The following is a 57,671-nucleotide window of genomic DNA, read 5'->3' as shown; positions in this document are numbered from 1 at the left end:
TCGTGGGCGTGGAAGTCGGGGTGCTCCATGCTACCCGGCCGGGCTTGACGCGCTGCGCCCGGCGGCTATGGAACTCGGTACCTATCGGCGGACCCGAGGTGATGACCTGACCTGAGCCGCGTTCCGACGGGGGACGAGAGGGGCGGAAGAATGCAGTCGTCGTTCGCCGGCCCGCGGACCCCCTTGGCGGAGCGCCGCCATGTCGATCTGCAGCGGGTCGCCAGCGCGCTGTGTCGACCCGTTTCCTGAACACCCATCCTCCAGCTCTCTCATCTTTCGACTCCGGGCCTGCGCCGTGTTCGTGCCGGGCCCTGTTCAGGAGCGCACCGTGTCCATGCCCGATCAGAAGCTGTCCCGCCGTGCCTTCGGTGGAGCTCTCGGAGCCGGGGCGGCGGCCGCCGTCGGCTTGCCCGCCACCGCCGCGCACGCGGAGCCAGCCGACTCCCCGGCCGCCGCGCAGGAGCAGCCGTTCCGCGCCGCGCGAGGCCGCCGGTCCAAGCGGCCGAACGTCCTGTTCATCATGGCCGACGACTTGGGCTGGGGTGCTCTTTCCTCCTACGGCTCACCCGGCATCAGGACCCCCCGACCTCGACCGTCTCGCCGCCCAGGGCGTGCGGTTCACCGACGCCTACGCCGGGTCGTCGATCTGCTCCCTGACCCGGCTCAGCCTCTACACCGGCCGCTACCCCGGGCGGATCAGGGCAGGACTGGACGAGCCGATCCTCGAGGACGCCACCGCAGGTCTGGAGCCGATCCACCCCACCCTCGCCTGGCTGCTGCGCGACAGCGGCTACGCGACCGCGATGATCGGCAAGTGGCACTGCGGTTTCCTGCCCGACCACTCGCCGACGAGGTCGGGCTGGGACGAGCTCTTCGGGAACTTCGCCGGGGCGCTGTAGTACTACTCCAAGCTCACCAGCAACGGGCAGTACGACCTCTACGAGGGTGAAGTCCCCTACAACGACCTGCGGTACTACACGAGGATCCTCACCGAACGCGCGAGCCAGTACATCGAGCGCCGGCACGAGAAGCCGTGGCTGCTCAACCTCAACTTCACCACCCCGCAATGGCCTTGGACCGCCGACGGTGACACGGAGGAGGCCGCCCGGCTGGAGAAGGCCGTCAGGTCGGGCAACACCAGCGCCGCCCGTCTCGCCCTCGTCCACCTGGACGGCGGTTCCCTGGACAAGTACCGGCAGATGGTCGAGGGCCTGGACCGCTCGGTCGGCGAGGTCCTCAAGTCGCTGCGGCGCTCCGGGCAGGAGCGCGACACGATCGTCGTCTTCGCCGGCGACAACGGCGGCGAACGCTACTCCCACAACTGGCCGTTCAACGGCGCCAAGTCCTCCCTCCAGGAGGGCGGCATAGAACGCCTTCGTCAACAGCCGTGACCAGCTCTTCGACCTCAGCCAGGACCCCAGCGAGTGGGCCGACCACGCCGCCTGGCAGCCCGCACTGCTCGCCGAACTCAAGGCCGCCTGGGAGAATACCAACGCCGGCCTGCTTCCCTATCCCACGCCGGCCTAGGTTGTATTGACCCGCAGCGTTGTCGACGCGGCTGATGGGTGGGTGTCCGTCGTGTGCGTAGGGCGGCGTTGGTGGTTGTAGGTGTGGAGGAAGCCTGCCAGGGTTTCGGTCCGCTCGTTGCTCGAGGTGTAGGGCCGCAGGTCGGCCCACTCGTCGAGGAGGGCCCGTACCCCTCGGGAGCGCGGTCGGGAGGTAGCTGAGTTGCCTTCCGTACCGTGAGACGGGGATTGTGCGGCGGGATGCCAGGGCTGGATCATGGGGGCATGACCCGTCACGCACACCTGAGCCGTCGGCTTGATGTCGACCTGGCCCGTGCGTGTTCGGCGATCTGTCGCCGCGCTTGTTGAGCGCGGTGCCTCCTGCCCGGGTGTTTCCGGGCCGTTTCTCGTCCTGCCGGGCGGAGTGCACCTCTGTGTCCACACTCCTCTGACGGGACTCCCATGCGCCTGCCCACTCGCGCTGCCGTGCTCTCTACGGCTGCCCTCCTGCTGACCGCCCTCACCCCGGCGCATGCCGCCGACTCGTACAGCCCCCTGCCGCCCGCCAACCCGTTCGCGGGCCCGGTCGGCACGGCCACCATGCACGGGGACACCGGATCCTCCGACGCCACCCCGCTGCCGGGGCCGGGTGCAGGCAGCATCCGGTCGAACCGGACGGCGTTGCAGTCCGCCTGCCCGACCGTGCTGGTCGGGGCGGACGGCTACCCGGTCGCGCTCTGCACGGAGATCTTCGGGTTGGCCCCTACGGTCCACCTGCTCGATCCGGCGACCAGTGAGTCGGTGGCCGAACTGACGCTGGCCAAGGGGTCGTTGCTCGGGGGTGTCTACGCCTACCTGGACAACCGGGACCGGCTGGTCGCGGTGGACGGCAACCGGGACCTGCTGCGGATCGGGCACCGTCGCACCGCCTCCGGCGGCTGGGAGCTGTACGCCGACTCCCGGCTGTCGCTGGCCGGGGCGGTGCCGGAGGGGGACGCCGTCACCGGGCTGTCGCCGGACTGGCAGGGCCGGGTCTGGTTCGCCACCGGCGCGGGGGTGGTCGGCACCGCCGACGACCGCAACGACGTGGTCCGGACCCTCGCACTGCCGACCGGTGAGCGGGTGTCCAACTCGATCTCCACCGCGCCGGACGGGACGGCCGTGGCCACCACGCACGCCACCTACCTGCTGACCGCGGCGGCGGACGGCACGCCGCAGGTGAGCTGGCGTCAGGCGTACGACCGGGGCCCGGCGCGCAAGCCGGGCCAGCTGAGCTGGGGGACCGGCTCCACTCCGACCTTCTTCGGGCCGACCAACGGCACCGACTACGTGACCGTCGTCGACAACGCCGCGCCGACGGTGAACCTGCTGGTCTACCGCACCGACACGGGTCAGCAGGTCTGCTCGGTGCCGGTGCTCAAGGCGGGTGGCAGCGGCAGCGAGAACTCCCCGGTGGCAGTGGGCAATTCGATCTTCGTCGCGAGCACCTACGGCTACCCGTACCCGAAGCTGCCGGCCGACGCCGGCCCGAGCGTGCCCGCCTCCGACAGCTACCGGGGCGGCCTGAGCCGGGTGGACGTCCGGGCCGACGGTTCGGGCTGCGACCTGAAGTGGGACAACAAGACCAGGTCGGCCGCGGTGCCGAGGCTGTCCACCGCAGACGGGCTGCTCCGTACGGTGCTGCGCAACCCGGTGATTCCCGGCACCAACAGCACCTCGGTGCTTGACCCGTACTCGTACGCCGAGATCGACCCGGCCACCGGGCGGACGGTGCGGACGGCCTACCTCGGGGCGGGCTTCATCTTCGACACGCTCCAGATGGTGGGTAGCATCGCGCCGGGCCGGGTGGTGCTGCAGGGCACCACCACGGGCGTGCTGCGGATCACCGCCGAGTAGGGCGTGTCCCCTTGGTGTGTCGAGGTCCGGCTTCTGGCTGCCTTCTGGGATCGGCAGGAGGGGCTGACGTGTGGGTGGTCGGTGGGGAGTGCACCGCGGTAGAGGTCGCCGGCGTGGCGTGTGCCGGGGACGGCGAGCCAGGGGTCGTGGTCTTCGAGCAGGGCGATGCGCGGGTCGGTCAGGCTGATGTCCAGCCCCGGGGAGATGAGGATGGTGCGGCCAGGTCGGTGACGGCCGGCACGCCGGGCAGCAGACGACTCGGTACGCACCTGAATGCCGAGCGCGCCCTGACGGGGGGACGGTGGGAACACGTCGGGGTCGAGCACCTCGTGCACCTCCGGCGTCAAGCCGGCCTGTTGAGGCCTGCCGCCGTGAGCACAACGGCGTGAAGGCGGTCTTGGCCCTTGATGCGTGCGAGCCGGCCAGGAACGTTCCCGCGGATCGGAACTACCTTCAGGTCCGGTCGGAGCGCCAGTGGCTGAGCTACGCATCGAGGGGCCCCGGTGCCCACGCGGGCACCGCGGGGCAGCTCGTCGAGGGTGGCCCCACACAGCACGTCCCGTACGTCCTCGCGCGGGCCGGGCGTGATAAGCAGCGTCGTGCCCTCGTAGGCGGCGGTGGGAAGGTCCTTGAGCGAGTGCACGATCACGTCGACCCGCCCGGAAACCAGGGCCTCTTCCTGATTGGTCGAGAAGGCGGACCCGCCGGCGGCCCTCGCCACTTCGGCAAGAGTCGGCGTGACGCGGTCCTGGTCGCCGCCTTCGAGGATGATCTCCCGCTTGAACCGCACAGAGGGAAACCGGTCCGCAAGGGGCGTCAGCCACTCCGTGACCTGGGCTCGTGCCAGCTTGCTCGCCCTGGAACCAATCCGGACAGCATCGCTCGTCGGTCAACTCCTGGCTTACGCATGCTCGTTGACGATCAATCGTAAGCACTCAGCGTCTCAGCTCGATCGCCGTCAAGCAGCGCCAGCACCTCACCGCGCTCCTCGACGAACGCCTCGCCACCCTCACCGACCTGATCGAGCACGGCCGGTACGACAAACCGATGAGTCGGCGCCTTCACCACCTGGCGGCCTCCTTCGCGCAGACAGCGGATCGTTGTGGGGGACATGCCGTGCATGCCGTCTCCGGGCCACAGCCCCTGGGCGGATAGGACTGCTTGGTGTGACATCGCGGGGTTGGCCTGGCCGGCGCGGTCAAGCGGGAAGAGGCGTGTCCGCGCCGCAGAAGGCTGGGGCCAGCCCGGTCTCCGTGGCGGAGGGGGCTCTGGGGGATCCCTCGTCATGCACCTCGCGGTGCATGTGATGCGCACGTCGTCGTCGGCGCGTGCCCGACCTTCCCATCCGTCCCTCGGCCTGGCATATGGGCCGGACCGGTGGGCGCGTGGGGGATGAGGGTGTCAGCCGACGGCGGCGTTGCGGCGCGGGATGTGGGTATCGCGCCAGTAGAGCGCCGCCGCGGCGGCCAGGGTCCATGCGGTAAGGACGGCGATGCCGGTGGCCAGGCCGTCGTTGTCGAAGTGGGACAGGCCCTGGAGGGCGCGGACGCCGACGCCCACCGGGAGGATCTCGGAGAGCGGGTGGAGCCAGTCCGGGAGGTAGGCGGCGGGCAGTGTGCCGCCGCTGGTGGCGTTGCCGAAGATGGGCAGCACCACGGAGGCCAGGGGCACGCCGGCGTGGGTCACTCATGGTGATTTGCCGCGACGGCGACGAGCCGTCCAGAGGGCGGCGAACCGTCCGGCGAACGGGCTTGATGGCATGGGTGCGAGGTGCTGCTGACGGCTCCGTTCTCCCCAGATCCTCCCCAGCGCTTCCGGATCCCCGAAAGGCCAGCTCAGAGGGCCTGCGGAACGGAGGGCGAGGAGATCACCCGCATCACTTCTCCCTAGCGCCCCCTATGGGCGGTTTGCGCGGCGATGTATGCACAAACAGTGCGCGGCGCGTGTTTGAGACAGGTGCTCGCTACAGCCGGCCTCCCTGCTTGAGAATCGCTTACAAACTGCCGCATACCACCCCCATTAAGTCGATGGTGAAGGGGTACCCGAGGCCCCAGCGCAGCTCCGGCATGGAGTCGAAGCTCATGCCATAAATAGTTCCCACCAGTGTGGGAACAAAGGGAATCGCCGCCCACGAGAAGATCTTCAAGAAGTCCTCGCCCTCGGGGCGCTGACCTGCGCAGATGGCTGTATTGGCCGTGCTGACCTGCGAGTTTGCTCGTTTCCGGGGCTTTCATGGTGACGCCGGTTTACGCGGTCGATTCTCCCCAGCCGCTCCCCAACGGCCTTCATCCTCCCCAGATTCTCCCCAGCGGGCACCACTTCCTGAGGGGCGTCACCGCTGGCGAGAGGCATCATCCGAACCAGACAAGGGACTGCATACCGTAGCGGAAGGTGGGCGGGATGGATGCCGCCCGCTCGCAGGGTGCTGGGCTGCTTGATCGGAGCCCAGCAGCTTCTTCGTCTGCTGGTGGTACAGGCGAGACACCGTTGTGACCAGCAGGAATAGCGTTCCGGTGCGTCAATGGTGAGGTATTGGGCCGCGTATGGTCCGGATCATGGTCAAGACAGTGGCCATGCGTCGGAGCTCGGGAGTGCCGGCCGACAGCCGCCAGGTATGGCCTTTGGGATCTGCTCGTGGAGTACCTCGTGGGGTGCTCCGTCGACGGCGAAGACCCCAGCAAGATCTGCAGCGCCGAACCAGTGCTCTTGTCGGATGGACAGAGCTTGCAGCGCACCGGTGTCGTGCTTGCGCCTGGTGAAGGTTGGACCCACGGTGGCGCCCCCGTGTTCGTCCGGGACGAAATCCACTGTTCGACGCCGTCGAGTCGGATCGGTTCCAAGTGGCTACTCACCTCGAAATCGAGTCCGCCTCCACGAGGCGCGTGATCGCTTCACATAGCGATGTCGCCTGACCTGGGGCACGTCATGGAATCAGGACCCCGCGCCCCCGGTCGTACGGAGCACCGAGTGGCTGGCCGCTTGGCACGCCACGAGGCGAATCGGGAGCGCGGGAACAGCCCTGGCCTTCGGGGACGTGTGCGACGTGCCTCTCGAGATGTGGTGACGTCTCCGAAGGTCGGCCTCACATAGGCCGGGCGTATTTCGCGGCCGGCTCTCGGATATCGCTTCCGCAGCTCTCGGATCAGCGAGGGAGTGAGGCCCGGAAAGCGAGGCCATGTCCGCTGACGCTCGCCGGACCGCCTGCATAGGGGAGGAACACGGAGTCGCCGCGGCGGAGGCGTTCGGTGGCCGGGCCTCGGGTTACGGTCAGCTCGCCGTCCAGACACAGCAGGGCGGAGGGTCCCGGGGAGAGGATCTCGACGGGAGTGCCCGAGGGTTGGAGCCGGGTGAGGTGGAAGTGGGGGGTCGGCGCGGGGAAGGAGGCTTCGCCGTTGGCGAGGGGGACCGGTGCGACCAATTCGGGGAGTGAGGGGGTGAAGTCGGTGATCGCCTGCAGTTCGGTGACGTCGACGGGCTTGGTGGTGAGGCCGCCGCGTACGACGTTGTCGGAGTTGGCCATGATCTCCACGCCGGTGCCACGGAGGTAGGCGTGGAGGGTGCGGGGGCGGGCGAAGAGGGCCTGGCCGGGGGACAGGAGCACGTGGTTCATGAGGATCGCGAGGACCACGCCCGGGTCGGTGGGGTACTGCTCGGCCAGCCGGCGGGGCCAGACGAGGTCGGCGGTGGTGCTCGCGGCGACCTCGGCGACGAGGGCGGGGCGGTCGTGCTCGGGCCATGTGGTGAGGGCCGCGACTGCGGTGCGCAGACCGCCGGAGGTGAGTATGTCCGCGATGCGTTCCAGGCGTTCGCCTCCCGCGGACGCGAGGACGGCGGCGGAGTGCTCCGGGTCGGCGAATCCGCACAGGGCCTCGAACCGGGTGAGGGCGTAGATCAGTTCCGGCTTGGGCCAGGCGTCCTGGTAGCCGCGCTGCGCCGCGTAGCCCTCGTGGGCCTGGTCGGCATCGGGGTGGACCTGGATGGACAGCGGGCGTTCGACCGCGAGGACCTTGAGGAGGAACGGCAGCCGGTCCTCGCCCGGGCCGAGCATCGGCTCCGGCGCGGCGGTGATGCGGTCGAGGAGGGAGCTGCCGTCGGGCAGCCGGGAGGGGGCGGTCGGGTGGGCGCCGATCCACAGCTCGGCCTGCGGGCCGGTGGCCGGGCGGCCGAGGAGTTCGGCGAGCACGGTGTGTGAGCCCCAGTCGTAGGGGCGGATCGGGTTGTCCAGGTGCAGGAGTTCGCTCATCGGTGGTCCTCGGGGGAAAAGCGGTCGCGCGCCCCGCGGCGGGGCCGGGGGCGCGCGAGAAGGGGTGCTGTTGCGGGGGCGCTGTTACTTGGTGAGCGGGGCGAGCTTGGGGTCGTTGGCGTACGCCTCCGCCGCGTTGGCCTTGGTGACGATGACGGGCGGGAGCAGGTAGGCCGGGACCACCTTGGCGCCGTTGTCGTAGGACTTGGTGTCGTTGACCGCGGGGGCCTTGCCGGCCTGCAGCGCCTTGACCATCTTGATGACCTCCGCGACGAGCTTGCGGGTGTCCTTGTTGATCGTGGAGTACTGCTCACCGGCCATGATGGACTTCACGGACTCGACCTCGGAGTCCTGGCCGGTCACGACCGGAAGCGGCTTGCCGGCGGCCTTGACGGAGGTGAGGATCGCGCGGGCGAGGGTGTCGTTGGGGGACAGCACACCGTCGAGCGTCTTGCCGTGGCTGTAGTTCGAGGTCAGCAGGGAGTCCATGCGCTGCTGGGCGATCTCGGCCTTCCAACCCTGGATCGCGGTCTGCTTGATGTTGGACTGGTACGACCCGACAACGATGTCACCCTTGTCGATCAGCGGCTTGAGCACGCTCATCGCGCCGTTGAAGAAGACGGCCGAGTTGTTGTCGTCGGGCGAGCCGGAGAAGAGCTCGACGGTCCACGGGCCCTTCGGCTTCTTGGCCTTCATGCCGTCGAGCAGCGCCTGGCCCTGGAGCTGTCCGACCTTGAAGTTGTCGAAGGCGACGTAGTAGTCGACGTCCTTCGTGTTGGTGATGAGCCGGTCGTAGGCTATGACGACCGCGCCGGACTCCTTGGCCTGCTTCACCTGGGTGGACAGCTGCGCGGCGTCGGCGGCGCCGATGACGATGACCTTCGCGCCCTTGGTGATCATGGCCGAGATCTGGTTCTGCTGGTCGGCCACAGTGGTGGTCGAGCCCGCGTACTGCACGTCGGACTTGAACCCCGCGCCCTTGAGGCCGTCGGCGAACAGGCCACCGGCGAGCACCCAGTTCTCCGAGGTCTTCGACGGCAGTGCGACGCCGATCATGCTGTCCGCCGCGAAGCCCTTGGCGGTGGTGTCGCCGCCCTGACCCTCGCGCTCGGAGGAGCAGGCGGTGGCGCCGAGTGCCAGTGCGGCCACGGCAGCGACTGTGACGGCCTTGGCGAACATGTTGCGCATCTTCGATTGCCTTTCTTGGCTTGCCGCTTGAGCTGGAGCCGAGCGGCGTATGGGGGGTGACTCAGAACGCGGACGAAGCCCTGTCGCCTTCGCGGACCGGTTCGGCCGGTACCGTGGCGGGAGGTTCCTGACGACGGAAGGGGCGCGTGATCGATTCGAGTACGGAGAATCGGCCCTGGCCCTTGTTGTAGACGTCGAGGGCGACCGCGAGCAGCAGGACCAGGCCCTTGATGATCTGCACCAGGTCCACGCCGACGCCCATGAGCTGCAGACCGTTGTTGAGCAGGGCCATGACGAGGCCGCCGACGATCGAGCCGTTGATGGTGCCCAGGCCGCCGGAGACCGCGGCACCGCCGATGAACACCGCCGCGATGGCGTCGAGTTCCCAGCCGAGCCCGTCCTGCGGGCCGGAGGCGGCCGACCGCGCCACGAAGATCATGCCCGCCAGGGCGGCGAGGACCGACATGTTCGTCATGACGAGGAAGTTGACGCGCCGGAGCTTCACGCCCGACAGCTCGGCGGCGCGGGCGTTGCCGCCCACGGCGTAGACGTGCCGGCCGCCGATGGCGTTGCGGGTGTAGAACGAGTAGGCGATCACCAGCAGGCCGAGGATGATGCCGGACACCGGCAGGCTGGTGCCGACGCGACCGCCGGCGAACCGCAGCATGGCGAAGACGACCACGCCCACGGTCGCCGCGAGCCGCAGGCCCGAGGCCCACAGCGGGACGGGCTGCGCGCCCATCTGCACCCGGGTGCGCCGCGTACGGACTTCCCGCCACACCAGTGCGGCGCAGGCGACGAGACCGAGCAGCAGGGTCAGGTTGTTGTATCCGGTGGCGGGGCCGACCTCCGGCAGGTATCCCGCGCCGATGGTGCGGAAACCCTCCGGTACGGGAACGGTGTCGGCGTTGCCGATCAGCTGGTTGCCGCCGCGGAACAGCAGCATGCCCGCCAGTGTCACGATGAACGCCGGGACCCCGATGTACGCCACCCAGAACCCCTGCCAGGCGCCGATGACCGCGCCGCAGGCCAGGCCGAGCAGGATCGCCAGCGGCCAGGGCAGGTCGTAGAGCTGCATCGCCTTGGCGACGATGATGCCGACGAACGCCGCCACGGAGCCGACCGACAGGTCGATGTGTCCGGCGACGATCACCATCAGCATCCCGATGGCCAGGATCAGGATGTAGGAGTACTGGCTGACGACCGCGATCAGGTTCCCCGACGTGAGCGTGAGCCCGTCGGTCAGCACCTGGAACAGCAGGGTGATCGCCACGAGCGTGAAGATCATGCCGAACTGGCGGCCGGCGGAGGTCGAGCCCCCGAACAGGTTCTTCTTGAAGTTCTGGAATCCGGTCATGACATCGACTTCTTCTTCGTAGTGGTCATCTGCTTCATGAGGCGCTCCGGGTCCGCGTCGGCCCGCGCCACCTCGCCGGTGACAGTCCCCTCGAACACGGTGTAGATCCGGTCGCAAAGACCGATGAGCTCGGGCAGCTCCGAGGAGATGACGACCACGCCCTTCCCCTGGGCGGCGAGCCGGTGGATGACCCCGTAGATCTCGAACTTGGCGCCCACGTCGATGCCGCGGGTCGGCTCGTCGAGGATCAGCAGGTCGGGGTCGGTGAACATCCACTTGGCCAGCACGACCTTCTGCTGGTTGCCACCGGAGAGCTTGGCGACGCCCTCGTCCACGGTCGGCGTCTTGATCCGCAGCTCGCCGCGGTACCCGTCGGCGACCCGGTGCTCGGCGACCCGGTCGACGATCCCGTGCCGGGCGACCTTCCACGGCTTGGCCGCGACGACCGAGGTCTTGATGTCGTCGAGCAGGTTGAGCCCGATCGCCTTGCGGTCCTCGCTGACGTAGGCCAGCCCGTGTCGGATCGCGTCCGAGACGGACTTCAGCCGGATTTCCTGGCCGTCCTTGTACACGTGCCCGCCCTGCCAGACCCCGTACGACCGTCCGAACAGGCTCATGGCGAGTTCCGTACGGCCGGCGCCCATCAGACCCGCGAACCCGACGATCTCGCCGCGGCGCACGGTGAAGCCGGAGTTCTTGCACACCAGGCGTTCGGCGGAGACCGGATGACGCACGGTCCAGTCGCGGACCTCGAAGAACACCTCGCCGATGTCGGGAGTGCGGTCGGGGAAGCGGCTGTTCAGCTCGCGGCCCACCATGCCCCGTACGATGCGGTCCTCGTCGACCCCGCCCGCGGCGACGTCGAGCGTCTCGATGGTGTGGCCGTCGCGCAGGATGGTGACGGAGTCGGCGATCGCCTCGATCTCGTTGAGCTTGTGCGAGATGATGATCGAGGTGATGCCCTGCCGCCTGAACTCGCGCAGCAGGTCGAGGAGATGCTGCGAGTCGTCCTCGTTGAGGGCGGCGGTGGGCTCGTCGAGGATCAGCAGCCGTACGTCCTTGGCGAAGGCCTTCGCGATCTCGACCAGCTGCTGCTTTCCCACCCCGATGTCCTTGACCAGGGTGTCCGGGTCCTCGTCCAGGCCGACCTGGGCCATCAGCTCCATGGCCCGCCGGCGCGCGTGCTTCCAGTCGATGCCGCCACGCCCGCGCGGTTCGTTGCCGAGGAAGACGTTCTCGGTGATCGACATGCCGGGCACCAGGGCCAGCTCCTGGTGGATGATCACGATGCCCGCGCGCTCGCTGGCCCGGATGCCGTCGAACCGCACCTCCCCGCCGTCGTAGACGATGTCGCCGGCGTAGCTGCCGTACGGGTAGACGCCGCTGACCACCTTCATCAGCGTCGACTTGCCCGCACCGTTCTCGCCGCAGATCGCGTGGACCTCGCCGGTACGGACCACCAGGTTGACGTCGTCCAGCGCCTTCACACCGGGGAACGTCTTGGTGATCCCTCGCATCTCGAGCAGGACGGGGGGTGGCATCGGCGGCTCCTCTGTGTTGCAGCTTTGTGGCGGGACCGTAAATCCAATTGATTTACTTTGTCAACGGCCGTGAGGCAGAATGACCTTGCTGCGCCGACAGAGAGGATCTTCCGTGCGACAAGCAGGTACGAATCTGCCCAAGGTGGGCCGGTACAACCGGGCCGTGGTGCTCGAGGAGATCCAGCGCGCCGACGGCATCAGCCGCGTGGCCATCGCCAAGCACACCGGTCTCACCCCGCAGACCGTCTCCGGGATCGTCCGCAAGCTGCTCGACGAGGGCATCGTGCGCGAGGACGGGGCCAGCCGCGTCAAGACCGGCGGCAAACCTCGCACCACCCTGCGCATCAACGCCGACGCGGGCAGCGCGGTCGGCCTGCACCTCGACCCGGCCGAGCTGGCCTGCGTGGTGGTGGACCTGCTGGGTCGCCCCCTCGTGACCAAGCGGATCCCGACACCGCCGGGAGCGGACCCGACCGAGGTCCTCGCGGCGATGGCGGATCTGGTGGAGGACGTGCTGACGGAGGCCGACGTGCCGCGCGAGCGGGTGCAGGGCCTCGGGCTCGCCTGCCCGGGCCCGATCGACCTGGAACACGGCATCGTGGTCGCGCCGCCCCAGCTCGCCCACTGGAACCGGGTCCCGATCCGGCAGCTGCTCGGCGAGGCCACCGGGCTGGAGGTCACGCTCGACAACGACTCCACGGCCGCCGCGGTCGGCGAGCGCTGGGCGGGGGCCGGGCGGGGCGTGGCGAACTTCGCGTACGTCTTCTTCGGCACCGGCATCGGCGGCGGCCTCGTCCTGGGCCACCAGGTCTACCGGGGCGGTTCGTTCAACGCCGGCGAGTTCGGGCACACTACAGTGCTGTCGGGCGGCCTCGAGTGCTACTGCGGCAACCGGGGCTGCCTGGAGACCCTGGTCAGCCCGGCCGCGATCCGGACGGAGACCCGGCGCAGGCTCGGCGCGGGTGGCGCGAGCGCGCTCGCGGAACGCTTCCGCGTCGACCCAGACTCGATCGGCATCGCCGCGATCTGCGACGCGGCGAAGGACGGCGACGCACTGGCGGCGGGCGTTCTCGAAGAGGCCGCGGGCCACATCGCCTCGGTGGTCGTCAACGTCGTCAACGTCGTCGACGTGGACCTCGTCGTCCTCGGCGGCCACGGCATCCGGCACCTCGAAGACCTCTACGTCGACACCGTCCGGTCCGCGGTCGCCACCCGCGTGATGTCCCGGCACATCCGGGCCGTCGACGTGAAGCTCTCCCCGCTGGGCGCGGACGCGGCCGTCGTCGGCGCCGCCGCGCTCGTCCTGCATTCCACCTACTCGCCGCAGTTGGCGGCGCTCCTGTCGGACTGATCCCGAGGATCGGACCGACACCACAGAAAGGACCCCCATGACTCAGAACGTCGTGCTCGCGGTGGACATCGGAGGCACGAAGCTCGGCGCGGGCCTGGTGGACGCGGAAGGGCACGTCCTCCGGCACGCCGAGGTGCCCACTCCGACGACCGAGCCCGAGCTCGGCACGGCGCTGACGGGGCTGATCCGCGCCATCGTCGACGGCGTGGCGCCCCTCGCGGCCGGCGTGGCCTGCGCCGGGCCCGTCGACCCCGCGCGCGGCACGGTCAGCCCGGTGAACATCCCCGGCTGGAGGGACTTCCCGCTGGTGGACCTGGTCGCCGAGACCGTTCCGGGTGTTCCGGTCACCCTCGTCGGCGACGCCATCGCCGCGGCGCTCGGCGAGTACTGGCTGGGCGCCGGGCGCGGCACCCGGTCGATGCTCGGGATCGTGGTGTCCACCGGGGTTGGGGGCGGGCTCGTGCTCGACGGCGCCGCCTACCCCGGCCCCAGCGGCAACGCGGGCCACATCGGACACATCGTCGTGGACCCGGCCGGTCCGCCGTGTGTCTGCGGCGCCACCGGGTGCGTCGAGGCCTACGCCAGCGGTACGTCGATGGTGCGCTGGGCCCGTGAACAGGGTTGGACCGGCGCGGACGGCCGCGCGCTCGCGGAAAGCGCGGCGAGCGGGGACGCCATCGCGGTGACCGCGTTCGATCGGGGGACCGAGGCGCTGGCCCGCGGGATCGTCGCCACCGCCACGCTCTGCGACGTGGACCGCGTGGTGATCGGCGGCGGCGTGGCCGCGGCCGGCCCGGTGCTCCTCGACCCGCTGCGCGCGCACCTCGAACACGCCGCCACCCTCGGCTACGTGAAGCGGGTGACCGTGGCCGCGTCCACTCTCGGGCGGCACGGCGGCCTGCTCGGCGCCGCCCGTACCGCCCTGCTCGCGCCGCGAGCGGCTGCCACCGTGTGTGCGTGACGGGTAGCTGACACCTGCGGGCGGATGTCTCGTAAACCGGGTGTCATCGCAGGGTTGATGTAGTTCATCAAAATGATTTAGCTTGTCCCCGCCACACCGGGTTCCGACCCGGGGAGTGGTCCATCGGGCCGGTCGAATACCGCGGTCCGATCTCGCGGGGCCGGCAGATGAGGCCGTCCCGCTACATCCCCCCGGCCCCGCGGCCCACGGAGGCGGTCGTCTTGCCGCATCCGACCCATGCAGCTGATGCTCCCAACCCTGCCGGAGAATGCAGTGAGCACTGTCCCATCACGCATACGTCCCAGAACGAAGTGGCGGCCGGTGGCCGCTGCCCTCGCCGCCGCCCTCGCCTTGGGAGGGGTGACCGCGGTGCCCGTCCAGGCGGAGACCCTCGCTGCCGCGCCTTCCGATCACGTCGACCCGCTGATCGGGTCCAGCGGAGGCGGCAACACCTTCCCCGGCGCGACGGCGCCGTTCGGGATGATGTCGTGGAGTCCGACGAGCACACGCGGGGACCAGACCAACACCGGTGCCGCCAACGGCTACGACTACAACACCACCCGTCTGCGCGGCTTCGCCCTCACGCACGTCAACGGTGCCGGATGCCACCCGGGCGCCGCGGGTGACCTGCCGATCTTCCCGCACACCGGAGACGTGACCTCGTCGCCGACCGCCGACACCACGGACGCGGTCTACGCGAGCAACTTCAGCCACGCCGACGAGTCCGCGACGCCCGGTCGCTACAAGCTCAACCTGGCGAACGGAGCGACGACCGACTTCGCCGCCACCACCCGTACCGCGATCGGCACGATCGGGTTCCCCTCGGGCAAGCCCGCGAACCTGCTGTTCCGCACCTCCAACTCGCTCAACGGCAGCGAGGACGCCGAGACGCGCATCGACGTGGCCAACCGAAAGGTCACCGGCTCGGTGCTGACCGGTGCGTTCTGCGGCCGCCGCGTCAACGGCGGTACCCCCAACAACAACCGGAAGACCTACTACCGGCTGTACTTCACGGCCCAGTTCGACCAGCCCTTCGCCGGAAACGGCACCTGGAAGGACGCGACCCTCCAGCCGGGCGGCACCTACCAGACCGGCGGCGAGGGCTACCTGACCGGCGCCGACCGGCTCGGCAAGGGCTCCGGCGGCTACGTCACCTTCGCGTCCGGCACCCAGGTGACGATGAGGATCGGCATCTCGTACGTCTCGCAGGAGGGCGCCGAGCGCAACCTCCAGGACGAGCAGCCGTCCGGCACCACCGTGGACGGCGTGGCCGCCGCGACGCGGGCCGCGTGGGACACCAGGCTGGGCCGCGTCAAGATCGGCGGCGGCACGGCCGACCAGCAGAAGATCTTCTACACCTCGCTTTACCACAGCCTGCAGCAGCCCAACATCATCAGCGACACTGACGGCCGGTACCGGGGCATGGACCAGGTCGCGCACGGCCTGGAGCCCGGCCAAGGGGCGCAGTACAGCAACTTCTCCGGCTGGGACCAGTACCGCGCCCAGATCCAGCTGCTCGCCCTGCTCGAACCGAAGGTGGCCGGTGACTTCGCGCAGTCGCTGTACAACTTCGCCCGGCAGAACGGCGGCGTCTGGGACCGCTGGGTGCACATCAGCGGCGCCACCCACGTCATGACCGGCGACCCGTCGGCGGTGACCCTGGCCACCTTCTACGCCATGGGCGTGCGCAACTTCGACTACAACGGCGCCTTCAGCTCCCTCTACAACCAGGCCACCGTCCCGAACCCGGACGGTCTGTCCGACGCGGGCTGCCCGGGTCAGTGCGTGGGTCAGCGCCCCAACCTCGCCCAGTACATGCAGTCGAAGTACGCGGCCAACGACGTCTGCCACTGCTGGGGCGGCGCCGCCGAGACCATGGAAGACTCCATCGCGGACTACTCGCTCGCCCAGTGGGCCGGCGCCCTCGGCCGCACCACCGAGGCGGCCGTCATGGCCGACCGCGCCGGCTGGTGGAAGAACGTGTACAACCCGGCCACCGGCTTCATGCAGGGACGCAACCTGGACGGCTCCTGGGTCGGCGGCTTCACCCCGTCCACCCAGACCGGATTCGCCCAGGGCAGTGCCGCCGCGTACACCTGGATGGTGCCACACGACGTCGCCGGACTCGCGGCCGTCATGGGCGGCAAGTCCACCGCCACCGGCCGCCTCGACGACTTCTTCCACGACATCAACGGCAACTGGCTGGTCCGAGGTGGCGGCGCCCTGAAGTACGACCCGACCAACGAACCCGACATCCACGCCCCGTGGATCTACAACGAGCTCGGCAAGCCCTGGAAGACCCAGGAGACCGTGCGCCAGATCGTCGACACCGTCTACACCACCGGCCCCTCCGGCCTGCCCGGCAACGACGACCTCGGCACCATGTCCGCCTGGTACGTGTGGGCCGCCCTCGGCCTGTTCCCGCACAAGCCCGGCTCCGGCGACATGATCCTGTCCAGCCCGCTCTTCCCCAGTGCGACCATCACCAACGCCGACGGCGTGGTGCTGACGGTCAACGGCGTCGGCAGCGGAAAGTACATCCAGTCCGTCACCAAGGACGGCACGGCGCACACCGACTGGAAGGTGGCGTCGAGCTTCATCCGGTCCGGCGGCACCCTCGACGTCGCGCTGTCCTCGACGCCGACCGACTGGGCCGTGGTCAACCCGCTGACCAACATCGCACTGAAGCGGCCCGTGACCGGATCGGCCCCGTGCTCGACCTCGGAAGGCCCGGAGAAGGCCGTCAACGGCAGCATGACCGGCGGGTCCACCGACAAGTTCTGCACGTCGGCGACGTCGAAGTGGCTGCAGGTCGACCTCGGTTCGAGCAGGCCGCTCTACAAGGTCGTGGTCAAGCACGCGGCGATGGGTGGCGAGTCGGCGGACTGGAACACCAGGGCGTTCACCATCAAGACGTCGACGGACGGGACCACGTGGACCACGGTCGCGACCGTCACCGACAACACCGCGGCGACGACGGTGCACTCGGTGAGCGGCACCGCCCGGTACGTGCGGATCGACGTGACCACGCCGACCCAGACGACCAACCAGGCCGCGCGGATCTACGAGCTCGAGGTCTACTGAGCCCGCTGAAGTAAAGGAGGGGCCGTCGCTCAGGCGACGGCCCCTCCTGTCATTCCCTCGGTCAGCTCGGCACCGAGGTCAGCAGCCCGCGAGCACGCGCAGGAGGCGTGCCACCTCGTCCGCCACGGCGGCGCGTGCGGGCCCCAGGTACTTTCGCGGATCGGCGGTCTCGGGGTGTGCGGTGAGGTACTCGCGCACGGTCCGGGTGAAGGTCTGGTTGAGGTGCGTGGACACGTTCACCTTGGTCATGCCCGCGGCGACGGCCTTGGAGAGGTCCGCGTCGTCGACTCCGGAGGAGCCGTGCAGGACGAGCGGGACGCCGACGGCGTTCCGCAGGCGGGCGATGAGGTCGAAGTCCAGCTCGGCGTCCCGGGTGAGCATGGCGTGCGAACTGCCGACGGCGACGGCCAGGGCGTCCACGGCGGTCGCCGTGACGAACGCGACCGCCTCGTCCGGATCGGTGCGCACGCCCGGGGCGTGCGCACCGTCCTTTCCTCCGACCTCGCCCAGCTCCGCCTCGACCCATACGTCCGCGCGGTGGCAGTAGTCCGTGATCTCGCGCGTCGCCGCCAGGTTCTCCTCGTAGGGGAGTCTGGAGGCGTCGAACATCACGGAGGTGAAGCCGAGGTCGACGGCTTCGCGGACCAGGTCGGTCGATTCCGCGTGGTCGAGGTGCAGCGCCACCGGGACGCTCGCACTGCCGGCCAGGGCGAGCGAGGCCGCGGCGATGGGGGCGAGCGATCCGTGGTAGCGGGCGGTGTTCTCGCTGATCTGGAGGACGACGGGCAGACCGGCCCGCTCCGCTCCGGCGACGATGGCCTCCGCGTGCTCGATCTGTACGACGTTGAAGGCTCCGACGCCGGTGGTCTCCTCGTACGCGGGGTCGACGATCTCGTCAGTGGCTGACAGGGGCATGGGTTCTCTCCACGGGAACGGTGGTACGGAGTTGCTGGTAGAGGGCGGCGTCGAAGTCGCCGGCCAGAGGGCAGGGAACGGCGGCCGCCGAGAGCGCGACGGCTTCGCGCAGGACGGTCGGCCAGGGCTCACCAGCCAGGAGCCCCGCCGCGATCGCCGCGACACAGGCGTCCCCGGCTCCTGTCGGGTTTCCCGTCAGGAGGCGCGGGGGAGTGGCGTGCCAGCTCCCCTCGGACGTGACGGCGTACAGCCCGTCCGGTCCACGTGAGGCCACGACACTTCGCGCGCCGAGGGCACGGAGGCTCCCGGCCGCGGCTTCGACGTCGTCGTGGCCGGTGACCTCGGTGAGCTCCGCGGCATTGGGTTTGATCACCGTCGGATGCGCGTCAAGGGCCGTGAGCAGGGCGGGGCCGCTGCTGTCGAGGACCGTGCGGGCCCCCGCCTCGGCGGACAGGCGGATCAGCCGCCCGTACGCGTCGGACGGCAGCCCGGGAGGCAGACTGCCGGAGAGGACGACCACCTGGGCGTCGCGTACCAGTGCGGCGAACCGGGCGGCGAAGTCCGCCCAGGACGCCATGTCGACATGAGGACCGGACTCGTTGAAGACGGTGGCGTCGCCGTCGTCACGGGACACGATCGTGACCGTACGACGGGAGTCGCCTGCCATGGGGACCAGTTCGTCGGGCAGCTGCGCCGCGCGCAGGTCGTCCCGGATCGCACGGCCGGTCGGACCACCCGTCAGACCGGTCACGACGGTGGGGATTCCCAGGGCGGACAGGACGCGGGCGACGTTGATCCCCTTGCCTCCCGCTCGCGCGAATGCCTCACGCACGCGGTGCGAGCCCTGGGGGACCAGGGCGTCGACCTCGTACGTGACGTCCAGAGCGGCGTTGAGCGTGACGGTGAGGATCACGACACCACCTCCGGCGTCGGCGAGGGCCGGAACCGCGCCGACGACACGCCGCCCGCCGTCTGCCATGCGGCGAGGCCCGCGCCGAGGCATCCCGCCATGTCCCCGAGTTCCGCGAGAACCAGCTCGGGCCGCCGCTGGAACGTCAGCCGGCGGGCGAGTGACGCGCGCAGGGGGTCCAGGAGCAGGCCGCCGGCCTCGGCGAGGCCGCCGCCGAGGACGACGACCTCGGGTGCGAACAAGGTCGTGGCCGTGGCCAGAGCCGCGCTCAGGGCCTCGACGGCCCGGGCCCATACGGCACGGGCGTCTGGATCTCCCTGCGTGAGCCTCTCCGCCACCGACGAGGCGCCCTCGACCCGGCGCCCGGTCAGGGCGCTGTACGCCGCGGCTACGGCCGAGGCCGACGCCACACCCTCCAGGCACCCCCGGGCACCGCAGACGCACGGTTCCCCGCCGGGGTCGACGACCACATGACCGAGCTCGCCCGCGTAGCCGCGAGCACGGACGGGCCGCCCGTCGGAGAAGACGGCCGCGGAGATGCCGGTCCCGATGGGCACGAACCAGACGTCGTCCGCGCCCCGGGCCGCGCCGAGACGGCACTCGGCGACCCCGCCGGCTCGTACGTCGTGTCCCAGGGCCACGGACAGGCCCGACGCTCCTTCCAGGTAGTCCGCGAGCGGCAGATCACGCCAGCCGAGGTTCGCCGAGTAGACGGCCGTCCGCGTCTCCTCGTCGACGATCCCCGGGACCACCACCCCCGCGCCCCGCACGGTCAGTCCGTGTGCGGCGGCGTTCCTGTCGAGTTCGTGCAGCACGGTCGCGATCTCGGCGATCACCGCGTCCGGGCCCCAACGGCGGGGCGTCGCCCTGCGCACGGTGTGCAGGACCTTCATCTCGCGGTCGACGAGCGCGCCCTTCATGCTGGTCCCGCCCACGTCCAGCGCGATGACGCAGTCCCGTTCCTCGGTCTCGTCACGCATGGGCGGCCTCGAGGATGACGGAGCGGGTCAGGTTGCGCGGTCGGTCGGGGTCGTAACCTCGTGCCTCGGCCAGCCGGACGGTCAGCCGCTGGGCCAGGACGAGGTCCGCCAGCGGGTCCAGCTTGCCGGGTCCGTGGACGGATCCGGCGACGAGCGTTCCGCCGACGCGGGCGATGTCGTCGGTCAGGCCCGCCGGGGTCGGACCGAACACCCACGCCACACGGCCCGGTCCGGTGATGCTGATCGGCCCGTGCCGGTACTCCATGGCCGGGTACGCCTCGGTCCACGCCCCGGCGGCCTCGCGCATCTTCAGCCCGGCCTCCAGGGCCAGCCCGTAGGTCCAACCGGTGCCCAGGAAGGTGAACTGCTCGGCCGCGCACACCTCGGCGTCCAGGTCCAGCGCGATCGCCCGCCGCGCGTCGGCGATCGCCTCGTCGAGCGACCGCACACCGGCCGGCAGCGCGTCCTCCGCCTCCAGATGTGCTCGCAGCAGCGCGAGCGTGGTGGTCGCGAACCGGGTCTGCACGACCGACTCCTCGTCCGCGAACCCGAGTACGGCCACGGTGTCGGCCGCCTTCATGACGGGGGTCTCGGGGTCGGCGGTTATCGCGCCCGTCGGCGTGGTGCCCTTGAGCCGGCCCAGGAGGTCGAGGACCTCGCTCGTGGTGCCGGACCGGGTGATCGCGAGCACCCGGTCGTACGCGCGCCCGTGCGGGAACTCCGAAGCCGCGAACGCGTCCGTCTCGCCGTGACCGCCGCGCTCCCGGAGCTCGGCGTAGGCCAGGGCCATGAACCAGGACGTTCCGCAGCCGACGACGGCGACCCGCTCGCCGCGACGGGGCAGGACCTCGGAGTGAAGGCCCAGTGACGCCTTCGCCCGTAGCCAGGTGTCCGGCTGCGAGGCGATCTCGATGGTGGTGCGACAGGTGGTGGACATATGGAGTGACTCCCTGGTGAAGCCGGGCGATGAGTGGCAGCCCGATACCCGTCTATGCGCGAAGCTGATTGATCTGGCCACTCTTCGAGCATTTTCGAGCATAGATTCTGGCGGGAGTATGACGGAATGCGCAGCCTGCGGTCCAGAGGCGCAGGACACAGATGCGGAATGGGACGTACCGGTGCCAGGGACGCGCCCGTCTCGGGCGTCGTACTCCCGTTGTCGGTGGGGGCGAGGCCGCGCAGGACGAGGGGCCCGGCGTGACGGATGCCGTGCCGGTGGGGGCAGCGTCAGCGAGGACGGTCACGCCCGGCGGTCACCGGCTACGCGTCGGCACCGCCGACGAGCCGCACGCCGGCCGGGCGTGCGGGCATCACCGAGTACGGGTCGGCGGTCCTCAGAGCCAGCCGCGGCGGGTTGCCTGGACCCCGAGCTGGAACCGGGTCTGGGCGCCGACGATCTCCTGGAGGCGGGCGATGCGGCGGGCGATGGTGCGTTCGCTGACGCCGAGTTCCCGTGCGATGGACTCGTCGGTCAGCCCGGAGCTGAGGCAGGTCAGCAGGCGGCGGGCGTCCTCGGGCGGGTTCGCCGACGCGTCCGCGTCCGTTCCGACCGAGTCGTCGCCGGCGGGCAGGGGGACGCCCAGCCGCCAGTAGGACTCGAACACGCCGATGAACGCGTCCAGGAGCTCGGAACGCCGCACGATCATCGCGTGCGCCCGGCCGAACCTCGGCAAGGGGATGTTGACGACGCAGAAATCCTCGTCGCAGATCGTCAGGCTGAGCGGCAGGTCGGGGAAGACGCGGGCCTGTTCCCCGGCCCGTACACAGGTCTGGACGATCTCCCGGACATCCGGGTCGTTGAGCGCCTGTGCCCGGTACACCACCTTGTACTCGACGCCGTCGGCCATAGCCTCCAGCGCGCCGTCCAGGATCGTGACGCGCCCGGACCGGTTGACGGGCAGTCCGATGGACAGACCGCGGACGCACCGCGTGGCCTCGTCGTGGACGCGGCGCTTGACCGCCTCGATCGCGGCGGCGGTACGGACGACCTCGACGTATCCGGCGCTGTCCGGATGGTGATGGCGCCAGAACCGGGACAGGGCCTCGGAGCTCTCCCGCAGGGCGGCGGCCTGCCGGACGCGGTCGTCGGCGAGGCTCTCCAGGGACGCCCCGGGCGGGCACGCGCGGACGGTCGTCGGCGCGTCACCGTCCCCCGGCACCGTCTCCACCAGGCCGAGAGCACTCAGCCTCGCGACCGCCTCGGTGGCCTCGCGCGGTGACATGCCCAGGACCTCGGCGAGCTCGGCGAGTGTCAGCGCGCCGCCTTCGACGAGCACGAGATACGCGTCGTCGGCGGAAGCGGGCAGGCCTATGGCCTGAAGGGGATGCACGTCTCCTTGATAACACGCCATGACGTACGGGTCGGTTCCGGCCCGTCCCGGTCCGGGGGGGCTGGGGGGCCTTCACCGCGTCAGGTTCCTGCCATGCCGGATCGTGACAGCCCGGACTCCTGCCGCTCGCCGCGTCCGGCCCGCAGAGTGATCACACACCGGACGCCGGCTTCTCCCGCATCTTTCACCCGGTGTTCACACCAGCCCCGAGGAGTTCCCCATGAAGAAGCATGTCGCCTGGGCCGTGACCGTTGCGACCGTCGCCACCTGCGCGCTGGGCGCCGTCGTGCCCGCCTCGGCCGCCGACGCGGACCCGGCCGCTCCGACCGCCATGACCGCTGCCACTCCCGGGGGAATCGACACCTCCGCGCTCGACCCGAAGGTCAAGGCCGCGGTGGACGACTTCGTCGCCAAGCTTCCGGCCGGTTGGCAGGACCGCCTGCAGGCCCTCTACGAGAAGACGGGTGCCGACCACACCCAGTGGACGCAGGTCCGCGACTCCGTCATCGACCCGAACGCCTACCAGTGCCAGAGCACCCCGTTCCGGGAGGCCATAGCCAAGCACTACGAGGGCATCAACAACCGCTTCGGCTTCGCGATCGTGCAGGCGCTCGGGTTCCTCGACCTGCCGATGTACGAGTCCCTGTTCTTCGGCGCCGAGTCGAAGACCAACACCTTCGGCCTCAACGGCGAGTACACCAACGAGACCACGTCCACGATGAAGGACCTCAAGTCCTTCTGGGACATCAAGTCCTCCGACATCCAGCTCGTGCCGATGAAGAACGACATCTTCCAGTCCCCGGAGCGCGCGGGACGGGTGATCGCGCGGCTGTACGGCGTCACAGACGAGGCGGGCACCGAGTTCGCCAAGGCCTTCTACCCCGCGTACTTCGAGATGGAGCCCTTCCTGAAGAACGGGATGAACCCGATCCTGACCCTCAACGCCTTCGCCTACTCCGAGGAGGGCGAACCCCACCCGATGGGCGTCTCCGACCGCATCGTCATGGGTGACGGCATCCTGGAGGTCATGAAGGAGGTCGGCCTGGACGGCGTCGCCCCGAAGGCGATCATGGCCCACGAGTTCGGCCACCACGTGCAGTTCGAGGACCACCTGTTCACGAACACCACGCTCACCGGCCCCGAGGCCACCCGCCGCACCGAGCTGATGGCCGACGCGTTCGGCACTTACTACCTCACCCACTCCCAGGGCGAGGCGCTCAACGCCAAGCGACTGCTGGCCTCGGAGCAGAACTTCTACATCATCGGCGACTGCGGCTTCACCAGCGACGGTCACCACGGCACGCCGAACCAGCGCCTGGCCTCCTCCACCTGGGGTGCGAGCGTCGCCGACGACGCGGCGAACCAGGGCCACATCCTGCCCTCGCTCCGGTTCAGCGAGCTGTTCGACGCCAAGCTGCCGGACCTGGTGAAGCCCGACGCCGTCTGAGAGGCCCGGGAGGTGGCGCCGTTGCCGTGAACCACCCCGAGGCACGGCGGCATCGCCCGCGGAGGCGGACCGGAGGGATCTCCGGTCCGCCTCCTTCCATATTCGTCCGTGTTCACGCGCGGCACGGTCGGCGTTCCGTACCCCCTTCAGGGAGCCTCGTCGGTGGCGCCGCGTGTTCCGGTTCCGGCAGGAGCACCCGGGCCTCCAGACGGGCGCCGCCGACCGGCCGGCGAGGTACCGCCCGCACCTCCTCGCGCCACAGCCCCCGGCCACCGGGCACGGCGGCGGCACGGGCCGGAGGGCGGGGCCGTCCGGCCTCCCTGACCCGTAGGGTCACACTCGCGTCGTCGGCGGTGAGCATCAGGGAGACGTCCAGCCCGATGCCGAACCCCGGCAGGTCGCGGACGAGTTCGCGGACCATGAGCGCCACGGTGTCGCAGGCGCTGTCGGGCAGCCCCCAGCTCCGGGTCACCGTGTGCGCGAAGCGCTGCAAGGCGGTTACGGACCCGGGGAACCCGGCCATGGCGCAGGCGGCCGCACGACTCCGGCCCAGGAGGGCGCCGTCGGTGGGGCGGCCTGGCGAGGAACCGCCCGCACGGCCGACGACGGTCATGGGCGGCTCCGACGTGCGGGATGCCGCGCCGTGCGGCCCGGCGATACGTCACGCTCCGCGAGGAACCCTCGGGGAGACCATCCGCGACGCGTGATGCGCGGGTACGCGGGGAACGACCGGCGCCGAGGCTCGGGTGCGGGCCGGAGCGGGGCCCGGTCCGCACCCGGCAGGGACCGCGCCGTCCGCGTCCTCCGGCGGGCACGGCAGGGGCGAGTGATACTGAGTGCGCACCCTTGTGCACCGCTCGCCCCGGGGTCACGGAAGGGAGAACGGGGAGCCATGGCCATCACCGCGGAGCAGCGGCGTGCCCGGATCCTCGACGCGGTCCGTGAACTGGGATCGGTCCGCGTGGTGGATCTCGCCGAGCGCATCGGCAGCGCCCCGGTCACCGTGCGCCGGGACGTGGCCGCACTCGCCGACAGCGGTCTGCTGCGCCGCTCGCACGGCACGGTCTCGCTGCCGCTCGACTTCACCCCGCCGTCAGGTGCCATGGCCCGCGGCCGGGTGTTCGGCATTCTCGTCCCCTCCGTCGGCCCCTACTTCGACGAGGTGATCGCAGGGGCCCGCGCCGCGGCCCAGACCGCGGGAGTCAGACTGGTGCTCGGCATCACGCCGTACGAGGCCGCGGACGACCAGGTCCAGGTCGCCCAGCTGCTCGACGCCGGGCTCGACGGACTCCTGTTGACCCCGAACTGGGTTCCCGGCGGCGACGCCGGCGAATCGGCGTGGCTCCGCGAGCTGCCGGTGCCCGCCGTGCTCGTCGAGCGCATCGCCCCGCCCGGCAGTGCGGCGGCGGAGCTGGACTCGGTCGGCTCGGACCACGCTCACGGCGTCCTGCTCGCCCTGCGGCATCTGCTCACGTCGGGCCATGAATCGGTGATGCTCGCCGCACGTGAGGACACCTGGACGGCGCACCAGGTACGGGCCGGTTACGCCGAGGCCGTCCGCCTCCTCGGGATCGGGCGTGGGACGGTGATCGACATCCACCGTCCCGGCCTGGACACGGAGACGGTGGCTTCGCGCATCGCCGACGCGGTGACCCGTGACGGCGTGCGTGCCGTGCTGGTCCACAACGACAGGGAGGCCATCCGGCTGGCACCGTTGCTGCGCGCCCGCGGTCTGCGCGTGCCGGACGACCTGGCGATGATCTCCTACGACGACGTGTTCGCGGCCCTGGCCGAACCGCCGCTGACCGCCGTCGCTCCCCCCAAGCGCGCTGTGGGGTCCGTCGCCGTGGAGATGATGATCCGCCGCCTCGACGCCGGACCCGACCTGCCCGTTCACCACGTGCGGCTGCTGCCGGAACTGAAGGTCCGCACATCCTGCGGCGGCCGTGGGCCCGTGACGGCGGGCTGAGCCGCCTGCCCGGGCGGGAGAACGGGGTGCGGTGAAGGCACCGGCCGGATGCGGATGACGCTGCGATTGGCTGGGGACGTCATTCGGGCAGCAGGATCTCGGCGACGACCCGGGTGCCCCCGGCGGTCCGGACGATCTCGCAATGCGCAGCGAACGCGGCGACCAGGTCCAGGCCGCGGCCGGAGCACGCCTCTTCCTCCACGGGCTCGGAGGGTGAGGGGACCCGCCAGCTTCCGAAGTCCTGGACGTGGAGCACGAGCCGGCCTTCGACGAGGGTGATGCGCAGATCGACATCGGGGCTGCCGCTGTGACGCACCGCGTTCGAGGCCAGTTCGGTCACGATGAGCCCGACGGCCTCCTCGACCGATTCGGGCAGGTGCCAGCCCTGGACCACTCGGCGAGCCAGCCGCCTCAGCACGGGGACCGAGGACATCTCGGCCGCCGTCGCGAAGTCGAACGCTTTGAGGTGCTGCACGCTCGCACTCCGCGTGGTGGGACGGACGGGGGAGGGCGCCTGCTGGATGGTGCTCATCGGGAGCTCCTTCACGCCCGGGGCTTCGACCCGCAAGGCTGCGAAAGGTGATTGCTGGACGTACGGCGGCGAGGGCCGCGGAGGACCGCGACCTCGCGGCCTGGGCGCCAGAGGCGCACGGACGCGACAGACCCCCTGTTGATCACGACAGGATGATCCGGCCTTCGTCGGCGGGGATGACAGCCGACTGCGGCGTGGCCCCCACTCTAGATAGATCAAATGATCGTTGCAAGACCAAATGGCCTACTTCTTTCGAATTCGGTCATTTGATCAATCGGGTGCCCGTTTCATTGACTCCTGCGCGAGAAAGCGCTTACTCTCCGGGCTGCTCCGCTCGGAGGGACGACAAGGAGGGCGCCCAGTGAATGCCAGTCAGCCTGCCCCCGGCCACGGGAACACCCCCACCACACTGAGCAGGCGCCGCCTGCTCCAGACCGGCGTGGCCGGCGCCGCTGCTGCCGCCGCCTCCCAGCTCCTCCCTCCGCAGCTCGCCCGGGCCGCCGACACGTACGATTCGATGCGTGACGTGTGGGTGCGGATGCTCACCGGAACGGGATTCGACCCCACGGCCGCACCGTTCGCCGGAGCGCTCTCGTCGCTCGGCTCCCAGGCGGGATCGTTCCAGAGCACGATGGCCCCGAGCGGCGGATCGCTGTGGCCCGACCTCCCGATCGGCACCGTCTCGGCCAACGTGACGGGTACGTACACACGGCTGCGGACCATGGCGCTGGCCCACGTCCAGGCGAACACGGGGCTGACCGGCAGCTCCGCGCTCGCCTCGGCCATATCCACGGGCCTGGACTGGATGCACGCCCACGCGTACACGCCCACCACGACCACGTACAACAACTGGTGGGACTGGCAGATCGGGGCCCCTCAGCGCCTGCTCGACGTCTGCGCGCTGATGTACCCCAGCCTCACCCAGGCACAGACCGCCGCCTTCTGCGCGGCCGTCGACCACTTCGTCCCCGCGTCCACCGTCGCCACGTACAGCGGCACCAGCACGGGCGCCAACAGGGTCGACCTGTGCCGGGTACTGGCTCTGCGCGGGGTCCTCGGCAAGAGCTCCGCTCCCCTGAGCACCGCCAAGCAGGCGCTCTCGCCGGTCTTCCCGTACGTACGGGAAGACGACGGCATCTACGCCGACGGCAGCTACCTCCAGCACACGTACATCCCCTACGCCGGAACCTACGGCCAGGTCCTGCTGGGCGGCCTGAGCAAGATGTTCACCCTGCTCGCCGGGACCACCTGGGCCGTCACCGACCCCGCCGTGCAGAACGTCTTCGGTGCGGTGACCACGGCCTGGGCGCCCTTCCTGTACAACGGCCTCGTCATGGACGGCGTCTCCGGCCGGGGGATCAGCCGCGGTGTCTCGAGCAGCGACCCGTCGATGATCCAGCAGGACGACCACACCCGCGGACAGGGCATCGTCTCCGACATCCTGCGGCTCGCCACCTCCGGGCTCGCCTCCCCCGCGCAGTCCGCGGCCTGGAAGGCGATGGTCAAGGGCTGGCTGAAGCGGGACTACTACGCGCCCGTGCTGAGCAGCAAGGTCCTGGAGATTCCCGAACTCGCGCGGGCCAAGGCGCTGCTCGACGACGCCACGGTCACGGCTTCCGCCGAACCCGTCGAGAGCCGGGTGTTCGGCATGGACCGGGCAGTCCACCGGCGCGGTGGCTGGTCCGCCCAGCTCAGCCTGTGTTCGGCCCGCACCAGCTTCTACGAGACCGGCAACGGCGAGAACCTGCGCGGCTGGCACACCAACAGCGGGATGCTCCACTGGTACGGCGACACCTACGGCAACGGCCAGTACTCGGACGCCTTCTGGCCCACCGTCGATCCGTACATGCTCCCCGGGACGACCGTTTCCACTCGCCCGCTCGCGGACGCGGCCGGCGGTGCCTGGGGCGCCTCCCACCCGAACGCGACCTGGGCCGGAGGCACCACCGACGGCACCTACTCTGCCGTCGGCCAGGACGTCCGGGGACTGCAGTCCACCCTGACCGGCAAGAAGTCCTGGTTCTGCCTGGACGACTCGATCTTCTGCCTGGGTGCCGGCATCACCTGCACCGACGGGACCGGCGTCCGGACCACCGTGGACAACCGCAACCTCGGCGCCGGCAACGGCCAGGTCTTCACCGTCGACGGCGCCGTCCAGCCGGCCACCCTCGGATGGACCCAGACCTTCACCGACTGCGGGTACATGGCGGTGGGCGGGATGGGCGCCTGGGTCTTCCCCGGTGGCGCGACGGTCCAGGCCAAGCGCGTCGCCCGCACCGGCGCCTGGTCCGACATCAACACCACGTCCTCCACCATCCCGATCACCCGCAACTACCTCTCCCTGTGGTTCGAGCACGGCACCGACCCGGTCGGCGCGGGCTACAGCTACCAGCTGATGCCCGGCGCCACCGCGACGGCCGCCGCCGCCCGCGCGGCGAACCCGAACGTCACGGTCCTCTCCAACACCGCCCAGGCCCAGGCGATCAGCTGCCCCCCGCTCGGCCTCACCATGGCGAACTTCTTCGCGGCCGGTAGCGCCGGGCCGATCACCGTCGACGGCCCGTGCTCGGTGCTGATGAAGGAGCAGGGCGGCAGCATGACCGTCGTGGTCTCCGATCCCACGCGGGCAGCCGCCACGGTCCGGGTCACGATCGCCCGCAGCACCTACAAGTCGGTCTCGGCCTCGTCCGGTGTCCAGGTGCTCACCACCTCCGGGCAGGTCGTTCTGCTCGCCGAGACCGGCGGCACACAGGGCGCGGGGCGTGCCGTCGCCCTCAGCACCTCGGGCACGGCACCGGCGAACGCCACCGCCTCCCATCTGGGCGCCACCGCGACCACGTACGTCCGGGACGGCTCGTACGCCGACACCAACTACGGCAACGCCACCACCATGGTGGTGAAGAACACCGCCACCGCGAACGACGGCTACAACCGCAGGTCCCTGCTCGCCTTCGACGTCTCCGGCCTCTCGGGCCGGGTCTCCCGGGCCGTGCTGTGGGTGTACGGCAACGTGCAGGACTCCGCCGGCACCCAGACCACTCTCCAGGCGTTTACGACCTCCTCCGGTGACTGGACGGAGACCGGCGTCACCTGGAACACTGCTCCCTCCCTGATCACCGTGCTCGGTACCGGGACGCTCTCCAAGGGGTACGACTGGGTCGGCCTCGACGTCACCGGTGCGGTTGCCGCGGCCCAGGTCTCCGCAGGTGGCAACGGCACCGTCTCCCTCGCCGTCTTCGAGCCGCTCGGCGTGGCAGGCCTGGCCGCCGTCCTCCGCACTCGCCTGAACACCGCGAATCCCCCGGTGCTGGAGGTGATCGCCGACTGAACCGCGGCCAGGTCTAGTTGATCTGCACCCAGATCGAATGATACAAATTGATCTGGCCAGGTATCGAAGGCCGCCGACCCGGGGAGGACGCCATGACCGTCACGGCCGAGCAGCGTCGTGCTCACATCCTGGACGTCGTCCGCGAGCTCGGAACGGTGCGCGTGGTGGAGCTCGCGGAGCGCATCGGTCTCGCGGCCGTCACCGTGCGCCGGGACGTCGCCGCCCTCGCGGACGCAGGGCTGCTCCATCGCTCGCACGGCGCGGTGTCGCTCCCCGCCACCACGACTGCCGCACCGGGGCCGGCGCAAAGCCACCGGGTGATCGGCATGCTCGTTCCGACGGTCGGCTCGTACTTCGACGAGATCATCGACGGTGCCCGTTCCGCCGCCAACGCGGCCGGCGCCCGCCTCGTGCTCGGCATCTCCGCCTACGAGTCCTCCGACGACCGCGCCCAGGTGGAGCAGCTGATCGACTCGGGCGTCGACGGTCTGCTCCTCACTCCCAACTGGAAGCCCGGCAGCCACCCCGAGAACAGCATGTGGATCGGGGACCTGCGGGTTCCCGTGGTGCTCGTCGAGCGCCGCGCGGCGCCCGACAGTCCCTTCGCCGAACTGGAATCGGTCGGCTCCGACCACCGCCACGGTGTGCTGATGGCGCTCCGGCGGCTGTCCTCGCTGGGCCACGACTCCGTGCTGCTGGCCGCCCGCGAGGACAGCTGGACGGCCCACCAGGTCCGGGCCGGTTACGAGGAGGCCACCCGACTGCTCGGGCTCGTACCGCAGCCCGTCGTCGACATCCGGCGTCCGGGCGGCGACATGGAGGACGTCGCCGCCCGGATCGCCGAGGCCGTCGCCGACGGCGTGCGCGCCGTGCTGGTCCACAACGACCAGTCCGCGATCCAGCTCGTGCCGCTGCTGCGCGCCCGTGGCCTGCGAGTCCCGGACGACCTGGCGCTGATCTCCTACGACGACGTGTTCGCGGCCCTGGCCGCACCGCCGTTGACGGCCGTCGCGCCGCCCAAGCGGGCGGTGGGTGCGGCAGCCCTTGAGCTGCTGCTGAACCGCCTGGGCAGCGGACACGACCTGCCGGTCCACCGCGTGGAACTCATGCCCGAGCTGAAGATCCGTACCTCGTGCGGTGGCGCGGAGCAGTGAGCCCGCCGGCCCGGACGACCTGAGCACACCGGCACCGGATGGCCGGGAGTCAGCCGCGCAACCGGCCGAGGTGGTCCGCGCCCGGGCCGAGCAGCGGGGCCAGCGGGGCGGCGTCCGGGTACCAGGGCGCCTCGTACTCCCACGACACCCAGCAGTCCGGCGGCAGCAGGCGTACGCATTCGCCGATGGGCAGCACGCCCGCGCCGAGCGCCAGCGGGGTGAGGTCGGACCGGCCGACCACATCCTTGACCTGGACGTAGCCCAGATGAGGCCGTAGCGCTTCCCAACCCGCCGCCGGCGTCTCGCCGGCCAGCCAGGTGTGGAGCAGGTCCCACAGCGCGCCGACCGCCGGATGGCCGACGAGGTCGAGCACCCTGGCCACGTCGTGCCCCGTGCGGTGCGAGTCGTGCGTCTCCAGGAGGATGCGTACGCCCAGAGCGTGCGCCTCGTCGGCCGCCGCGGCGAGGCGGCGGGCGGCCCGCTGGTCGGCCTCGCCGGCGCCGTCGCCACCCCGGGGGAACACCCGCACGTGCGGGGCGCCCAGGTCGGCCGCCAGCCGTACGTGGTCGAGCAGGGCGGACACCTGGGGCCGTCCTCACCCGGCTCGGCGATGCCGAGGTAGCTCGCCACGGCGAGTGGCGTGAGGCCGGCGGCGTCGAGTGCGCGGCGGGTGCGGCGTCGTGCTGCCCCGGACATGCCCGGGTGAACCGGCTCGCCGAGGGCGCAGCGGAGCTCCAGACCGGCCCAGCCGTGGTCGGTGGCCAGTCGGATCACCTCGGTGAGAGGCAGGCCCGGCAGACCGAGGGTGGAGAAGGCGCGTCGCACGGAGTCAGTCCTTTCGGTGGACGGTCGGCCGGTCAGGGGCGAGGAGCACCTCGTGCTCGCTGCCGTCCGGCCAGACCACGTGGATCATCGGCCCGTCGATGCGCACGCGCGGGCCGTCGGAGAGGCGGAAGGAGGGGTGGGAGGTGGAGTGGCCGAGTCGGGCGGCGGCGACGAACAGGGAGGTTCCTCTTCCGGTGTGGCCGGTCAGCACGGGCAGCGCGCCCACGGCGCCGAAGGCCGTGCCGGCCGGGAGCCGACGGGCCGCCGCGGCCGCGGTGAGGCCCTCGACACACCGGAGGGCCGAGGCCAGCCGCGTACCGTCCGCGGTCTCGGCGACCACGTGGGCCAGGCGGCCGTCCGTCCATGTCTCGATCGCGCCTCCGGCCACGGCCCAGCCACTGTGCCGCACCTCGGTGCCCGGCGCGGCCCCGGTGACCAGGTGGACGTGGATTTCGTCGGCGCCCGCGGCGAGGACCAATGAGGTGACGGCGATCCCGGGAAGTTCCGCGCTGCCGATCCGCGGCCGGTGTGCCGAGGCTGCCCAGCCGGGTCCGGCGCCGAGTGGGCGGATCCTGCCGCGCTCGCTGAGTTCGCCGTCGACGACCAGTCCGAAGTGGTTGTCGGCGGGACCGTCATGGACCGGACCGGTGGCGGTGGAGTAGCCGAGCCGCGCGTACAACGGGTCGTCGGCGAGCACCTCGTCCACCGGCTGGTCGTCGCTGCCGTGGTTGTGCAGGCGGACCAGACCGTCGGCCGCGGTGGACTGGATGAGCCAGCCAGGACCGGGCAACGGGTGGACGGCGTCGCCCCGCTCGACCGGCGCCGCCGCCTCGGGCTCGGTCCACACCGGATGGTCGGGCGGCAGGAGCAGCCCGAGGAAGCCCTTGCTCGCCCAGTACGGTGACGCCGGCCCGGAGTACGACTGGATCGCCGGCGGGTAGGGGCCGTACCAGCCGAGCGAGAGCAGGCCGTTCGGTCCGCTCGCACCCCGGTCGATGAAGTGGCGCAGCGTGCCGGAGGCGAGACGGCGGGTGGTGCCCGGCGCCAGCGGGGTGTGCCCGCTGAGTGCTCCTGCCCACAGCGGGGCCGCAGCGGCGAACCGGTAGGTGAGCGAGCGGCCCTGGTGCATGGGGGCGCCGTCGGCGCCGAAGGTCCGGGCGTAGCTCTCCAGGTGCGCCGCGAGGCGGCTGCCGTAGGTGTCGAGCAGCTCGGCGTCGCCGCTCAGGTGGGCGTGCAGGACGGGGTAGAGGTGGAAGGCCCAGCCGTTGTAGTGGTCGAAGGCGCGTGGTCGGCCGTCGGTGTACCAGCCGTCGCCGAGGTACCACTGCTCGATCTTCGCCAGACCGCGAGCGACGGCGGCCTTCGCGGCCCCGTCGTGGTCGAGGCCGGCTTCGGCCAGGAAGCCGCCGACCGTGAAGGGGAAGAGCCACCAGTTGTTGTCGACCGGGGTGTGGTGCAGGGCGCCGGCCAGCCAGGCCCGGGTCCGCTCACGTACCCCTTCGTCGAGCCGGTCCCACAGCCAGGGCCGGGTGAGGCGCAGCGCGAGGGCGATCGACGCCGCCTCGACCATCGCCTGGTTGCGGTCCCCGACGGCGAGCCAGGAGACCGGGTCCCGGTCGGTCAGGTCGCGCTCGGTGGTCGGCTTCAGGGTGCCGGTGGCCAGACCCTCGGCGTACCGGGGCAGCAGTCCGTGCGGGTCGTCTCCGCCCGCACCCGCGACCCGGAACGCGGCGAGCAGGAACGTCCTGGCGAACCCCTCAAGACCGTCGGAGCGGGTCCCGGAGATGCTGGGGCCCGGCCCCGGCAGGCTGATCAGAGCGTTTCCGGGGCCTGCGAACGGCTGGACGGCTGCCAGGAGCCCGTCGGCGGCTGCCTCCCAGTGCTGTCTGGTCCAGCCGGTGTGGGGGCTGAGGCGCCGGTCCTCCGGCGGGAGCTGGATCGAGGGCATGGCTCATTCCTTGATCGAACGGCAGGCGGGAAGCAGGATTTCGGATCGATCCGACCGAATGATCTGATGATGGCACCCCGGATTCCGGTCGATCAGCGGTAACACAAGCACTGTTACCGAAAAGCAGCTTGCCGGTGGATATCAAGTGAGATCATTTGATCGATTCCTCTTGACTCCGATCTCATGCGGTCGCAAGATGGCGGCACCGCCTCGCTGACGTCCTTCCTTTCCCAGCGACAGGCGTCCGATTCGGGCATACCGACCCCCTCCTCAGGAGCCGCGCCATGTCTACTCCTCGTATCTCCCCGCGCAGGGCCCTCCGCCTGGCCGCCGTGACGACCGTCTCCGCGCTCTCCCTCTCGCTCCTCGCGGCCTGTGGCGGCAGCGGATCGGATGCCGCCGGGGCGAGCGACGGCAAGCCCGTCACCATCACCTTCTGGGGCTGGGCCAAGGGAACCCAGGACGTCGTGGACGCCTTCAACGCCTCCCACAAGGACGTCCAGGTCAAGTTCGAGCAGATCCCCTCCGGGATCATGGGCGGCTACGCCAAGATCTCGGACGCCTCGAAGGCCGGCAACGCGCCCGACGTCTTCAACGTGGAGTACGCGGCCCTGCCCGACTTCGTCAGCCAGGGCGCCGTTCAGGACATCAGCAAGCTGGTCTCCCCGGAGCTGAAGGCGAAGTACCTGCCGCAGGCCGTCCAGCTCACCTCCCTCGGCGGCTCCAGCTGGGCGCTTCCGCTCGACGCCGCCCCGCAGGTCTTCTTCTACCGCAAGGACATCTTCGCGAAGGCGGGCATCACCACCCCGCCGAAGACCTGGGGCGAATACCGGGCCGACGCGCAGAAGCTCAAGGCGGCCGACCCCAAGACCCGGATCGGCACCTTCTTCCCTGACGACCCCAGCCCCTTCGAGGCCTTCTCCTGGCAGGCCGGCGCCCAGTGGTTCGCCACCTCCGGCGACGCCTGGAAGGTGGCCATCGACACTCCCGAGACGAACCGCGTCGGCGACTACTGGCAGAAGCTGGTCTCGGACGACCTGGTCCGCCTCCACCCGTCGTTCAGCCAGCAGTGGACCGCCTCGCTGCAGAAGGGCGAGACCGCCGGCTACCTCGGCGCCTCCTGGGGCGGCGGTGTGCTCAAGAGCAGCCTGGCCAGCACCCCCGAAGCCTCCGGCAAGTGGGCCGTCGCGCCGGTCCCGACCTGGGACGGCAAGGCCGCCAGCGGCATGCTCGGCGGCTCCACCTTCGCCGTCTCCAAGAACAGCAAGAAGGCGGAGGCCGCCGTCGAGTTCGCCACCTGGGCCACCACCACCCCCGAGGGCATCAAGGCGCGCATCGCCTCCGGCACCTCCTCCCTGTACCCGGCCGCCCCCGACCTCGTACCGGTCGCCAAGGCCGCCTTCAACACCGACTTCTACGGCGGCCAGGACATCTACAGCGTCTTCACCGACGCCGCCAAGTCGATCAAGCCGACCTGGCAGTGGGGCCCCGTCATGGGGGTCACCAACAACGAGCTGAAGAACGCCTTCGGCAAGCTCGGCCAGGGCGGCACCATCCAGGCCGGCGTCGACGCCGCCCAGAAGGGCACCGTCGCCGAGATCCAGAACCGCGGACTCAAGGTCGCCCAGTGACGAGCCGCACCACCGACTCCTCCCGCGCCACTGGGCGGTGGCGCGGGAGGTACGGGGCCCCCGCCGTACTGATCGCCCCGTTCCTCGCACTGTTCGTCGCGGCGATGCTCGTCCCGGTCGGCTACGCCGTCTATCTCAGCCTGTTCACCGAGCGGCGCTCCGGCCTCGGCTTCGGCGAAGCCGAAGACGTCTTCACCGGCCTCGGCAACTACGCCCGAGCGCTGGGGGACCCGGCCTACCGGGCCGGCTTCCTGACGATCGCCCAGTACTGCATGCTCTACATCCCCGTGATGATCGGCCTGTCACTGGTCGTGGCCCTGCTGCTCGACTCCGTGTACGCCCGCGCCAAGCGCTTCTTCCAGCTGGCGCTGTTCCTCCCGCACGCCGTGCCCGGCATCATCGCGGCCCTGGTCTGGACGTACCTGTACACCCCCGGCATCAGCCCGGTCATCGACGCACTCGGCGGCGGCGCGCAGATCGACTTCCTCGGCCATCCGCTGCCGTCGGTGGTCAACATCGCGGTCTGGGAGTGGACCGGCTACAACATGATCATCTTCTTCGCCGCGCTGCAGGCCGTCCCGCGCGAGGTCCTGGAAGCGGCCCTGGTGGACGGGGCGGGCGCCCTGCGCACCGCCTTCAGCATCAAGATCCCGCTGATCAAGGCCTCCGTCACGATGGTCGCCCTGTTCACCGTCATCGGGGCGCTCCAGCTGTTCACCGAGCCGATGATCCTGCGCGGCGCGGCCCCGGGCATCACCACCACCTGGACCCCCAACATGTACGCGTTCACCGCCGCCTTCGAGCACAACGACTACGGCCTCGCCGCCGCCTCGTCCGTACTGCTCGCACTCGCCGCCGCCCTGCTCTCCTTCCTCGTCACCCGGATCGGCCGTGCCCGGTCCGAGCGCCGGACGGAGGCCGCCCGATGAGCGCGCACGCCAGGAAGCCCCGACCCTGGTCCCTGTCCAAGGGCGCGGTCAACGCCGCCCTCGTACTGGTCACCCTCTACACCCTGCTGCCCCTGGTCTGGCTGCTCACCGCCTCCGCCAAGAACGCCCCGGACCTGCTGGGAGGCAACCGCCTCTCGCTGAGCAACCTCCACCTCGGCGACAACCTGCACGACCTGGCCACCGCCGACGGCGGCATCTACTTCCGCTGGTACCTCAACTCCCTGCTCTACGCGGGAGGCGGCGCCCTGCTCTGCGCGTTCATCTGCGTCTGCGCCGGCTACGCCTTCGAGGTCTACCGGTTCCCGGGCAAGGAGAAGCTGTTCGGCCTGGTGCTGGTCGGCGTGCTGGTGCCCACGACAGCGCTCGCGCTGCCCATGTACCTGCTCGCCTCCAAGGTCGGCATCGTCAACACCTTCTGGGCCGTCTTCATCCCCAGCCTGGTCTTCCCCTTCGGCGTGTACCTCTCCCGGATCTTCGTCGCCGGCTACATCCCCGGTGAGGTCCTGGAGGCGGCCAGGATGGACGGGGCGGGGGAGCTGCGCATCTTCTGGTCGATCGGGCTGCGGATGGTGATGCCGGGCTTCGTCACGGTGTTCCTGTTCCAGTTCACCGCCATCTGGAACAACTTCTTCCTGCCGCTCGTGATGCTCTCCGACAACCGGCTCTTCCCGGTCAGCCTCGGCCTGTACTCGTGGAACGCGCAGACGCGCAGCTTCCCCGAGTTCTATCCGCTGGTCGTCACCGGGTCCCTGGTCGCCGTGATCCCGCTCGTCGTCGCCTTCCTCGCCCTGCAGCGCCACTGGAAGGCCGGTCTGACCGCCGGCAGCGTCAAGTGACCGCCCCGACCACGAGCCCCGTCAACCCCACGGAGTACCCCGTGCCCCAGCAGTCCACGCCAGCCGTCGGGTCCTCCGGCCGCTCCGATTCCGACCGGCGCCGTCCTCGCGCACTCCTCGCCATGGACCCGCGGCTCGCACCCCAGCTCATCGACGAGGACACCATGGCCCGGCTGAGCCGGCTCGCCGACCTCGCCCCCGGACTCGTCCTCGACGACTTCACCACCCCCGAAGCCCTCGCCGCCCTCGCCGACGCCGAAGTCCTCGTCACCAGCTGGGGCTGCCCCCTCATCGACGAACGGGTCCTGGCGGCCGCGCCCCGGCTGCGCGCCGTCATCCACGCCGCCGGCTCGGTCAAGCACCACGTGACCGACGCCTGCTGGGAACGCGGCATCCAGGTCACCTCCGCCGCCTGGGTCAACGCGCTGCCGGTGGCCGAGTACACCCTCGCCGCCATCCTGTTCTCCAACAAGCAGGTGCTCCAACTGGCCGCCGACTACCGCAGGCGGCGTGCCCCGTACGACTGGCAGGCCGCCTACGGTCACATCGGCAACCACCGCCGCACCGTCGGCATCGTCGGCGCCTCCCAGATCGGGCGCCGCGTGATCGAACTGCTCCGGCCGTTCGACCTGGAGCTGCTGCTGCACGACCCCTATGTGGCCCCCGACGAGGCCGACGCACTCGGCGTCCGTGCGGTGGAACTCGACGAACTGTGCTCGGCCAGTGACGTGGTGAGCATCCACGCCCCGCAGCTGCCGTCCACCCGGCACATGATCGACGGCCGCCGGCTCGCCCTCATGCCCGACGGCGCCACGCTGATCAATACCTCCCGCGGCTCGCTGGTCGACCAGGACGCGCTGGTCGACGAGCTGGTCTCCGGCCGCCTCAACGCCGTACTCGACGTCACCACGCCCGAGGTGCTGCCTGCGGACTCCCCGCTCTACGAGCTGCCCAACGTCCTGCTCACGCCGCACATCGCCGGCTCCCTCGGAGGTGAGCTGCACCGCATGGCCGCTGCCGCCGCCGACGAACTCGCCCGCTATGCCACCGGGCTGCCCTTCGCCCACCCGGTGCGGGCACAGGACATCCACCGCACGGCCTGACCGCCGCCCCGCTTCACCGCAAGGAGTACCACCCATGTCCCGCAGAATCCTCGGCATCGTGATGAACGGTGTCACCGGCCGGATGGGCTACCGCCAGCACCTGGTTCGCTCGATCCTGGCCATCCGTGAGCAGGGTGGCCTTGCCCTCGGCAACGGCGAAGTGCTCTGGCCCGAGCCGATCCTGGTCGGTCGCAGTACCGACAAGCTGAAGGCACTCGCCGAGCGCCACGGCCTGGAGCACTGGACCACCTCGCTGGACGAGGCGCTCGCCCACCCGCTGGCGGAGATCTACTTCGACGCCCAGCTGACCCAGGTCCGTGAGTCGGCGATCCGCAAGGCCATCGCCGCCGGCAAGCACGTCTACACCGAGAAGCCCACGGCCGAATCCCTGGACGCCGCCCTGGAGCTGGCCCGACTCGCCCGCGAGGCGGGGGTGTGCAACGGCGCCGTCCAGGACAAGCTGTTCCTGCCCGGTCTGCTCAAGCTCAAGCGCCTGGTGGACAGCGGCTTCTTCGGCCGGATCCTCTCCGTCCGCGGCGAGTTCGGCTACTGGGTGTTCGAGGGCGACTGGCAGGAGGCGCAGCGCCCCTCCTGGAACTACCGGGCCGAGGACGGCGGCGGCATGATCCTGGACATGTTCCCGCACTGGCGGTACGTGCTGGACAACGTCATCGCCCCGGTCCGCTCTGTGTACGCGCACACCGCCACCCACATCCCCGAGCGTATGGACGAGCGCGGCAGGCCCTACGCCGCGACCGCCGACGACGCCGCGTACGGCATCTTCGAGCTGGAGGGCGGGATCACCGCGCAGATCAACTCCTCCTGGGCGGTACGGGTGGACCGCGACGAACTGGTGGAGTTCCAGGTCGACGGCACCGAAGGCAGCGCCGTGGCGGGCCTGCGCAACTGCCGTGTCCAGCACCGGGCTTCGACACCCAAGCCGGTCTGGAACCCCGACCTGCCGGTCACCGAGTCGTTCCGCGACCAGTGGTACCAGGTACCGGACAACGCCGAGTTCGACAACGGCTTCAAGGTGCAGTGGGAGCTGTTCCTCCGGCACGTCGTCACCGGTGCGCCGTACCAGTGGGACCTGCTGGAAGGGGCCAAGGGCGTCCAGCTCGCCGAACTCGGACTGCTCTCCGCCCGCGAGGGCCGCCGTCTCGCCGTACCCGACCTGGAGATCTGATGCCCGAGATCACGCTTCCCGGCATCGGCACGTACCGGCTGCGCGCACCGGAGCAGCTCGACCTGCCCGGGCCGACGAGCTCCTACCGGACCTCGCCCTCCTATCGCGCCTCGTCCTCCTCCCGGATCGCGTTCGCCGCCGCGCACGTGGTCGCCGATCCCCTCGGGCACAACGCCCCCGGCGCACCCGCCGCCGTGGACTGGGAGGCCACCCTCGCCTTCCGCCACCACCTGTGGTGGCTCGGCCTCGGCATCGCCGACGCCATGGACACCGCCCAGCGCGGCATGGGCCTCGACTGGGCCGCCACCAAGGAGCTGATCACCCGCTCCGGAGCCGAGGCCCGCGCTGTGGGCGGCCGCCTCGCCTGCGGTGTCGGGACCGATCAGCTTCCCCCGACGGACGCCTCCCTGGCCGAGATCCTGGCCGCCTACGAAGAGCAGCTGGAGGTCGTCGAACAGGCCGGGGCCCAGCCGATCCTGATGGCCAGCCGGGCACTCGCCGCCGCGGCGGACGGCCCGGACGACTACCTGAACCTCTACGGCCGACTGATCGGACAGTCGCGGCAACCCGTCATCCTTCACTGGCTCGGCGAGATGTTCGACCCGGCACTGAAAGGCTACTGGGGTTCCGCCGACCTCGACCGCGCCACCGAGACGGTCCTCGCCCTCATCAAGGAGCATGCCGACCGGATCGACGGCATCAAGGTGTCCCTCCTCGACGCCGACCGCGAGATCGCCCTGCGCCGCGCCCTGCCCGAGGGCGTCCGCCTCTACACCGGCGACGACTTCAACTACCCCGAGCTCATCCGCGGCGACGAACTCGGGCACAGCCACGCCCTGCTGGGCATCTTCGATCCGATCGCCGCCACGGCGGCCGCCGCGCTGCACGCCCTGGACACCGGCGACCCGGACCGGTACGACGCGCTGCTCGCCCCACCCTGCCCCTGGCCCGGCACCTGTTCGCCGCGCCGACCTTCCACTACAAGACCGGCATCGTGTTCCTGGCCTGGCTGTCCGGCCACCAGGACCACTTCACCATGGTCGCCGGGGCGCAGAGCGGACGCTCCGTCCCCCACCTGGTGGAGCTGTTCCGTCTCGCCGACGCGGCCGGGATTCTGCCCGACCCGGACCTCGCCGTCCACCGGATGCGCGCGTTCCTCACCATGGCGGGGGTGGAGGCATGACACGGCTCTCACTGAACCAGATCACCACCAAGGGCTGGAGCCTGCCCGAGGCCGTCCAGGGCTGCGCGGACGCCGGCATCCCGGCGATCGGCCTGTGGCGGGACAAGGTCGCCGAGACCGGCGTCACCGAGGCGGCGAAACGGGTCCGCGACGCGGGCCTGGCCGTCAGCACCCTGTGCCGGGGCGGCTTCCTCACCGCACCCGGCCCCGACGGCCGCCGAACCGCCCTCGCCGAGAACCTCCAGGCACTGGAGGAGGCGGCCGAACTCGGCACCGACACCCTGGTCATGGTGGTCGGCGGCCTGCCCGACGGAAGCCGCGACCTTGCCACCGCCCGGGAACGCGTGGCCGACCTGCTCGGCGAACTCGCCCCGCACGCCGGTGACTTCGGCGTACGACTGGCGATCGAGCCGCTGCACCCCATGTTCTGCGCCGACCGAGCCGTCGTTTCCACCCTCGGCCAGGCCCTCGACCTCGCCGAGCGGTTCCCGGCCGAACAGGTCGGCGTGGTCGTCGACAGCTACCACGTCTGGTGGGACCCCGACCTGGCCGCCCAGATCGCGCGGGCGGGCGCGGGTGACCGGATCGCCTCCTACCAGGTCTGCGACTGGACCCTGCCCCTGCCGGCCGACGCCCTGCTCGGCCGGGGTCACGTCGGCGACGGGCACATCGACTTCCGTGCCATGACCGACCAGGTCACCGCCGCCGGCTACACGGGCTGGATCGAGGTCGAGATCTTCAACGAGGCGATCTGGAACACCCCCGGCGAGCAGACCCTGCAGACCATGCTCGAGCGTCACCGCGCGTACGTGGAAGCGTTGTGAGAGTCGTCTTCGCGCCGGACTCCTTCAAGGGGACCGTCACCGCCGCGGACGCGGCACAGGCGCTGGCCGACGGCTGGCGCTCCATCAGACCGGACGATCACCTGACGATCAGTCCGATGGCCGACGGCGGCGAAGGCACCCTCGCCGCCGTCACCGCCGCCCACCCGGGAACCCCCCTGCACCGGGTGGGCGGCTGCACCGGCCCCGACGGCCGGCCCGTCGACGGCGCGTACGCGCTCCTGCCGGACGGCACCGCCGTCGTCGAACTCGCCATCGCCAGCGGTCTGCCGCTGATGGGATGGTGCCTCGCCCCGCTCACCGCCACCACCCGGGGCACCGGTGAGATCATCGCCGCCGCCCTCGACCGCGGCGCGACCCGCCTGCTCGTCGGACTCGGCGGCTCCGCCTCCACCGACGGCGGCACCGGGCTGCTCGACGCCCTCGGCCTCCGACTCCTCGACACGGCCGGCGTTCCCCTGCCCGACGGCGGTGGCGCGCTCGTCGGCGCCCACCGGATCGAGCGCGACGGTCTCCGCCCCGCCCCGCCCGGTGGGGTGCGGCTGCTCACCGACGTCACCAACCCGCTGCTCGGGCCCGACGGCGCGGCCGCCGTGTACGGGCCGCAGAAGGGCGCGGGTCCCGAGGAGATCGCCCGGCTCGAGGCGGGCCTCACCCGTCTCACGGAGCTGTTCGGCGGCGCCCCGGATCAGCCCGGCGCCGGCGCGGCCGGCGGCACGGCCTACGGTCTCGCGGCCGTCTGGGGTGCGGCCATCACTCCCGGAGCGGCTGCCGTCGCGGACCTCCTCCGCCTCGACGAGGCCATCGCCTCGGCCGACCTCGTGATCACCGGCGAGGGCCGGTTCGACGCCACCAGCCTGCGCGGCAAGGCCGTCGGCGAGGTCATCGCCCGGGCCGCCCGCGCCGACGTGCCGTCCACAGTGGTGGCGGGTGAGTCCGCCGACCCGTCCGTGCTCACGCTCACCTCACTCGCCGACTCGGCGGGTACGGCCCGTGCGGAGGCGGCCCACTGGCTCCGGGAGGCAGGCCGCCGGTTGGCTGCCGCAGTCGCCGACCCCGCCGGCGTGTTCGTGCCGTAGCTCTGCCGGGCCTGCGGGTGACGAACGGCCCCGCCGCACGTGTTCACCGGATGACACCGACCCCGGACCCGCCATGGGCAGGTCCGGGGTCAGCGTGTGTGGTGGGCGAGCCACGGGGAGATGCCGCCGCATGAGGCCCTGACCACCAGTTCCGGACGCAGCTGCACCTGATGGACCGGCCCGGCGCCGTCGTCGGCCAACCGCTGGAGCAGGATCTCGGCCGCGAGCCGCCCCAGCCGGTACTTCGACGGGGAGACCGCCGTCAGCGGTACGTCCGCGACATCGGCGAACTCGTTGTCGTAACTGACCAGGGCGAGATCCACGGGCACACGGAGCCCGGCGCGCCGGGCGGCGCCCAGGAGCAGGGACGCCTCCCGGTCGCCGAAGCACAGGGCCGCGGTCGCCCGGTCGGCGATGAGGGACCTGACCGCCGCATCGGCCCGGCCGAAGTCCCAGTCGTCCGTGCGTGCGCCGACTCGTTCGGCGGCGCTCAGGCCGAGGTCGGCGATCGCGCGCTCGTATCCGGCGGTGATCGGCACGGAGGGCGGCCCGTCGGTGCGCAGCACCAGTCCGATCCTGTGGTGTCCCAGGTCGTGAAGGTGCTGTACGGCGAGATAGGCGCCGCTCTCGTGGTCCGTGCAGACGTGCTCGGTGGTGTCCCGTGGGCCGGCGGCGGCGATCCGCCGTTCCATCAGCACCACGGGCACCGGCAGGGCCTGGAGTTCGGCCACCCGGGAAAGCGGATCGTCGAGCTCGTGGAGCAGCGGCACGAGGAGCAGCCCGTCCACACCGTCGTCGACGAGCCGGTCGATCGCGTCACGCTCGATGGTCCGGTCGTAGTGGGAGCAGGCGAGGACCATGCGCGCGCCGGCCACGGCCAGGGCCTCCTCGATGCCCTGGAGGACGCGCGGGTAGTAGAGCGTGGCCGTGGGCACCAGTACCCCGACGGCACGGCCGGAAGGCCGGACCGTGCCAGGACGGATCGTCGCGAAGGTCCCCGCGCCCTGCCGCCGCTCGACCAGCTGCTGGCCCACCAGCACCTCGTAGGCGCGCCGAACGGTCGTCACGGACAGACCGGTCTCGGCGGCCAGCGCATGTTCGGTGGGCAGCTTCGAGCCCTGGGGCCAGGTGCCGTCGAGGAGCCTGCGCCGCAGCTCGGCGGCCAGACGCCGGAACTTCAACTCGCGCGCGGTCTGGGGTCGGAACCGCGTCATGTCCGTCATGCGTTCTCCTGTACGCCGAAGACGCCTGCTCCGTATCCGGGCGGCATGACCGGCCGGATACGGAGCTCGTACCGCACAGGCGTGTCAGCTCACCTTGATGGCGAAGATGCGCGCGTTGGGCGCGTTCGGCAGCGTGATCGACGACACGGTCTTTCCGGACGCGATCGCGACCGACCTCGTGTAGAGGCAGTATCCGGTGCCGGTGTTCGCCGGGCCGCTGGTGCTGTTGCGTGCGAACACCTTGAACGCGACCGTCGCGGGGTAGGTCGGCGCGCTCGCGCAGTTCCAGCTGGGGAATCCCCAGGTCGAGTCGCTGGGCGTGCCGTCGGTGTAGTTCAGGCGGATGGTGCCGCCGGCCTCGCCGATGCCGGAGGCGCCGAGGAAGTTCACCTTCGATCCGGCGTAGTTGTAGTCGATCGTCTGTCCGGCGGGGCGGACGGAGTCGAACTGGCCGGAGGTGGTGTTCCGCCAGGTGTAGGCAACGCCGCCGATCGTGAGGGTCTGCCCGGCCCTGACGCTGAGGGCCGTTCCGTCGGGCAGCTGGGAGCTGTCGGCCAGCCGGTCCGACGACAGGGTGTTGCCGCCGGCGTCCCAGGTTCCCGCGGTCGGCGCGTCGCCGTCGGTGATGGAGGTGGCGTTACGGGCGGTCGAGCCGTACGGCCCGAAGTTCCAGCCCACGTACGCCGCGGTGCTCCCGGCCTTCAACCGGTACATGACTGCCGTTCCCGCCGGGACGGTGATGCTGAAGTTGCCGTTCGCGTCGATCGAGGTGATGTCGGGTCCGTTGAGCGCCGTCAGCGTGAACGTCTTCGCGGTGACCGGTTGGGTGGCCGAACGGTTCATGATCGCGACCGCCTAAAGCGTGTTGCAGAAGGCTGCCGGCCGGGCATTTCTCCTGTATGCGTGGGGTGTTGAGGGCTGAGGCGTTGTGGGTGGAGACGTTCACGGGTCTGCGGATGCGGCAGTTCGAACGGTTGCTGAAGGTGGTCCGGGAACGGGGCGGGGACGGTCCTGGTGGTGGCCGGCCGTGGTGCCTGCCACTGGCGGACCGGGTGCTGCTGGTGGCCGTCTACTACCGCACGAACCTCACGATGCGGCAGCTCGCGCCGCTGTTCGGCTGCTCGCCCGCGACGGTGTGCCGGGTGATCAAGCGGCTGCGGCCGCTGCTGGCGATCGAGCCGGCCGCTCGCCCGGCCGACGCGGTGGAGCGGTTGTGGATCGTGGACGGCACGCTGATCCCGGTCCGTGACCGGAAGACCGGCGCGTCCTCGCGTAACTACCGGTTCTCGGCGAACGTGCAGGTCATCATCGACGCCGACACCAAGCTGGTGATCGCCGCGGCCCGGCCGGTGCCGGGCAACACCGCGGACGCGAGGGCATGGCGGGACTCCGGCCTGGCCCAACGCTGCGAAGGCGTGACCGTGCTGGCCGACGGCGCCTACATCAACACCGGGCTCGTCGTCCCGCACCGCAAACGGCCCGGACGGGCCCTGCTGCCGGGCGAGGAGGAGGACAACGCCGAGCACCGCAGAGTCAGAGCCCGCGTCGAGCACGCCTTCGCCCGCATGAAGCACTACAAGATTCTTCGCGACTGCCGTCAGCGCGGCAGCGGTCTCCACCACGCGGTGCAAGCGGTCGCCCACATGCACAACCTCGCCATGGCCAGGTGAACAGACCGGCCTCGAAACCGGCCCTGACCTGCCCGGACACAACCTTCTGCAACACGCTTTAGAGCGGGCTGTGGGCTCAGAGGTGTCGATCACGAACTGCGGCTAGCCGGTGCTGGGGGAGGGGGGATGACGGCGCCGATCAGGGCCGCGATGGACCGGATCCTCAAGGGCGACCTCCCGCCCGGCGGCGGATGTGACCTGAAGGCGCTGGCCGCCGAGGCCGGAGTGACCCGCACCGCGTTCTACCCGAAGAAAAACCGGGACGGCACCCCGCGCCCTGGCCCCTACCAGCACCTCGCGGCGCCTTACGGCCCTGCAGGAGGCAGGCGAAATCGTCGACCCCCGCGCCACGCAGATCGAGCGGCTCAAGATCCAGGTCGCCGAACTCCAGAAGCGCGTCACCAAACGGGACGAAGCTCTGGCCGAGCTCACGGCGTTCAAGACCCTCGCCCTTTCCCGGATAGCTGCCCAGCACGACGAAATCCAACGGCTACGGGAACAGGCTGCAGGCCTCGGCAATGTCCGACGCCTTCCTGCCGCCCGCAGCGGTACGGCGCCGTATGGGTCGTGCAGCTGAGCCGGAGCCGCCCTCGCGCTGCGGCCGCCGCCCAACCGTGGCGTATCACGAGGGCCCCGACGCCCTTGTGGTGGTCAAGGTCCGTGCGCGCATGAGGTTGCCACACGTGTGACCAGCCACTTTCCCCGCCGTAGGAGCGGTTACATGAGGCGGGACATCAGCCTTATCGGCTGGTTTAGCCCTGAGTTGGAGTTTCTTGAGCAGATTGCTGCTGGTGCACGAGCTCGACTTTGTCCCGGAACGGAGGCTTCTCACATCGCCTCCTCCAGGGCGCGTCTGAACTCCTGTGCAGAGGGGGTGACGCCCTCGCGTGGATCCTCCACCGCGAGGATGTCGTCGATCAGTGCGGCCAGTCCGGTCGGGAGTGCAGCGTTCCTCTTGCGGATCGGCACTGCGGGCTCACGCAGGACCACACGAAGGGGATCGGTACCTTCTGGGAAGTCCCGGGGGGTGCTGCGGGTGAGAGCCCAGTACAGACATGCCGCCGAGGCCCATACGTCCACGGCGGGCGTGGCGTACTTATAGTTCACCATCTGGGCCCGTGGCATGAAGGCGACGCTGCCGCCCACCGCCCCGCTGCGGGTGTAGTCCGACAGCCCCGCGTGTTCGAAGGCCTTGGCGAGCCCGAAATCCGCGATCCTCACCACGGGGGTGGGTCCTGCGCCGGACAGCAGGACGTTCTGTGGCTTGATGTCCCGGTGCACGAGGCCCCGCGCGGGAGCCGTGGTGCCGTCACTGAGGCGCACCGCGGGCAGGGGGGCGCTGTGGGCGTACGCGAGGCCGTCGAGGACCTGGCGTATCAGGGCGATGGCGACGGCGGGGGTCAGGGTCCCGTCCTGTTCGATCACCCGTTGGGCGAGGTTTCCGCCTTCGCAGTACTCACAGGCGAAGTAGAGCAGCGTTCCGGTGGAGCCGGCGTCGCGGAATCGCACCAGGTTCGGATGCTGGAGCACTCTGGTGTTCTTGATCTCGCGCAGGAAGCCGTTCACCGCCTCCGGGTGGATAGCCACCTCGGGCCGGAGCACCTTCAAGGCAAGTGACTCGCCGGAGTCCTGCTGCCGCGCGAGGTAGACGATTCCCTGTGCGCCCCTGCCGATTTCCCGCACGATGGTGTAACCGTCGATCTGTTCGTCAGCGTCACCGTCGGCCGGGGCGGGTAAGCCGTCATCAATTGAGGACACGCGCAGCAGCAAGGTGCCGACTCGTATCTCGTCCCCGTCGGCCAAGTCGTGTGCCCGGGAGCCGGGACCGTCGATCCTGACACCGTTGACGTAGGTGCCGTTCCGGCTCCCGAGGTCGCGTACCCGCACCGTCGGCGGGTCGATGTCGAACGCGCAGTGATGGCGCGATACTTGCCTCTGGTCCGCGGATGCCACGATGGCGCAGTCGGCGGCGCGGCCGACGATGGCGGTGCCTCGCTCGCCATACGAGAACGTCGTGGATTGCGCGCCGACGACGGCCACGCTCAGCCGTACCTCCGCTGCCATGCCCGGTCTCAGTCGACAGTGGCGACGTACAGGGGCGAACCCAGCAGCACTATGGATCTGTCTTCCGGATCCGGACTCGGCCCGTGCAGAAGACGCTTAGCAACGAACTCCATCGTCTGCGCCGGCCCTTGCAACGCTTCCACGGTCCGGCGTACCGCGTTCAGAGCCGCCGCTTCTGGAGTAGCACGATGCCCGGGATCGCCGTTGACGAGCGAGTCGATCTCCGGGTCCACGCGGAGCCCATCCAGTAGCGAGGGCAACAGGGACCGGGCGAGTGTCGGGATGCCCCCGGCATCAGGAGACGCCCCCAGGACATGGTGCGTCGAACCGCCCAGACCGACGACGACACCACTGTCGGTGCGACCACCGAAGTACGCCAGCGATGTGCCGTCACTGTCCGTCAACACATTCCACCGCATTGCCAGTTGCTCTCGGAAGAATGTCTCCGGCTCGTCGACCGACCCCAGCTCACCGTGCTTCTCGAGGTGACTGACGACACGGTCCAGGCGACTGATCCGGTCGTCGTTCGGCGTGCTCTCCGTGACATCGCGATAGCTGGCGACCTTCGCGTCGATCCCGAATTCTCTGGTCTTCTTCTGGCCGAACGACGGATCGATCTGCGGCAGCAGCATGTCGACCTTGCTGTCGCTGACGTAGAGGTAGTACCGAAAGCCCAAGGTGCTTCCCCCGCTTCTTACATACCTCGCCCCACGGGCCGGTTGCAGCAATCAGTATGCGTCATGCTGCCTGCCGGTGCTTCAATTCTGGTCATGACATCTTCCTCAAGCGGCGCTCAGTTAGAGCCTGGATGCACCGCAGGATCCCCAGTCATGACGTTCGACACTGAGGGCACCGACATGTTCGGCGAGGGGCAGCGTGACGTCGCCGCGGAACCGGACTATGCGTGAACGCGGATCCGGTGCTGTGGCGCGAGGGTGACCTCATAGACGACCGCTATCGGGTGACGCGGATCCTCGGACAGGGCGGAATGGGCGTGGTGCACCAGGTCCGGCATCTCGTATGGGGCGCCGACCTGGCGGTTAAGAGCCCGAAAGGGCAGTGGTGGAACGCTACTCGCCGGGAGCAGTTCGTCACCGAGGCCGAGACCTGGGTGTCGCTGGGGCTGCATCCGCACGTGTGCAGCTGCCATTACGTACGCGTCTTCGACGGAGTCCCGCGCGTCTTCGCCGAGTACGTCCCTGGAGGCAGCCTCCATGACTGGATCCGCGGCCGGAGGCTCTACAACGGGGACCACCGCGGCGTGCTGGCCCGCATGCTCGATCTCGCGATCCAGTTCGCGTGGGGCCTCGAGCACGCGCACAGCCGAGGTCTCGTGCACCAGGACGTCAAACCGGCGAACGTCCTGATCGAGGAGTCGGGGGAAGGCGCCGTCACGGCGAAGGTCACCGACTTCGGCATCGCCCGGGCACGCGCCGTCGCTCTCGCGGCGGCCGCGGACGACACCGCGCCAGGCGTGAGTGTCCCGGTCTCGGCAGGCGGATACACCCGGAGATACGCCTCGCCCGAGCAAGTAGACGGACTGCCGCTGGGTCGGCGCACCGACGTCTACAGCTACGCGGTCGCAGTACTGGAGATGTTCACCGGAGGAGCGACCTGGCGGGCCGGCGAGGTCGCGGGTGAAGTCCTCGCGCAGCACCGCGCCCAGGCGGAAGGCGTTCCCCCGGACGGCGGCCCGCCTCACCTGCCCTCGGACCTTGCCGACCTGCTGGAACGATGCCTGCGCCATGACCCCGCGCACCGACCGGGATCGATGTCCGAGATCGCCGCCGAGCTGACCGGGATTTATCAGCGGGCGTTGGGACACCCCCATCCTCGTCAGATGCCCAAGGCCTCCGAACTGCTGGCGGACGAGTTGAACAACCGTGCCCTCTCCCTGCTCGACCTCGGCAGACCGGGCGATTCCGACCGGTCGTTCACGGCAGCGACAAAAGCCGATCCGCAGCACCTGGCGGCGGCCTACAACCACGGCCTGCGGCGGTGGCGACGCGCGGACATCACCGACGAGAACCTCATCGCCACACTCGACGGCATCCGCGCCGGCGACGACTCCTGGCAGGCCCGGCACCTGCTCGCCCAAGTACACCTGGAACGCGGCGACCTGACCTCCGCCCGCGCGTTGCTGGAGTCGGTACTGCACGAGACTTCTGATGAACCGGACGTCAGAGCGGCGTTACGCGCCGCCCGGTCCCCCCTGGGTGTCGACGCCCGCTGCACCGAGACCTCGGCAATCGCCTGGCGCGGCGAGCAGTCCATCGTGAACCCAGTCCGCATCGCCGCCGACGCGTCGCTCGCGCTGACCGGCGGCCGTGACGGCACGGTGCGATTGTGGGACCTGGACAGCGGGCACTGCCACCTGACGCTCTCTGGGAGCAGCCGTCCGGTGATCGCCGTCGACATCAGTCCAGACGGCACTGTCGGTGCCTCCGCGAGCGGGGACGACACGATTCGAATCTGGGACCTGACCACCGGCCGCGGCCTGTACGAGGTGCGCACGGAGCGGCCGCGCCGACCAGGCAGGGGGTTCGTGGCTCGGGGCGAGTACTACACCGTCCGGATCAGCGCCGACGCACGGTTCGTGCTGTGGGCGGAGGAAGGGAAGGTAACGCTCTGGGACTTCTGGGGAGCTGGACGGACCGTGCTGCACGACGAGGACGACGGAGGCTGGCGGGCAGGGATCGACCTGACCGCTGACGGGCGTCTGGCTCTCTTCGCCGACGGCGATCGGATTCGGATGTGGGAGCCGGCGAGCGGACGCGGGTGGCAGACCGCGCCCATACCCGACGGGATCGCCCCGGGCTTTCTCCGCGTATCCCCCGACGGCCGCTCCGCGGTCACCAGCGGATACGCAGCCGGGACCATCCGTCTGTGGGACTTGGTGAGCGGTCAGTGCGCCCACAGGCTCCAAGGACACCGCAGTGGGGTAAGGGCACTCTCGTTCAGCGGTGACTCGCGGTTCCTACTCTCCAGCGGACAGGTGGACAGGACTGTCCGATTCTGGGATCTGCGCACCGGCCGTTGCCTGCGAACCTTCGCCCTACCCGAAACGGGTGGCTACGTGGACGAGGTGAGGTTGGCGGGCGACGCCCGCCGTGCGATCTCGGTCAGCGACAACGGCACCGTCGCGCGCTGGACGATGCCGGCCGGACCCAAGACCGCCGAAACCGGGAGCGCGATCCTCCAACTGAGCCGGCCACGTCCCGTCACCGACTTAGCCAACCTGAGTAAGAAGGTGGAGGCGCAGGTGGTCTCGGCGGAGCAGGCGATGGCCGACGGACGTCTGCCGGCGGCACTTGACCTGCTCACGCAGGCGCGCGCCACGGCAGGGTACGAACGTCAGTCGCACGTGCTGTCCGCCTGGCGAAAGCTGGCCCGCAAATCGATCCGCACGGTCCTACGCGGCTCCTGGCCCGGCAAGACGCTTGCCACCGGGCACTTCCAGTCGGCCGACCTCTCCCAGGACGGCACGGTAGCCGCGGTCTGCCACACCGACGGCACGGTCCGGCTGTGGGACATCGAGCACGACACCGAACTGCGCGAGATCCGTGTGAACCCCGGCAGGTCGGGCGGGATGGGGGTCTGCCTCAGCCTGAGCGCCGATGGGCGCCGACTCTTGTCCGGTGAGAACGACCGGGTGCGGCTGTGGTCGGTCGACACCGGCGCATGCCTACACACCTTCGACGTGGGCGAACACGAGATATGGTCGGTACGCTTCGCAGCCGACGACAGTCACGCGCTTTTCAGCGGCCATCCCTGGACTCAGCTCTGGGACCTGCGCACGGGTTCCGTGTTGTCCACCATGCACGAAAGAGTCACCAGTGTCGCTTGGGCCGGTCCGCTCTCCCTTGCGGCCGCGATCGGCGGGGTGCACCGCGACACGGTGCTGGTGCACGAGGTGGCCGACGGCCAACTCGTCCGCAGGATCGACGCACCACGCCCCCCGGGAAATGCGCAGAACCCGACAGGCTATGAAGCCTTCTTCAAGCCGCGTGGCTTGGTCGAATGGAGTTCGGCGGGCCTAAGTGCCGACGGACGCCAACTGCTGACCGGCGACGAGGCCGGGGCCATTCAGCTGTGGGACCTCGCCACCGGGGAACGACTCCGGCAGTTCGAAAAGGAACCGGACCACACACCGTCCAAGCTCCGATTCACCGCCGACGGACGCTTCGCAATCTCCACCGGCCGCGACTTCAAGATCCGGGCGTGGGATGTCGGCACCGGACGGTGCCTGCGTGTCCTCGGTGAACACCGGCAGCCGGTCGACGACATCGTCGTCGCCTCAGACAGCCGTCGCGTGCTCTCATGGAGCCGAGTCGACGGCGCCCGACTGTGGGAGCTCGACTGGGAGCTGGAGGCCCGGGAAGCGGTCGACTGGGACGAGGCCGCAGCGCCCTACCTGGAGGGTTTTCTTGCCCGGCACGGGCAGCACCCGACCGATGCCGACATCGACGGCTTGCTGCGCCTCCTCCAAGACGCCGGTTACGGCTGGCTGCGAGCAGAGGGAGTTCGGGCCGAACTGGATCGCATGGCAGTCGCGCAAAGGAAGCGATGACCCAGTCTGGTGCGGTCGGGCTCGGCGCAGCGTCGCGGCCAAAGACTTCCGAAAGCTCGCTACCCCTGCTGGTTCTGAAGCGATCCGGGTCTCATAGAGGCTCCGGAGTGTCCCGGATCGCTTCAAACCGACCGCGGGGCACGGTGATCAACAACATCGCCCTTGCCGCCCCGGCCGCATGACGTCAGTCACGCGTTTGAGCCAGGAAAAGGACACGATGGCTCGCAACAATGCGACACGTATGAAGGGCTCCGCCCTCGTGTAATGCGACACGATCTGCGTGGGACACGGTCTCTGCTGACACAACTGCGCGCGGGGTGCCGTCGTCGCCCTCGCTGGTCTCGATCTCGTACAGGCCGGTGGTGGTCATGCGCTCGCCCCCGCGACGGCGGTGTCCAGGAGCGTGACGGCGTCGGCCTGGTACGGGTCGGCGAACAGCTAGGGCCTGTCCGATGGGTCGTATGAGCTGATCAGGAGCGTGGCCTACTGTTCGCTGAACAAGGGGGCCGCATGGCACGCGATACAGCTGAAGCAGAGGCGGGGATGAAGGGGATCAGATTTCCTGCCTGGCACGGAAAGCACTACGTGACGCTGGCTGAGCTACTGGTTCGCCTCGGCAGCTTCGGCCTGGACCTGACCTGGCGCGTCGAGTTCGACGAGATCGTCGATCCCCGCTGTGTCGAGATGGAGAGACGCGCCGACGCCGGCATGGACACGTTGACCTTGTTGTCGTTGACGACCCCCTTCCTCCAGTTGATCGACGCCGAAGCACGTGGGTTCGCGGAGGACCAGCTGGTGCTCGTCCTGACCGAATTCGATAGTTCCTCCTGGGACGTCAGGGCTGTCGACGCGGATTGCTCCGTCGATGAAGCCGCGCCACGTGCTCGCCGAGTCGGAGCCGGCCCCGCCCCCTCGTGGCCGGCCGCTGGCAGGACCCCCGCCGGCACCTGCGCGCACTCCGACGAGATCTGAGAAGCCCCGACCGGCCCCGGAGCCCACCCCGCCCACACACGAAAGGACGTGGCCATGGCCACACTGTGCGAACGCAAGACCTGGCCGCCGCCTGCACATACCTGGCGGGAGAAGGACTGATCACCGTCGACTGGGAGCCGGGCAACACCCCGGCGATGGTCACCCTCACCCACGAGGGAATCCGGCACATGGAGGCCGAGGAGGAAGGAGGGCCACGGGCCCGGCCTGATCCGGGCAGCACACCTATATGCGGGCGAACTCCTCTGTCTGCTGGGCGAACTCCTGGGCCATGGCCGCGCTGACCGTGGGCCTGGTTTCGCCGATCGCGCGCAGGTAGTCCTCGGTGGTGGGGTGGGCCCGGGTCCCGGTGTCGAAGGTGTGCTCGAACTGGATCTGTGAGACGGTGCGCGCCACATGGGCGATGTCGGCGGGGGTGAACCCCTCGCTGGCGGTCGCCAGCGCCGTGCTGTCGGCCTGCGCTCCCGCCCTGGCCAGGTAGCTCTCCCACAGCGCGGTCCTCGCGCGGTCGTCGGGTGGACCGATCGGCAGCACGTAGTCGAACCGGCCGTGCCGCAGGAACGCGGAGTCGAGGGTGATCACGTTGTTCGTGGCGCAGACGAGCAGCCGCCCGTCCTGGCCCCGGAACCGGACGATCGCCTTGAGTAGTTCGTTCACGACGCCGACCGCGGTCGCGTCCGCACCGCTCCGGGTCCCGGCGATCTCCTCGACCTCGTCGATGAAGACCAGGACGTGGTCGAGCCGGGCGATCTCGTCGAAGCGCCGGTTCAGGCCGCTGGCGAGCCCGTACTCGGCGGCCAGTCGGGCGGGGAACAGTTCGAGGAACGGCCATCCCAGACGGCTGGCGATGGCGTGCGCGAACGTGCTCTTCCCCGTCCCGGGCGGCCCGAAGAGCATCACGGCCCGCGGCGGCTCCACTCCGTGCTGGGCGGCCATTTCGGGATGGGCCAGTGGCAGGACCAGGCGCCGCTCGATGAGCTCCTTCTCCTTCTGCATGCCGGCGACCTTCTGCCACAGGTTCCCGGGCGGCAGCTCCGCTCCCAGCGACGCGAGCATGCTGACCGCCTGCGGGGTTACTTGCCCTCGCTTCTCGAAGAAGACCAGGCCCGGACGGGCGTCGAAGCCGCAGTTGTGCAGGGCGGTGGCGCCGGTCTCGCCGTCAGGCAGGACGGCGTGCACGGTTCGGACGCCACCGGCGAACAGCCGGTGCTCCAGGGCCGTGATCAGGTCGCTGCCCAGCCCCTGGTGCCGCCAGGCGGGCGCCATGCTGATGCGCAGGATCCACGCCCGGTCACCGTCCACCCTGCTCACTGCGGCGCCGACCACCACGTCGTCCGCGGTGGCCACCACCGCCGCGTGGTGGGCCTGGAGGGCCGCCACGGCGTCCGAAAGCGGAAAGAGCGGCGGCTCTTCGGCCGTGCCGCTCTCGGCGTCGACTCGGATCACCGATTCGAGATCGTCCTGGGCGTAGTCCCTGACGCGCCAACCCGTCATGATCAGCTCCGTGTGTTCGGCCGTACCCCCATCATCAGCCGATGTGCGCGGGACGCGCCCGTCGGCCTTCAGGCCGGCGGCACTGGAGGGCACGGCTGCGCACCTCACGGCGGCAGAGCCCCGTCCCTCGGCTGCCGTCCTCCGCTCCGTGAGGAAGTCGCAGGCCGGGCTTCCCGACGCGCGACGGGACCCGGCCGCGCCGGCCCTGCGTGAACCGGCCCGCCGGGGAATCCGGGCCGTGAAGGCCGCCGGGCACGGAAGCCGTGTGATGTGCCCGGTCGCCGGGGAGCATCCTGGAAGCCACGCCGCCCGTGCAGCCCGGACGCCGGCCCGCCGCCTGGTTGGAGGCATCAAGATGACCGTCGGAGGCCGCGCGGACCCGGATCGCTCGGAGAGCTTCGGGGAGGAACTGCTCGGGCTGCTCCTGGACGGGGCGCACGAGCTGCCGCCCCATCTGGTCGGCCCGTTTCCTGGTGGTGTCGACGACTGCCGTGGGGTGCGCCGCTGGGCGCCTCGTAGTCCGGCGCGCGGCGCACGACGATCCGTCCGGCTGCGGTCGACCTCACGCCGTTGCTCGCGAACGCCGGCTGAGTGAGGCGGCTCTTCGGTGGATCCCGCGCGATCGGGGCTACTCCGAACGGATCTCCGTGGTGATCGTGTAGAGCTCGATGATGACGCCGTTGTCGGTGCGAGCGATGTCCATGCCGGTTGCCATCGGAGGTTGGCCGACCGGGCCATACTCGAAACCGAGGTGGCCGATGTCGTCGAGGCCCGACGGGGGGCCCGTGGGGCGGAAGACCCAGTCCGGATTCTCAGCGCGCAGCTCCTCGGCACGCTTCGTGAGGTCCGTGTGCCCACGGATGACGCGGTCCGGTTCGTGCCACACCACGTCTTCGGCGTAGTGCTCGGCGACGATCGCGGCCCGGCGGACCGGATCCGGTTCGTTGAACACGTCGAGGAGGTTCACTCGCATCAGATCGGCGGGGGATCTGGTCATGGTGGTTCCTGGTTCCGATTGCGGGCGGGCCGGTCAGGCCACGACGGCCGGGGCCGTCCGCAGGGGTGCGAGCGCGGTGGTCCAGGCGACGACCTGGTCGAGCATGGTGTTGAGTGCGCCCAGGTTGTAGTCGCCGGGCTTGAACACGGTGAAGTTCTCGAATTCGGTGATCATGGAGAGCACGACCTGCTGCCGTACGTCGGCCATCTGGAGTTCGGCGGCGACCTGGCGCAGGTGTTCGGCGGAGCGTGTGCCGCCGGTGGCGCCGTAGGAGACGAGGCCGAGGGCCTTGTTGTTCCACTCGGCGTACAGGTAGTCGAGGGCGTTCTTCAGGACGCCGGGGATGCCGTGGTTGTACTCGGGGGTGACGATGACGAATCCGTCGTATGCGGCGATGGTCTCGGCCCAGCGGCGGGTGTGCTCGTTCTGGTACTGGCCGAACGAGGGCGGCAGCGGCTCGTCGAGGTGGGGGAGGGGGTGGTCGCGCAGGTCGAGCAGCTCGAAGCGGGCGTCGGTGCGGCGCGAGGCATGGTCGAGGACCCAGCGCGCGACCTGGTCGCCGACGCGGTGGGGCCGGGTGCTGCCGAGGATGATCCCGATGGTGAGCATGGTTGGCCTGCCTTCTTGTGGTCCTTGGCCAGGGGCCGCCCGCTGTCTGCGGACGCGCTGCCCGGAAGTTCGGCCATGGGGCGGGCGGTCGGCCCCCTCACCGGCCCGGCCCGCTGTCACCCACGGTGATTTGCCGCGACATCGACGAGCAGTCCAGAGGGTGGCGAACCGTCCGGCGAACGGGCTTGATGGCGTAGGTGCGAGGTGCGGTTGGCGACCCCGGTTCTCCCCAGATCCTCCCCAGCGCTTCCGGATCCCCGAAAGGCCAGCTCAGAGGGCCTGTGAAGGGGAGGGCGAGGAGATCACCCGCATCACTTCTCCCCAGCGCCCTGAATGGGTGGTTTGCGCGGCGATGCATGCGCAAACGGTGCGCGGCGCGTGCTTGAGACAGGTGCCCGCTACGGCCAGCCTCGCCGCTTGAAAATCACGTACAAACTGCCTCATACCACCCCCATCAACCCGATGGCGAAGGGCACCCGAGGCCCCAGCGCAGCTCCGGGCATGGAGTCGAAGCTCATGCCATAAATAGTTCCCACCAGTGTGGGAGCAAAGGGAATCCCGCCCACGACGAGATCTTCAAGGACACCTCCGGCGGCGCCTACTTCTACCTCGACGACCAGGACCGGGTCGTCCTCGCCGACTCCCGCCAGCACGTCCTGCGCATCGTCCACCGCCAGAAGGCGGACGGGTCCTGGGAGTTCGCCGTCGAGAACGACTGGGACCTCACCTCCCTCGTCCCGCACGACTGCGTCAGCTGGACCAACCTCTTCCCCAGCGGCGTCTGCGACCCCGTCACCTCCGTCATGCCGGACTGGGACGGCCGCATCTGGTGGGTGACCCGCCTCGGCCGCGTCGGCACCGTCGCCCCCGCGACCGGCGCCCTGCGCGCGATCAGGCTCGACGGCGAGGAGATCCAGAACTCCTTCTCCGTCGCCGAGGACGGCGTCTCCATCGTCACCGACCACGCCCTCTACAGCTTCCGCGCCGACGCCGACGGCGTCCCGCGCGTCCAGTGGCGCGAGACGTACGACCGGGGGACCGGCACCAAGCCCGGCTCGGTGAACCAGGGTTCGGGCACCACGCCCGACCTCTTCGGCACCGAGGACCAGTACGTGGCCATCACCGACAACGCCGACGACCGCATGAACGTCCTCGTCTACCGCCGGGGCGCGGACGTCCCCGCCGGCGAGCGGCTCGTCTGCAAGGTGCCGGTCTTCGGATCCGGCGCCTCCACCACCGACAACTCCCTGATCAGCTGGGGCAACAGCCTCGTCGTCGAGAACAACTACGGCTACGAGAACCCGAGCACGCTCCTGCTCGGCCGCAGCGTCGTCGGCGGCGCGGCCCGGATCGACGTCCGCGCCGACGGCAGCGGCTGCGACACCGTCTGGGAGAGCGACGTCCGCTCGCCCTCCACGGTCCCGAAGCTGTCCACGGCCAACGGCCTGCTCTACTTCTACGAGAAGCGCCCCAACTTCTGGGGCATCGACGCCTGGTACCTCACGGCCGTCGACTTCCGCACCGGCAAGCGCGCCTACTCGCGCTTCACCGGCACCGGCCTGTCCTACGACAACAACTGGGCGCCGATCACCATCGGCCCCGACGGCACCGCGTACGTGGGCGTCTTCAACGGCATCGTCGCCGTCCGCGACAGCCGCTGAGGCACGGCGGCGGGGGGGCCCCCGGGGCGGCCCCCCCCCCCCCCCCAACACCACGGGCGGGGGCCCCCCCGGGGGGGTTGGGGGGGGGACCCCGCCCCGGGCCCCCCCGGGGGGCAGCG

General features: G+C 70.2%; 41 protein-coding genes and 7 pseudogenes. 22 read left to right on the top strand and 26 right to left on the bottom strand.

What is annotated here, in order from left to right:
* Window positions 1-150 precede the first annotated feature (150 nt).
* Complete coding sequence (locus ACH4TP_RS09305) at window positions 151-249, top strand: putative leader peptide (RefSeq protein ID WP_398436726.1); 99 nt, start codon at window positions 151-153, stop codon at window positions 247-249.
* Between the two features lie 85 nt (window positions 250-334).
* Window positions 335-1,527 (top strand): annotated as a pseudogene (locus tag ACH4TP_RS09300) (sulfatase-like hydrolase/transferase).
* Window positions 1,528-1,530: 3 nt separating this feature from the next.
* Here ACH4TP_RS09300 and ACH4TP_RS09295 read toward each other — a convergent pair.
* Window positions 1,531-1,715, bottom strand: a pseudogene (locus tag ACH4TP_RS09295) (IS481 family transposase); the annotation flags it as partial.
* Window positions 1,716-1,967: 252 nt separating this feature from the next.
* Here ACH4TP_RS09295 and ACH4TP_RS09290 point away from each other — a divergent pair.
* Window positions 1,968-3,401 carry a hypothetical protein gene (locus ACH4TP_RS09290; protein WP_398436724.1) on the top strand — a complete coding sequence of 478 codons (1,434 nt, stop codon included), beginning with the start codon at window positions 1,968-1,970 and terminating at the stop codon, window positions 3,399-3,401.
* 343 nt (window positions 3,402-3,744) lie between these two features.
* On the opposite strand, the gene ACH4TP_RS09285 is transcribed toward ACH4TP_RS09290, so the two are convergent.
* The 8 genes and pseudogenes from ACH4TP_RS09285 to mmsA form a co-directional block, all read right to left on the bottom strand.
* Window positions 3,745-4,221, bottom strand: coding sequence for a hypothetical protein (locus tag ACH4TP_RS09285; RefSeq protein WP_398436867.1), 477 nt, complete (start codon window positions 4,219-4,221; stop codon window positions 3,745-3,747).
* Window positions 4,222-4,322: 101 nt separating this feature from the next.
* The gene (locus tag ACH4TP_RS09280) at window positions 4,323-4,523 is read right to left on the bottom strand and encodes a hypothetical protein (protein ID WP_398436723.1); all 201 of its coding nucleotides are present in this window, start codon (window positions 4,521-4,523) and stop codon (window positions 4,323-4,325) included.
* 279 nt (window positions 4,524-4,802) lie between these two features.
* Window positions 4,803-5,087 carry a hypothetical protein gene (locus ACH4TP_RS09275; protein ID WP_398436721.1) on the bottom strand — a complete coding sequence of 95 codons (285 nt, stop codon included), beginning with the start codon at window positions 5,085-5,087 and terminating at the stop codon, window positions 4,803-4,805.
* A 307-nt stretch (window positions 5,088-5,394) separates the two neighbouring features.
* A pseudogene (locus tag ACH4TP_RS09270) lies at window positions 5,395-5,550 on the bottom strand (CorA family divalent cation transporter); the annotation flags it as partial.
* A gap of 993 nt (window positions 5,551-6,543) precedes the next feature.
* Window positions 6,544-7,644, bottom strand: coding sequence for a mannose-6-phosphate isomerase, class I (gene manA, locus ACH4TP_RS09265; RefSeq protein ID WP_398436719.1), 1,101 nt, complete (start codon window positions 7,642-7,644; stop codon window positions 6,544-6,546).
* An 84-nt stretch (window positions 7,645-7,728) separates the two neighbouring features.
* The gene (locus ACH4TP_RS09260; protein ID WP_398436717.1) at window positions 7,729-8,793 is read right to left on the bottom strand and encodes a substrate-binding domain-containing protein; all 1,065 of its coding nucleotides are present in this window, start codon (window positions 8,791-8,793) and stop codon (window positions 7,729-7,731) included.
* A 100-nt stretch (window positions 8,794-8,893) separates the two neighbouring features.
* Window positions 8,894-10,189, bottom strand: coding sequence for a multiple monosaccharide ABC transporter permease (gene mmsB / locus ACH4TP_RS09255; RefSeq protein WP_398436715.1), 1,296 nt, complete (start codon window positions 10,187-10,189; stop codon window positions 8,894-8,896).
* The gene (gene mmsA / locus ACH4TP_RS09250) at window positions 10,186-11,730 is read right to left on the bottom strand and encodes a multiple monosaccharide ABC transporter ATP-binding protein (protein WP_398436713.1); all 1,545 of its coding nucleotides are present in this window, start codon (window positions 11,728-11,730) and stop codon (window positions 10,186-10,188) included. Before mmsA ends, mmsB begins: the two co-directional genes overlap by 4 nt.
* Window positions 11,731-11,842: 112 nt before the next feature.
* On the opposite strand from mmsA, the gene ACH4TP_RS09245 reads away from it, so the two are divergent.
* The 3 genes from ACH4TP_RS09245 to ACH4TP_RS09235 all read left to right on the top strand — a co-directional run bounded on the left by ACH4TP_RS09245 (window position 11,843) and on the right by ACH4TP_RS09235 (window position 17,126).
* Complete coding sequence (locus tag ACH4TP_RS09245; RefSeq protein ID WP_398436712.1) at window positions 11,843-13,081, top strand: ROK family transcriptional regulator; 1,239 nt, start codon at window positions 11,843-11,845, stop codon at window positions 13,079-13,081.
* Between the two features lie 37 nt (window positions 13,082-13,118).
* Window positions 13,119-14,042 (top strand): ROK family protein, encoded by a 924-nt coding sequence (locus tag ACH4TP_RS09240; RefSeq protein ID WP_398436710.1) that lies wholly within the window; start codon window positions 13,119-13,121, stop codon window positions 14,040-14,042.
* Window positions 14,043-14,363: 321 nt separating this feature from the next.
* Complete coding sequence (locus tag ACH4TP_RS09235) at window positions 14,364-17,126, top strand: GH92 family glycosyl hydrolase (protein ID WP_398436708.1); 2,763 nt, start codon at window positions 14,364-14,366, stop codon at window positions 17,124-17,126.
* 78 nt (window positions 17,127-17,204) lie between these two features.
* On the opposite strand, the gene ACH4TP_RS09230 is transcribed toward ACH4TP_RS09235, so the two are convergent.
* The 5 genes from ACH4TP_RS09230 to ACH4TP_RS09210 all read right to left on the bottom strand — a co-directional run bounded on the left by ACH4TP_RS09230 (window position 17,205) and on the right by ACH4TP_RS09210 (window position 22,261).
* Window positions 17,205-18,041, bottom strand: coding sequence for a ketose-bisphosphate aldolase (locus ACH4TP_RS09230; RefSeq protein ID WP_398436706.1), 837 nt, complete (start codon window positions 18,039-18,041; stop codon window positions 17,205-17,207).
* Entirely contained in the window at window positions 18,022-18,954 is a 933-nt protein-coding gene (locus ACH4TP_RS09225; RefSeq protein WP_398436704.1) for a 1-phosphofructokinase family hexose kinase, read from the bottom strand. Before ACH4TP_RS09225 ends, ACH4TP_RS09230 begins: the two co-directional genes overlap by 20 nt.
* Window positions 18,951-19,931 carry an ROK family protein gene (locus tag ACH4TP_RS09220; protein WP_398436702.1) on the bottom strand — a complete coding sequence of 327 codons (981 nt, stop codon included), beginning with the start codon at window positions 19,929-19,931 and terminating at the stop codon, window positions 18,951-18,953. Before ACH4TP_RS09220 ends, ACH4TP_RS09225 begins: the two co-directional genes overlap by 4 nt.
* Window positions 19,924-20,868: an SIS domain-containing protein gene (locus tag ACH4TP_RS09215; protein WP_398436700.1), complete on the bottom strand. Its 945-nt coding sequence runs from the start codon at window positions 20,866-20,868 to the stop codon at window positions 19,924-19,926. Before ACH4TP_RS09215 ends, ACH4TP_RS09220 begins: the two co-directional genes overlap by 8 nt.
* A 397-nt stretch (window positions 20,869-21,265) precedes the next feature.
* Window positions 21,266-22,261 carry a helix-turn-helix domain-containing protein gene (locus ACH4TP_RS09210; RefSeq protein ID WP_398436699.1) on the bottom strand — a complete coding sequence of 332 codons (996 nt, stop codon included), beginning with the start codon at window positions 22,259-22,261 and terminating at the stop codon, window positions 21,266-21,268.
* Between the two features lie 220 nt (window positions 22,262-22,481).
* Between ACH4TP_RS09210 and ACH4TP_RS09205 the strand changes: the two genes are divergently transcribed.
* Window positions 22,482-23,708: a hypothetical protein gene (locus tag ACH4TP_RS09205; protein WP_398436697.1), complete on the top strand. Its 1,227-nt coding sequence runs from the start codon at window positions 22,482-22,484 to the stop codon at window positions 23,706-23,708.
* A gap of 112 nt (window positions 23,709-23,820) precedes the next feature.
* Here ACH4TP_RS09205 and ACH4TP_RS09200 read toward each other — a convergent pair whose 3' ends face one another.
* Window positions 23,821-24,321: a hypothetical protein gene (locus ACH4TP_RS09200; protein ID WP_398436695.1), complete on the bottom strand. Its 501-nt coding sequence runs from the start codon at window positions 24,319-24,321 to the stop codon at window positions 23,821-23,823.
* 279 nt (window positions 24,322-24,600) lie between these two features.
* Here ACH4TP_RS09200 and ACH4TP_RS09195 point away from each other — a divergent pair, with 279 nt between their 5' ends.
* Window positions 24,601-25,677, top strand: a complete 1,077-nt coding sequence (locus ACH4TP_RS09195) for a substrate-binding domain-containing protein (protein WP_398436693.1) — start codon at window positions 24,601-24,603, stop codon at window positions 25,675-25,677.
* A 79-nt stretch (window positions 25,678-25,756) separates the two neighbouring features.
* Here ACH4TP_RS09195 and ACH4TP_RS09190 read toward each other — a convergent pair whose 3' ends face one another.
* Entirely contained in the window at window positions 25,757-26,209 is a 453-nt protein-coding gene (locus ACH4TP_RS09190) for an ATP-binding protein (protein WP_398436691.1), read from the bottom strand.
* Window positions 26,210-26,570: 361 nt separating this feature from the next.
* Between ACH4TP_RS09190 and ACH4TP_RS09185 the strand changes: the two genes are divergently transcribed.
* Window positions 26,571-29,537, top strand: a complete 2,967-nt coding sequence (locus tag ACH4TP_RS09185) for a polysaccharide lyase family 8 super-sandwich domain-containing protein (RefSeq protein ID WP_398436690.1) — start codon at window positions 26,571-26,573, stop codon at window positions 29,535-29,537.
* Window positions 29,538-29,629: 92 nt separating this feature from the next.
* The gene (locus ACH4TP_RS09180; protein WP_398436688.1) at window positions 29,630-30,691 is read left to right on the top strand and encodes a substrate-binding domain-containing protein; all 1,062 of its coding nucleotides are present in this window, start codon (window positions 29,630-29,632) and stop codon (window positions 30,689-30,691) included.
* A 49-nt stretch (window positions 30,692-30,740) separates the two neighbouring features.
* On the opposite strand, the pseudogene ACH4TP_RS09175 reads toward ACH4TP_RS09180, so the two are convergent.
* Window positions 30,741-31,516, bottom strand: a pseudogene (locus ACH4TP_RS09175) (sugar phosphate isomerase/epimerase family protein).
* Window positions 31,517-31,520: 4 nt separating this feature from the next.
* A complete protein-coding gene (locus ACH4TP_RS09170; RefSeq protein ID WP_398436687.1) occupies window positions 31,521-33,464 on the bottom strand; it encodes a DUF2264 domain-containing protein in 1,944 nt (647 codons plus the stop codon).
* A 284-nt stretch (window positions 33,465-33,748) separates the two neighbouring features.
* On the opposite strand from ACH4TP_RS09170, the gene ACH4TP_RS09165 reads away from it, so the two are divergent.
* The 8 genes and pseudogenes from ACH4TP_RS09165 (at window position 33,749) to ACH4TP_RS09130 (ending at window position 42,274) form a co-directional block, all read left to right on the top strand.
* On the top strand, window positions 33,749-35,095 hold the full coding sequence (locus ACH4TP_RS09165; protein WP_398436685.1) for an ABC transporter substrate-binding protein: 1,347 nt from the start codon (window positions 33,749-33,751) through the stop codon (window positions 35,093-35,095).
* Window positions 35,092-36,024, top strand: coding sequence for a carbohydrate ABC transporter permease (locus tag ACH4TP_RS09160; RefSeq protein WP_398436683.1), 933 nt, complete (start codon window positions 35,092-35,094; stop codon window positions 36,022-36,024). The genes ACH4TP_RS09165 and ACH4TP_RS09160 overlap by 4 nt, the downstream gene beginning before the upstream one ends.
* Window positions 36,021-36,881, top strand: coding sequence for a carbohydrate ABC transporter permease (locus ACH4TP_RS09155; RefSeq protein WP_398436681.1), 861 nt, complete (start codon window positions 36,021-36,023; stop codon window positions 36,879-36,881). The genes ACH4TP_RS09160 and ACH4TP_RS09155 overlap by 4 nt, the downstream gene beginning before the upstream one ends.
* A 122-nt stretch (window positions 36,882-37,003) precedes the next feature.
* Window positions 37,004-37,984: a hydroxyacid dehydrogenase gene (locus ACH4TP_RS09150; RefSeq protein ID WP_398436865.1), complete on the top strand. Its 981-nt coding sequence runs from the start codon at window positions 37,004-37,006 to the stop codon at window positions 37,982-37,984.
* 34 nt (window positions 37,985-38,018) lie between these two features.
* Window positions 38,019-39,170, top strand: coding sequence for a Gfo/Idh/MocA family protein (locus ACH4TP_RS09145; RefSeq protein WP_398436680.1), 1,152 nt, complete (start codon window positions 38,019-38,021; stop codon window positions 39,168-39,170).
* Window positions 39,170-40,353 (top strand): annotated as a pseudogene (locus ACH4TP_RS09140) (dihydrodipicolinate synthase family protein). Before ACH4TP_RS09145 ends, ACH4TP_RS09140 begins: the two are co-directional and overlap by 1 nt.
* A complete protein-coding gene (locus ACH4TP_RS09135; RefSeq protein WP_398436679.1) occupies window positions 40,350-41,177 on the top strand; it encodes a sugar phosphate isomerase/epimerase family protein in 828 nt (275 codons plus the stop codon). Before ACH4TP_RS09140 ends, ACH4TP_RS09135 begins: the two are co-directional and overlap by 4 nt.
* Complete coding sequence (locus ACH4TP_RS09130) at window positions 41,174-42,274, top strand: glycerate kinase (protein ID WP_398436678.1); 1,101 nt, start codon at window positions 41,174-41,176, stop codon at window positions 42,272-42,274. Before ACH4TP_RS09135 ends, ACH4TP_RS09130 begins: the two co-directional genes overlap by 4 nt.
* 89 nt (window positions 42,275-42,363) lie before the next feature.
* Here the strand turns inward: ACH4TP_RS09130 and ACH4TP_RS09125 are convergent, their stop codons facing one another.
* The gene (locus tag ACH4TP_RS09125) at window positions 42,364-43,497 is read right to left on the bottom strand and encodes a substrate-binding domain-containing protein (RefSeq protein WP_398436676.1); all 1,134 of its coding nucleotides are present in this window, start codon (window positions 43,495-43,497) and stop codon (window positions 42,364-42,366) included.
* Window positions 43,498-43,581: 84 nt separating this feature from the next.
* Complete coding sequence (locus ACH4TP_RS09120) at window positions 43,582-44,340, bottom strand: hypothetical protein (protein WP_398436674.1); 759 nt, start codon at window positions 44,338-44,340, stop codon at window positions 43,582-43,584.
* A gap of 56 nt (window positions 44,341-44,396) precedes the next feature.
* Here ACH4TP_RS09120 and ACH4TP_RS09115 point away from each other — a divergent pair, with 56 nt between their 5' ends.
* Complete coding sequence (locus ACH4TP_RS09115; protein WP_398436672.1) at window positions 44,397-45,167, top strand: transposase family protein; 771 nt, start codon at window positions 44,397-44,399, stop codon at window positions 45,165-45,167.
* Window positions 45,168-45,995: 828 nt separating this feature from the next.
* Here the strand turns inward: ACH4TP_RS09115 and ACH4TP_RS09110 are convergent.
* Together ACH4TP_RS09110 and ACH4TP_RS09105 are read right to left on the bottom strand one after the other, a co-directional pair.
* Complete coding sequence (locus ACH4TP_RS09110) at window positions 45,996-47,231, bottom strand: protein kinase (protein ID WP_398436670.1); 1,236 nt, start codon at window positions 47,229-47,231, stop codon at window positions 45,996-45,998.
* An 8-nt stretch (window positions 47,232-47,239) separates the two neighbouring features.
* Complete coding sequence (locus tag ACH4TP_RS09105; protein WP_398436668.1) at window positions 47,240-47,908, bottom strand: DUF7019 family protein; 669 nt, start codon at window positions 47,906-47,908, stop codon at window positions 47,240-47,242.
* Window positions 47,909-48,135: 227 nt separating this feature from the next.
* On the opposite strand from ACH4TP_RS09105, the gene ACH4TP_RS09100 reads away from it, so the two are divergent.
* Both ACH4TP_RS09100 and ACH4TP_RS09095 read left to right on the top strand, forming a co-directional pair.
* Complete coding sequence (locus ACH4TP_RS09100; protein ID WP_398436666.1) at window positions 48,136-51,801, top strand: protein kinase; 3,666 nt, start codon at window positions 48,136-48,138, stop codon at window positions 51,799-51,801.
* Window positions 51,802-52,311: 510 nt separating this feature from the next.
* Window positions 52,312-52,773, top strand: coding sequence for a hypothetical protein (locus ACH4TP_RS09095; protein ID WP_369148152.1), 462 nt, complete (start codon window positions 52,312-52,314; stop codon window positions 52,771-52,773).
* Between the two features lie 243 nt (window positions 52,774-53,016).
* Here ACH4TP_RS09095 and ACH4TP_RS09090 read toward each other — a convergent pair whose 3' ends face one another.
* From ACH4TP_RS09090 to ACH4TP_RS09075, 4 genes and pseudogenes are all read right to left on the bottom strand, one after another.
* A complete protein-coding gene (locus tag ACH4TP_RS09090) occupies window positions 53,017-54,285 on the bottom strand; it encodes an ATP-binding protein (protein ID WP_369148153.1) in 1,269 nt (422 codons plus the stop codon).
* A gap of 628 nt (window positions 54,286-54,913) precedes the next feature.
* Window positions 54,914-55,282 (bottom strand): nuclear transport factor 2 family protein, encoded by a 369-nt coding sequence (locus ACH4TP_RS09085; protein WP_369148154.1) that lies wholly within the window; start codon window positions 55,280-55,282, stop codon window positions 54,914-54,916.
* Between the two features lie 33 nt (window positions 55,283-55,315).
* On the bottom strand, window positions 55,316-55,891 hold the full coding sequence (locus ACH4TP_RS09080) for an NADPH-dependent FMN reductase (RefSeq protein WP_369148155.1): 576 nt from the start codon (window positions 55,889-55,891) through the stop codon (window positions 55,316-55,318).
* A 440-nt stretch (window positions 55,892-56,331) separates the two neighbouring features.
* Window positions 56,332-56,468: pseudogene (locus ACH4TP_RS09075) on the bottom strand (transporter); the annotation flags it as partial.
* On the opposite strand from ACH4TP_RS09075, the pseudogene ACH4TP_RS09070 reads away from it, so the two are divergent.
* Window positions 56,461-57,552, top strand: a pseudogene (locus ACH4TP_RS09070) (hypothetical protein); the annotation flags it as partial. The pseudogenes ACH4TP_RS09075 and ACH4TP_RS09070 overlap by 8 nt on opposite strands.
* Window positions 57,553-57,671 lie beyond the last annotated feature (119 nt).

The sequence above is a fragment of the Streptomyces sp. NPDC021012 genome (assembly GCF_044333355.1).
Lineage (GTDB): Bacteria > Actinomycetota > Actinomycetes > Streptomycetales > Streptomycetaceae > Streptomyces.
This window is presented reverse-complemented; position numbering and strand designations above follow the sequence as displayed.

Coding starts and splice junctions, on each gene's coding strand:
- ACH4TP_RS09230 (WP_398436706.1), bottom strand. CDS start 18,041: ATGCCCCTGTCAGCCACTGACGAGATCGTCGACCCCGCGTACGAGGAG.
- ACH4TP_RS09135 (WP_398436679.1), top strand. CDS start 40,350: ATGACACGGCTCTCACTGAACCAGATCACCACCAAGGGCTGGAGCCTG.
- mmsA (WP_398436713.1), bottom strand. CDS start 11,730: ATGCCACCCCCCGTCCTGCTCGAGATGCGAGGGATCACCAAGACGTTC.
- ACH4TP_RS09220 (WP_398436702.1), bottom strand. CDS start 19,931: ATGCGTGACGAGACCGAGGAACGGGACTGCGTCATCGCGCTGGACGTG.
- ACH4TP_RS09240 (WP_398436710.1), top strand. CDS start 13,119: ATGACTCAGAACGTCGTGCTCGCGGTGGACATCGGAGGCACGAAGCTC.
- ACH4TP_RS09200 (WP_398436695.1), bottom strand. CDS start 24,321: ATGACCGTCGTCGGCCGTGCGGGCGGTTCCTCGCCAGGCCGCCCCACC.
- manA (WP_398436719.1), bottom strand. CDS start 7,644: ATGAGCGAACTCCTGCACCTGGACAACCCGATCCGCCCCTACGACTGG.
- ACH4TP_RS09180 (WP_398436688.1), top strand. CDS start 29,630: ATGACCGTCACGGCCGAGCAGCGTCGTGCTCACATCCTGGACGTCGTC.
- ACH4TP_RS09145 (WP_398436680.1), top strand. CDS start 38,019: ATGTCCCGCAGAATCCTCGGCATCGTGATGAACGGTGTCACCGGCCGG.
- ACH4TP_RS09280 (WP_398436723.1), bottom strand. CDS start 4,523: ATGCACGGCATGTCCCCCACAACGATCCGCTGTCTGCGCGAAGGAGGC.
- ACH4TP_RS09090 (WP_369148153.1), bottom strand. CDS start 54,285: ATGACGGGTTGGCGCGTCAGGGACTACGCCCAGGACGATCTCGAATCG.
- ACH4TP_RS09170 (WP_398436687.1), bottom strand. CDS start 33,464: ATGCCCTCGATCCAGCTCCCGCCGGAGGACCGGCGCCTCAGCCCCCAC.
- ACH4TP_RS09290 (WP_398436724.1), top strand. CDS start 1,968: ATGCGCCTGCCCACTCGCGCTGCCGTGCTCTCTACGGCTGCCCTCCTG.
- ACH4TP_RS09305 (WP_398436726.1), top strand. CDS start 151: ATGCAGTCGTCGTTCGCCGGCCCGCGGACCCCCTTGGCGGAGCGCCGC.
- ACH4TP_RS09190 (WP_398436691.1), bottom strand. CDS start 26,209: ATGAGCACCATCCAGCAGGCGCCCTCCCCCGTCCGTCCCACCACGCGG.
- ACH4TP_RS09110 (WP_398436670.1), bottom strand. CDS start 47,231: ATGGCAGCGGAGGTACGGCTGAGCGTGGCCGTCGTCGGCGCGCAATCC.
- ACH4TP_RS09155 (WP_398436681.1), top strand. CDS start 36,021: ATGAGCGCGCACGCCAGGAAGCCCCGACCCTGGTCCCTGTCCAAGGGC.
- ACH4TP_RS09120 (WP_398436674.1), bottom strand. CDS start 44,340: ATGAACCGTTCGGCCACCCAACCGGTCACCGCGAAGACGTTCACGCTG.
- ACH4TP_RS09205 (WP_398436697.1), top strand. CDS start 22,482: ATGAAGAAGCATGTCGCCTGGGCCGTGACCGTTGCGACCGTCGCCACC.
- ACH4TP_RS09125 (WP_398436676.1), bottom strand. CDS start 43,497: ATGACGGACATGACGCGGTTCCGACCCCAGACCGCGCGCGAGTTGAAG.
- ACH4TP_RS09150 (WP_398436865.1), top strand. CDS start 37,004: ATGGACCCGCGGCTCGCACCCCAGCTCATCGACGAGGACACCATGGCC.
- ACH4TP_RS09095 (WP_369148152.1), top strand. CDS start 52,312: ATGGCACGCGATACAGCTGAAGCAGAGGCGGGGATGAAGGGGATCAGA.
- ACH4TP_RS09165 (WP_398436685.1), top strand. CDS start 33,749: ATGTCTACTCCTCGTATCTCCCCGCGCAGGGCCCTCCGCCTGGCCGCC.
- mmsB (WP_398436715.1), bottom strand. CDS start 10,189: ATGACCGGATTCCAGAACTTCAAGAAGAACCTGTTCGGGGGCTCGACC.
- ACH4TP_RS09215 (WP_398436700.1), bottom strand. CDS start 20,868: ATGTCCACCACCTGTCGCACCACCATCGAGATCGCCTCGCAGCCGGAC.
- ACH4TP_RS09195 (WP_398436693.1), top strand. CDS start 24,601: ATGGCCATCACCGCGGAGCAGCGGCGTGCCCGGATCCTCGACGCGGTC.
- ACH4TP_RS09080 (WP_369148155.1), bottom strand. CDS start 55,891: ATGCTCACCATCGGGATCATCCTCGGCAGCACCCGGCCCCACCGCGTC.
- ACH4TP_RS09085 (WP_369148154.1), bottom strand. CDS start 55,282: ATGACCAGATCCCCCGCCGATCTGATGCGAGTGAACCTCCTCGACGTG.
- ACH4TP_RS09115 (WP_398436672.1), top strand. CDS start 44,397: ATGCGTGGGGTGTTGAGGGCTGAGGCGTTGTGGGTGGAGACGTTCACG.